At 58.4% G+C, this 57,671-nt stretch carries 49 protein-coding genes and 1 tRNA gene (1 of these 50 running past the window's edge); 27 read left to right on the top strand and 23 right to left on the bottom strand.

All coding sequences use genetic code 11. The features are described from left to right. The 3 genes from ADM64_RS05760 to tkt form a co-directional block, all read right to left on the bottom strand. On the bottom strand, nucleotides 1-314 hold a 314-nt coding region (locus ADM64_RS05760), incomplete at its 3' end, for a helix-turn-helix domain-containing protein (protein WP_241486319.1). A 137-nt stretch (nucleotides 315-451) separates the two neighbouring features. Beyond that, nucleotides 452-1,567 (bottom strand): transaldolase, encoded by a 1,116-nt coding sequence (tal, locus tag ADM64_RS05765; protein ID WP_049193475.1) that lies wholly within the window; start codon nucleotides 1,565-1,567, stop codon nucleotides 452-454. A gap of 170 nt (nucleotides 1,568-1,737) precedes the next feature. Further along, on the bottom strand, nucleotides 1,738-3,837 hold the full coding sequence (tkt, locus tag ADM64_RS05770; protein WP_049193476.1) for a transketolase: 2,100 nt from the start codon (nucleotides 3,835-3,837) through the stop codon (nucleotides 1,738-1,740). Between the two features lie 289 nt (nucleotides 3,838-4,126). On the opposite strand from tkt, the gene ADM64_RS05775 reads away from it, so the two are divergent. After that, complete coding sequence (locus ADM64_RS05775) at nucleotides 4,127-5,041, top strand: heme o synthase (RefSeq protein WP_172954651.1); 915 nt, start codon at nucleotides 4,127-4,129, stop codon at nucleotides 5,039-5,041. Nucleotides 5,042-5,423: 382 nt separating this feature from the next. Here the strand turns inward: ADM64_RS05775 and ADM64_RS05780 are convergent, their stop codons facing one another. From ADM64_RS05780 to mptB, 4 genes are all read right to left on the bottom strand, one after another. Next, nucleotides 5,424-6,437 carry a COX15/CtaA family protein gene (locus ADM64_RS05780; protein ID WP_016422745.1) on the bottom strand — a complete coding sequence of 338 codons (1,014 nt, stop codon included), beginning with the start codon at nucleotides 6,435-6,437 and terminating at the stop codon, nucleotides 5,424-5,426. A gap of 93 nt (nucleotides 6,438-6,530) precedes the next feature. Continuing rightward, complete coding sequence (locus ADM64_RS05785; protein ID WP_049193477.1) at nucleotides 6,531-7,334, bottom strand: ABC transporter permease; 804 nt, start codon at nucleotides 7,332-7,334, stop codon at nucleotides 6,531-6,533. Further along, entirely contained in the window at nucleotides 7,334-8,302 is a 969-nt protein-coding gene (locus ADM64_RS05790; RefSeq protein WP_049193479.1) for an ABC transporter ATP-binding protein, read from the bottom strand. Before ADM64_RS05790 ends, ADM64_RS05785 begins: the two co-directional genes overlap by 1 nt. Before the next feature lie 25 nt (nucleotides 8,303-8,327). After that, nucleotides 8,328-10,067: a polyprenol phosphomannose-dependent alpha 1,6 mannosyltransferase MptB gene (mptB, locus tag ADM64_RS05795; RefSeq protein ID WP_049193480.1), complete on the bottom strand. Its 1,740-nt coding sequence runs from the start codon at nucleotides 10,065-10,067 to the stop codon at nucleotides 8,328-8,330. Between the two features lie 185 nt (nucleotides 10,068-10,252). On the opposite strand from mptB, the gene ADM64_RS05800 reads away from it, so the two are divergent. From ADM64_RS05800 to ADM64_RS05830, 7 genes are all read left to right on the top strand, one after another. Further along, nucleotides 10,253-10,951 (top strand): helix-turn-helix transcriptional regulator, encoded by a 699-nt coding sequence (locus ADM64_RS05800; protein WP_048734176.1) that lies wholly within the window; start codon nucleotides 10,253-10,255, stop codon nucleotides 10,949-10,951. Next, on the top strand, nucleotides 10,948-12,414 hold the full coding sequence (gene sufB / locus ADM64_RS05805; RefSeq protein WP_016422750.1) for a Fe-S cluster assembly protein SufB: 1,467 nt from the start codon (nucleotides 10,948-10,950) through the stop codon (nucleotides 12,412-12,414). Before ADM64_RS05800 ends, sufB begins: the two co-directional genes overlap by 4 nt. A gap of 5 nt (nucleotides 12,415-12,419) precedes the next feature. Beyond that, nucleotides 12,420-13,610, top strand: a complete 1,191-nt coding sequence (gene sufD, locus ADM64_RS05810) for a Fe-S cluster assembly protein SufD (RefSeq protein ID WP_016422751.1) — start codon at nucleotides 12,420-12,422, stop codon at nucleotides 13,608-13,610. A gap of 92 nt (nucleotides 13,611-13,702) precedes the next feature. Then, nucleotides 13,703-14,464 carry a Fe-S cluster assembly ATPase SufC gene (gene sufC / locus ADM64_RS05815; protein ID WP_049190726.1) on the top strand — a complete coding sequence of 254 codons (762 nt, stop codon included), beginning with the start codon at nucleotides 13,703-13,705 and terminating at the stop codon, nucleotides 14,462-14,464. Continuing rightward, nucleotides 14,457-15,710: a cysteine desulfurase gene (locus ADM64_RS05820; protein ID WP_049193482.1), complete on the top strand. Its 1,254-nt coding sequence runs from the start codon at nucleotides 14,457-14,459 to the stop codon at nucleotides 15,708-15,710. Before sufC ends, ADM64_RS05820 begins: the two co-directional genes overlap by 8 nt. Nucleotides 15,711-15,730: 20 nt before the next feature. Next, nucleotides 15,731-16,246, top strand: coding sequence for a Fe-S cluster assembly sulfur transfer protein SufU (sufU, locus tag ADM64_RS05825; protein WP_016422754.1), 516 nt, complete (start codon nucleotides 15,731-15,733; stop codon nucleotides 16,244-16,246). Beyond that, on the top strand, nucleotides 16,239-16,703 hold the full coding sequence (locus tag ADM64_RS05830; RefSeq protein WP_016422755.1) for a metal-sulfur cluster assembly factor: 465 nt from the start codon (nucleotides 16,239-16,241) through the stop codon (nucleotides 16,701-16,703). Before sufU ends, ADM64_RS05830 begins: the two co-directional genes overlap by 8 nt. A 404-nt stretch (nucleotides 16,704-17,107) precedes the next feature. Here ADM64_RS05830 and ADM64_RS05835 read toward each other — a convergent pair whose 3' ends face one another. Both ADM64_RS05835 and ADM64_RS05840 read right to left on the bottom strand, forming a co-directional pair. Beyond that, nucleotides 17,108-18,571: an amino acid permease gene (locus tag ADM64_RS05835; RefSeq protein WP_049193483.1), complete on the bottom strand. Its 1,464-nt coding sequence runs from the start codon at nucleotides 18,569-18,571 to the stop codon at nucleotides 17,108-17,110. Nucleotides 18,572-18,669: 98 nt separating this feature from the next. Further along, complete coding sequence (locus ADM64_RS05840) at nucleotides 18,670-19,878, bottom strand: lycopene cyclase family protein (RefSeq protein WP_049193485.1); 1,209 nt, start codon at nucleotides 19,876-19,878, stop codon at nucleotides 18,670-18,672. Between the two features lie 20 nt (nucleotides 19,879-19,898). Between ADM64_RS05840 and ADM64_RS05845 the strand changes: the two genes are divergently transcribed. Continuing rightward, on the top strand, nucleotides 19,899-21,530 hold the full coding sequence (locus ADM64_RS05845) for an ABC-F family ATP-binding cassette domain-containing protein (RefSeq protein WP_038625400.1): 1,632 nt from the start codon (nucleotides 19,899-19,901) through the stop codon (nucleotides 21,528-21,530). On the opposite strand, the gene ADM64_RS05850 is transcribed toward ADM64_RS05845, so the two are convergent. From ADM64_RS05850 to acnA, 6 genes are all read right to left on the bottom strand, one after another. After that, nucleotides 21,527-22,285, bottom strand: coding sequence for a response regulator transcription factor (locus ADM64_RS05850; RefSeq protein ID WP_224433497.1), 759 nt, complete (start codon nucleotides 22,283-22,285; stop codon nucleotides 21,527-21,529). The two genes, ADM64_RS05845 and ADM64_RS05850, sit on opposite strands and share 4 nt — an antisense overlap. Further along, nucleotides 22,278-24,554, bottom strand: a complete 2,277-nt coding sequence (locus ADM64_RS05855) for a sensor histidine kinase (RefSeq protein WP_049170602.1) — start codon at nucleotides 24,552-24,554, stop codon at nucleotides 22,278-22,280. The genes ADM64_RS05850 and ADM64_RS05855 overlap by 8 nt, the downstream gene beginning before the upstream one ends. Before the next feature lie 45 nt (nucleotides 24,555-24,599). Further along, nucleotides 24,600-25,346 (bottom strand): glutamine amidotransferase, encoded by a 747-nt coding sequence (locus ADM64_RS05860; RefSeq protein ID WP_080969614.1) that lies wholly within the window; start codon nucleotides 25,344-25,346, stop codon nucleotides 24,600-24,602. A 48-nt stretch (nucleotides 25,347-25,394) separates the two neighbouring features. Further along, a complete protein-coding gene (locus ADM64_RS05865) occupies nucleotides 25,395-26,144 on the bottom strand; it encodes a glutamine amidotransferase-related protein (RefSeq protein ID WP_049170598.1) in 750 nt (249 codons plus the stop codon). 142 nt (nucleotides 26,145-26,286) lie between these two features. Further along, nucleotides 26,287-26,853, bottom strand: a complete 567-nt coding sequence (locus tag ADM64_RS05870; protein WP_016422763.1) for a TetR/AcrR family transcriptional regulator — start codon at nucleotides 26,851-26,853, stop codon at nucleotides 26,287-26,289. Between the two features lie 222 nt (nucleotides 26,854-27,075). Beyond that, nucleotides 27,076-29,862 (bottom strand): aconitate hydratase AcnA, encoded by a 2,787-nt coding sequence (gene acnA, locus ADM64_RS05875; protein ID WP_080971469.1) that lies wholly within the window; start codon nucleotides 29,860-29,862, stop codon nucleotides 27,076-27,078. A gap of 367 nt (nucleotides 29,863-30,229) precedes the next feature. Here acnA and ADM64_RS05880 point away from each other — a divergent pair, with 367 nt between their 5' ends. From ADM64_RS05880 to ADM64_RS05905, 6 genes are all read left to right on the top strand, one after another. Beyond that, on the top strand, nucleotides 30,230-30,739 hold the full coding sequence (locus ADM64_RS05880) for a DUF6676 family protein (protein WP_049193487.1): 510 nt from the start codon (nucleotides 30,230-30,232) through the stop codon (nucleotides 30,737-30,739). A gap of 630 nt (nucleotides 30,740-31,369) precedes the next feature. Next, complete coding sequence (locus ADM64_RS05885) at nucleotides 31,370-32,989, top strand: DIP1281 family NlpC/P60 protein (RefSeq protein WP_049193489.1); 1,620 nt, start codon at nucleotides 31,370-31,372, stop codon at nucleotides 32,987-32,989. Between the two features lie 54 nt (nucleotides 32,990-33,043). After that, nucleotides 33,044-34,048, top strand: coding sequence for an AAA family ATPase (locus ADM64_RS05890; protein ID WP_016422767.1), 1,005 nt, complete (start codon nucleotides 33,044-33,046; stop codon nucleotides 34,046-34,048). Next, nucleotides 34,048-34,896 carry a DUF58 domain-containing protein gene (locus ADM64_RS05895; protein WP_016422768.1) on the top strand — a complete coding sequence of 283 codons (849 nt, stop codon included), beginning with the start codon at nucleotides 34,048-34,050 and terminating at the stop codon, nucleotides 34,894-34,896. The genes ADM64_RS05890 and ADM64_RS05895 overlap by 1 nt, the downstream gene beginning before the upstream one ends. A gap of 115 nt (nucleotides 34,897-35,011) precedes the next feature. Further along, the gene (locus tag ADM64_RS05900) at nucleotides 35,012-36,004 is read left to right on the top strand and encodes a VWA domain-containing protein (RefSeq protein ID WP_016422769.1); all 993 of its coding nucleotides are present in this window, start codon (nucleotides 35,012-35,014) and stop codon (nucleotides 36,002-36,004) included. 120 nt (nucleotides 36,005-36,124) lie between these two features. Beyond that, on the top strand, nucleotides 36,125-37,183 hold the full coding sequence (locus ADM64_RS05905; RefSeq protein ID WP_049193491.1) for a ferrochelatase: 1,059 nt from the start codon (nucleotides 36,125-36,127) through the stop codon (nucleotides 37,181-37,183). 40 nt (nucleotides 37,184-37,223) lie between these two features. On the opposite strand, the gene ADM64_RS05910 is transcribed toward ADM64_RS05905, so the two are convergent. Continuing rightward, the gene (locus ADM64_RS05910; protein WP_241486340.1) at nucleotides 37,224-38,093 is read right to left on the bottom strand and encodes a hypothetical protein; all 870 of its coding nucleotides are present in this window, start codon (nucleotides 38,091-38,093) and stop codon (nucleotides 37,224-37,226) included. 53 nt (nucleotides 38,094-38,146) lie between these two features. On the opposite strand from ADM64_RS05910, the gene ADM64_RS05915 reads away from it, so the two are divergent. The 3 genes from ADM64_RS05915 (at nucleotide 38,147) to ADM64_RS05925 (ending at nucleotide 40,973) form a co-directional block, all read left to right on the top strand. Beyond that, nucleotides 38,147-39,001 (top strand): DUF3097 domain-containing protein, encoded by an 855-nt coding sequence (locus ADM64_RS05915; RefSeq protein ID WP_049170585.1) that lies wholly within the window; start codon nucleotides 38,147-38,149, stop codon nucleotides 38,999-39,001. A 60-nt stretch (nucleotides 39,002-39,061) separates the two neighbouring features. Then, on the top strand, nucleotides 39,062-39,499 hold the full coding sequence (locus ADM64_RS05920) for an NfeD family protein (RefSeq protein WP_042388696.1): 438 nt from the start codon (nucleotides 39,062-39,064) through the stop codon (nucleotides 39,497-39,499). 91 nt (nucleotides 39,500-39,590) lie between these two features. Continuing rightward, complete coding sequence (locus ADM64_RS05925; RefSeq protein ID WP_049193495.1) at nucleotides 39,591-40,973, top strand: SPFH domain-containing protein; 1,383 nt, start codon at nucleotides 39,591-39,593, stop codon at nucleotides 40,971-40,973. A gap of 4 nt (nucleotides 40,974-40,977) precedes the next feature. Here the strand turns inward: ADM64_RS05925 and ADM64_RS05930 are convergent, their stop codons facing one another. Next, nucleotides 40,978-41,550: a hypothetical protein gene (locus ADM64_RS05930; RefSeq protein ID WP_049193497.1), complete on the bottom strand. Its 573-nt coding sequence runs from the start codon at nucleotides 41,548-41,550 to the stop codon at nucleotides 40,978-40,980. A gap of 128 nt (nucleotides 41,551-41,678) precedes the next feature. After that, entirely contained in the window at nucleotides 41,679-42,350 is a 672-nt protein-coding gene (locus tag ADM64_RS05935; RefSeq protein ID WP_052317814.1) for a TVP38/TMEM64 family protein, read from the bottom strand. Nucleotides 42,351-42,735: 385 nt separating this feature from the next. On the opposite strand from ADM64_RS05935, the gene ADM64_RS05940 reads away from it, so the two are divergent. The 3 genes from ADM64_RS05940 (at nucleotide 42,736) to meaB (ending at nucleotide 48,035) form a co-directional block, all read left to right on the top strand. After that, a complete protein-coding gene (locus tag ADM64_RS05940) occupies nucleotides 42,736-44,628 on the top strand; it encodes a methylmalonyl-CoA mutase family protein (protein ID WP_049193500.1) in 1,893 nt (630 codons plus the stop codon). Nucleotides 44,629-44,636: 8 nt separating this feature from the next. After that, nucleotides 44,637-46,856 (top strand): methylmalonyl-CoA mutase, encoded by a 2,220-nt coding sequence (gene scpA / locus ADM64_RS05945; protein ID WP_005510731.1) that lies wholly within the window; start codon nucleotides 44,637-44,639, stop codon nucleotides 46,854-46,856. 66 nt (nucleotides 46,857-46,922) lie between these two features. Then, nucleotides 46,923-48,035 (top strand): methylmalonyl Co-A mutase-associated GTPase MeaB, encoded by a 1,113-nt coding sequence (gene meaB, locus ADM64_RS05950; protein WP_049193502.1) that lies wholly within the window; start codon nucleotides 46,923-46,925, stop codon nucleotides 48,033-48,035. 50 nt (nucleotides 48,036-48,085) lie between these two features. Here meaB and ADM64_RS05955 read toward each other — a convergent pair whose 3' ends face one another. Then, the gene (locus ADM64_RS05955; protein WP_016422780.1) at nucleotides 48,086-48,418 is read right to left on the bottom strand and encodes an ArsR/SmtB family transcription factor; all 333 of its coding nucleotides are present in this window, start codon (nucleotides 48,416-48,418) and stop codon (nucleotides 48,086-48,088) included. A 188-nt stretch (nucleotides 48,419-48,606) separates the two neighbouring features. On the opposite strand from ADM64_RS05955, the gene cls reads away from it, so the two are divergent. Then, on the top strand, nucleotides 48,607-50,100 hold the full coding sequence (gene cls / locus ADM64_RS05960; protein WP_065428888.1) for a cardiolipin synthase: 1,494 nt from the start codon (nucleotides 48,607-48,609) through the stop codon (nucleotides 50,098-50,100). A gap of 73 nt (nucleotides 50,101-50,173) precedes the next feature. On the opposite strand, the gene ADM64_RS05965 is transcribed toward cls, so the two are convergent. After that, nucleotides 50,174-50,259 (bottom strand) — tRNA-Leu (locus ADM64_RS05965). A 226-nt stretch (nucleotides 50,260-50,485) separates the two neighbouring features. Between ADM64_RS05965 and ADM64_RS05970 the strand changes: the two genes are divergently transcribed. After that, nucleotides 50,486-51,046 (top strand): YbhB/YbcL family Raf kinase inhibitor-like protein, encoded by a 561-nt coding sequence (locus tag ADM64_RS05970; protein WP_049193504.1) that lies wholly within the window; start codon nucleotides 50,486-50,488, stop codon nucleotides 51,044-51,046. A 135-nt stretch (nucleotides 51,047-51,181) separates the two neighbouring features. On the opposite strand, the gene ADM64_RS05975 is transcribed toward ADM64_RS05970, so the two are convergent. The 3 genes from ADM64_RS05975 to ADM64_RS05985 all read right to left on the bottom strand — a co-directional run bounded on the left by ADM64_RS05975 (nucleotide 51,182) and on the right by ADM64_RS05985 (nucleotide 54,490). Beyond that, entirely contained in the window at nucleotides 51,182-52,282 is a 1,101-nt protein-coding gene (locus tag ADM64_RS05975; protein ID WP_049193506.1) for a quinone-dependent dihydroorotate dehydrogenase, read from the bottom strand. Beyond that, complete coding sequence (locus tag ADM64_RS05980; protein WP_187401166.1) at nucleotides 52,283-53,446, bottom strand: hypothetical protein; 1,164 nt, start codon at nucleotides 53,444-53,446, stop codon at nucleotides 52,283-52,285. Between the two features lie 108 nt (nucleotides 53,447-53,554). Continuing rightward, nucleotides 53,555-54,490 (bottom strand): aldo/keto reductase, encoded by a 936-nt coding sequence (locus tag ADM64_RS05985; protein ID WP_049193508.1) that lies wholly within the window; start codon nucleotides 54,488-54,490, stop codon nucleotides 53,555-53,557. Nucleotides 54,491-54,622: 132 nt separating this feature from the next. Here ADM64_RS05985 and ADM64_RS05990 point away from each other — a divergent pair, with 132 nt between their 5' ends. The 4 genes in view from ADM64_RS05990 to metH are tightly spaced (at most 49 nt apart) and all read left to right on the top strand, a layout consistent with a single transcriptional unit that may run on beyond the window. Beyond that, nucleotides 54,623-55,504, top strand: a complete 882-nt coding sequence (locus ADM64_RS05990; protein WP_040361409.1) for an undecaprenyl-diphosphate phosphatase — start codon at nucleotides 54,623-54,625, stop codon at nucleotides 55,502-55,504. 18 nt (nucleotides 55,505-55,522) lie between these two features. Further along, nucleotides 55,523-56,878, top strand: a complete 1,356-nt coding sequence (mshC, locus tag ADM64_RS05995) for a cysteine--1-D-myo-inosityl 2-amino-2-deoxy-alpha-D-glucopyranoside ligase (protein ID WP_048734111.1) — start codon at nucleotides 55,523-55,525, stop codon at nucleotides 56,876-56,878. 2 nt (nucleotides 56,879-56,880) lie between these two features. Then, nucleotides 56,881-57,288 carry a hypothetical protein gene (locus ADM64_RS06000; protein ID WP_016422788.1) on the top strand — a complete coding sequence of 136 codons (408 nt, stop codon included), beginning with the start codon at nucleotides 56,881-56,883 and terminating at the stop codon, nucleotides 57,286-57,288. 49 nt (nucleotides 57,289-57,337) lie between these two features. Next, nucleotides 57,338-57,671, top strand: the 5' portion of a protein-coding gene (gene metH, locus ADM64_RS06005) for a methionine synthase (protein WP_049193510.1). The gene runs 3,326 nt beyond the window's last position; 334 of the gene's 3,660 nt are visible here — the first part of the coding sequence; it begins with the start codon at nucleotides 57,338-57,340; its stop codon lies off the right edge, out of view.

The following is a 57,671-nucleotide window of genomic DNA, read 5'->3' on the forward strand; positions in this document are numbered from 1 at the left end:
TACACCGTGGTTGTGCACACCCCAGCCTGCGCGGCAATCTCGGCAACACTATATGAGCCGGCCATAAGCATCTCGTAGATCACGCGATGCTTATGCATCATCGAGACCTTCGGGTAGTGCGATTGGTGCTGGATCTCAATTCCGGCTTGTCGCGCCCACCGCCTGACAGTTGGTGAGGGTATCCCTAACTCACGTCCAACTGCGCTTGCTGATGCCCCGTTGGCGATGTGTTGAAGCGCAATCGGTTTGATGGCACTGTATTTCGTTCGGCGGGTTTGCTTCACTACTTCTCCTGGTCGAAAGTGGTGATGCATTCACCGCCTGAACCTACCGGCTATTTTTCGGGCCGTTTTTGACATAAACGCAGTCAGTAACTCGGATCGCCAGGCGACCTGCTGGCGCCAGCCAGAAACGCAGCCACTACCAACAGGCACCTAGATAATCAGCAGGCTTACTTCAGCTGCTCCATGCGCTGTGCAATCGACTCGAGCAAGGACTGCCAGGAGTCCACGAACTTCTCCACGCCCTCGCGCTCCAGGACAGCGAAGACGTCATCGAGGTCGATGCCAATCTCGCTGAGCTGAATCATAACGGCGTTGGCTGCGTCACCCTGGCCGCTGACGGCGTCGCGAACCTCGCCCTCGAAGCCCGCGGCAGCACGCAGCGTCTTCTCCGGCATGGTATTCACAGTCTGCGGTGCAGCCAGCTCAGTGACGTAGAGGGTGTCCGGGTAAGCCGGGTTCTTCACACCGGTCGAAGCCCACAGCAGGCGCTGCGGCTTAGCACCGGCGTTTTCCAGCTGTGCCCAGCGAATATTCTGCGCCGAGAAAGTCTCCTCGAACTTGGCGTAAGCTGCACGGGCATTGGCCAGACCAGCCTTGCCGCGCAGAGCCAGGGCCTCCTCGGAGCCGATCTTGTCCAGGCGAGCATCGATTTCGGTGTCAACGCGGGAAACAAACAGCGACGCAACAGAGTGAACCGAAGCCAGGTCTACGCCGTTGTCCTTCGCACGCTCAATGCCCTCGATGAACGCATCAATGACCTGCAGGTAGCGCTCCACCGAGAAAATCAGGGTGACGTTTACCGAGATTCCCTCGGACAGAGCCTGGGTGACAGCCGGCAGGGAAGCATCGGTCGCCGGAATCTTAATCATCGCGTTCTGCTTGCCGACGCGCTCCCAGAGCTTACGGGCCTGCGCAATCGTGGCCTCGTAGTTGTCGGCGTAGCGAGGATCGACCTCGATGGACACACGGCCATCGACACCGTCGGTTTCTTCGGATACACCAGCGAAAAGGTCACAGGCATCGCGGACGTCGTCGATTGCCATCGCGAACACAGCATCTGCCGGGTTCGCACCCTCTGCAGTGAGCTGCGCCAGCTGAGAGTCGTAATCCTCACCGGCGGTCATCGCCGAAGAGAAGATTGCCGGGTTAGTAGTGACACCGACAACCCGAAGCTCTTCAATAAGATTTTTCAAATCGCCCGAGGTGAGGCGCTGGCGCGAAAGATCGTCGAGCCACGCCGAAGTCCCTACCTTGGCGAGCGCTTCCATCGTGGTGTTTCCCATAGTGTTTAACGCCTTTCTGTCAATACCGCTTCGTTGCCTAAAGACTTCGCTAAAAGTTGTATGTCCTTAAACTACTGTGCGTCACAAACAATACTGGCGCTACCGGAGCGCGGTACGGTTTTCACAAATCCCGTCCCGACAACGGCCGATAGCGCCAGGTTTTAACAAACTTACTTAGCAGCCTCGATGGACTCCTTGGCGGCATCGACAACAGCCTCTGCTGTGATGCCGAACTTCTCGAACAGCTCCTTGTACGGAGCCGATGCACCGAAGTGCTCCAGGGAGACAGCGCGACCAGCATCACCCAGGTGGCGGTACCACGGCATTGCAATACCGGCCTCAACCGAGACACGAGCGCGGACGGACTTCGGCAGAACCTGCTCGCGGTAGGCATCGTCCTGCCGCTCGAACCAGTCAAGACACGGAACGGAGACAACGCGGGCGCTGACGCCTTCCTCAGCCAGCTTGTCAGCAGCTTCGACAGCGAGGTGAACTTCCGAACCGGTAGCCATCAGGATGACGTCCGGGGTCTCCTTGGCGCCGTCGACAAGCACGTACGCACCACGACGGACGCCCTCAGCGGCCTTCTCCTTGGTGCCTTCCAGGACCGGAACGTTCTGGCGGGTCAGAGCCAGAGCCTTCGGGCCTGCCTCGCCCTGAAGAACAGCGGCCCAAGCCTGAGCGGTCTCGTTCGCGTCAGCCGGGCGGACAGTGGACACACCCGGGATAGCGCGCAGCGAAGCCAGCTGTTCAACAGGCTGGTGCGTCGGACCGTCTTCGCCCAGACCAATGGAGTCGTGGGTCCAGACGTAAATAGGGGAGATGCCCATCAGCGATGCTAGGCGGACAGCCGGACGCATGTAGTCCGAGAAGATAAGGAAGGTGCCGCCGTACGGACGGGTGCCACCGTGGAGCAGAATGCCGTTGAGGATCGAGCCCATGGCGTGCTCACGGATACCGAAGTGCAGATTGCGGCCGTACGGGTCGGTGGTCCAGGTACCGGTGGTGATGGACTTCGGGCCGAAGGACGGCTCACCCTTCAGGACGGTGTTGTTGGAGCCAGCCAGGTCAGCCGAGCCACCCCACAGCTCCGGCAGGGTCTTGCCCAGTGCCTGCAGCGCGGCCTCAGAGGCCTTGCGGGTAGCAACGCCCTTCTCGTCCGGCTCCCAAGTCGGCAGCTCAGCGTCGAAGCCCTCCGGCAGCTCGCCAGCGGTCAGACGGTCCAGCAGAGCCTTGCGCTCCGGGTTAGCCGCAGCCCACTCGTCGAACTTGACCTGCCACTGTGCATGAGCCTCAGCACCGCGCTCAACTAGCTTGCGAGTGTGCTCAATGACCTCGTCAGCGACGTCAAAGCTCTTGTCGGTATCGAAGCCGAGAGCTTCCTTGATGCCGACAATCTCCTCGCCACCAAGAGCAGCACCGTGCGATGCGCCGGTGTTCATCTTCGTCGGAGCCGGGTAAGCGATCACAGTACGAACGCGAATGAAGGTCGGACGCTCCGTATCCTTCTTGGCCTCCTCGACAGCAGCCTCGAGTGCTGCGACGTCCTCGCCGCCGTCGACCTCAATGACCTGCCAGCCGTAAGCACGGTAGCGGTCCGCGACATTCTCGGTGAAAGCAATGGTGGTGTCGTCCTCGATGGAGATGCCGTTGTCATCCCAGAAGACAATCAGGTTGCCCAGCTGCTGAGTGCCGGCCAGCGAGCCGGCCTCGGCAGTGACACCCTCCTGAACGTCACCATCAGAAGCGATGACGTACACGTAGTGATCAAACGGAGACTCACCCGGAGCAGCTTCCGGGTCGAACAGCCCACGTTCCCGTCGCGAAGCCATGGCAAAACCGACAGCCGACGCCAGCCCCTGACCCAGCGGGCCAGTGGTGATTTCCACGCCGTCAGTGTGGCCGTACTCCGGGTGACCCGGGGTGAGAGCGTCCCACGTACGCAGCGCCTTCAGGTCATCGAGCTCCAGGCCAAAACCGCCGAGGTACAGCTGGACGTACTGCGTCAGAGAGGTGTGACCACAGGAGAGAATGAAACGGTCACGGCCAATCCACTTCGTATCCTTCGGGTCATGGCGCATAACGCGCTGGTAAAGAGAGTAAGCCAGCGGTGCGAGGCTCATCGCAGTGCCGGGGTGCCCCGAACCTGCCTTTTCAACGGCGTCTGCAGCCAGCACACGGGCCGTATCTACGGCCTTCGTATCCAAGTCAGACCAGTCCGAGGGGTAGTTGCGCACAACCCGTGCTTCATGCTCAGTCGACAGTGTCACGTGAATGACTCCTAGTATCCAAATGGATTAGTAAAATTCTCTTCCATACTAACTAGGATTGCGCGCTCCGGGTTCAAACCGGGCCGAATAGCTGAGAGATAAGTCTCAGAGGGCGCGCCGCACATGCTTTACGACGGTCATTATTGGAACCGTTATGATTACCGGTAAACTGATTGCCTGCCCCTCATTTAATTTTGCGGAAAAACTCGTCGGGAACTTTCCGACCGTTACATCCGACTATCTGTAAACGGGGGGTTTGTTTATGGCGCGTGAAAGGGACATTGCTTTGTTGGAAACAGTCAAGGCGTATATTGCACTGACTAAGCCAAGAATTATCGAGCTCCTGCTCGTCGCGGCCATTCCCGCAATGCTTCAGGCTGATCGCGGTCATGTTCACGTTGGACTGATTCTTCTCACCTTGTTCGGTGGTTGGTTGGGTGCCGCAGCTGCGCACACCTTCAACATGGTCATGGATTACGACATTGACCAGAAGATGCGCCGTACTCGCCGTCGCCCGCTCGCGCGCAACCAGGTTAGCCGTCGAGCGGCAGCGATTTTCGGCACTGTCTTGATGATTGCGTCGTTCCTATGGCTGTGGTTGCTGTGTAACTCGCTGCTGGCCGCCGTTTTCATTCTGATTACGATTGCCTTCTACATCTTCGTCTACACGTTGTGGCTGAAGCGCCGTACTGATCAGAACGTAATTTGGGGTGGCGCTGCGGGGTGTATGCCGGTGATGGTCGGCTGGGCCGTGATCACTGACAACAACCCGGAGATTACGGGGCTGGCTCACTGGTGGCAGGCATTCATCCTGTTCCTGCTTATCTTCTTCTGGACTCCGCCGCACACCTGGGCATTGGGCCTGCGCTACAAGGAGGACTACAAGGCCGCTGGCGTGCCGATGATGCCAGTGGTCAAGCCGGCAATCGTCGTTTCCAAGCGCATTATTTACTACACCGCCGCGACCGTGATTACCACTCTGCTGTTGGTTCCGTACGCGGGTTGGATCTATCTGATTGGCGCCGTTGGCGCTGGTGCCTGGTTCCTGTGGGGCGCCATTGACCTGCACCGCCACGTTAAGACCGGTGGCAAGATCAAGCCGATGAAGCTGTTCTTCATGTCGAACAACTACTTGTCTATCGTCTGTGTGGCGCTTTCTCTCGATGCCGTACTCGGATTGCAGACAATTTCGAGCATGTTCTAGGGCAGCTGCTGAGCTCCTTTGAAGAGGCCCTTTCCGGTTGCGGGAAGGGCCTCTTTTTGTGTGTGGAGATGGGCACAGGCTGCAAATGTGAAACTGTGCGAGTTTATGACACTTTCAGGCCATTTTTCGCGCGATTTCTGTCATAAACATAGTCAGTAACTCGGATCGATAGGTGGGCAGACCGCCCCCTTGCACCGCCCGCGCAGCCCGCACCGCCCGCGCAGCCCGCTAGCCACTGGGAAACGCACATCCGAGCGCACGGAGCCGAGCAGACAGCAGAACCGCCTAAACACGCACAACCAAAGCGCGTGTTTAGGCGGTTCGAGCAGGAATCAACGGCCGGTAACCACAGTCGTTAACACAGCCGCTGACCGGCAGCTAGCTACGCGGTAACCTCGACGTTCTTCTCCGAAGCAACAGTGGCGGCAGCCGCATCGCCTTCAAGCGAGCCAGTGACTTCTGCGCTCCCACCGACAGTGCGGTAACCGTGCTGGAAAAGTACTGCAGTCAAAGCGGTGCAGATACCAGATCCGGCAACGTGAACCGGCACCAATGCCTCCGGTACACCGGACCAATACTGAATCATTCCAACTACGCCCTGAGCCAAAATGAACACAACGAGTGCGATGGCAACCTTACGCACAGGTGCAAAGGCTTCCGAGGCCAGCAGACCGAAAATGAGGCCGATAACCAGGCCAAGGTAGAGGTACATAAAACCAGCGTGGATATGTGCCAGGTCAACAATCGGTAGCTGGAGGCGATCCTCCGGGAGCACCGAAGCATCTCCAGCGTGTGGTCCCGCACCGGTGACCATAGTTCCGGTAATCAGCGTCATCGTCAGGGCCAAGCCGGAGGCGGCAGCCAGATAGCGCAGATAGCGCGGGTACATGCGGGTAGCAGTGCCGTCGTCAGGCTCAGAAATCTTGACGAAAAGCATGCCAGCGAGCCAGACCAGAATCATCGAAGGCAGGAAGTGCAGCGCTACGGCGTACCACTTCAGGTCAACCCAAACGGAGATACCGCCGATAACAGCCTGGACGATAACGCCGAGACCGTTGAGGAAAGCCAGCAACTTGATTTCCTGTCGGCGACCGACACGCATAACCGACAGGAAGAGCAGAAGTGTCAGCGCAACCAGCACAAAGGTGAGCAGCCGGTTGCCAAACTCAATAATCTGATGGAGCATTTCTGCTTCCCCCGCGACAGGAACGAAGCTGCCTGGGTGACATTCAGGCCACGAAGCACAACCGAGACCTGAACCAGTAACACGGACGATAGAACCGGTTACCGCAATTGCCGCCTGTGCAATCAAAACCAGCAGGGCATAGAGCTTCTGGCGCCCGATTGGTGTCAGCGGCAAAAACGATAGGGGCAAACTTCGATCTGCAGTATTCACATTAAGAAATTCTACCCATGCTGGCGGAAAATGGTAATAAGCGAAACCCCTGCGTTGGGCTGCGCTTTTCTATGCAGATTCCCCGACAGATTCCTAGTCATTCGGCATATCAAAACGGAACCAGCGGGCCGCCAGTGCAGCGCCAAAGACACCCCACACAATCAGCACCCCGACAGCTGACCAATGGACGGACATGGCCAATGCCGCGGAGATCACGTCGGTAAGCGCGACGGACGGCAAGAGGTGTAGCAGTACAGAGCTGATGCCATCTAGCGACGGTGCGACGGCCACATAAGTAGTAGCACCAATGAGGATGAACCAAATCAGGTTAGCCAGACCTAGGATTAGCTCGGCTCCCAACGTACCTCCCATGAGCAAGCCCAATGAGGTAAAGACGAACGTTCCCAGAAGCATCCCCACATAAGCCAGCAGCCAGCCGCCAATCGACAGCTCTGCGCCAAGGGAGAGCCCCACGAGACTAAACAGTACGTACTGCAACGTGACGGTGGTGCAGACCGACACAATCTTGCCTGCGATAATGCCCCAGGGTGGCACGCCTGAGGCACCGATGCGCTTCAGGGCTCCGTAACGGCGGTCAAAGCCCACGGCAATTGCCTGTCCGGTAAACCCTGCAGACATGACGGAAATCGCCAGCACCATGGGGAAGATACGCTCGAGCGGATCATCGAGCTCCAACACCGGCACCATCACCAGGCCGATGAGCATCGCCAACGGGATAATGATGGTGAGGAGCATTTGCTCACCATGTCGCCAGAAGAGCTTCGTTTCCAACCACGCCTGCGACATGACCAACTTCGCCATGTCCGAACGCTGTGGCGCTGGGGCGAAAGTGCCCTTTGCAAAGCGGGAAGCATCGGCCCTCGGTGCGGTAGTCATTAGCTCCTCATCTCCGTTCCAGTGATCTGCAAGAAGACATCTTCAAGCGATTGCGTCGCCCTATTCAACGAGGTGATCAACACCTCTTGCTGCTCGCAACTCTGCGCCAAGACAGTCAAGGCGCGCGGTGAAGCCTCACCAATCAGGGAAAACTCTCCACCGCCAGAACGCTGCAGACGCTGTGGAAGACCGGACTCGCTGAAGTTGCGGTTGACCTCTTCGAAGTCAAGGCTGCCTCGAACGCTGATCTTCATAGCAGTGCTTGACGACGTTCCCTGGAGAGCCGATGCGCCTGCGCTAGTGATCTCCTCGGTGGTACCGGCCACAACTAAATGGCCCCGGTCGATAATCGCAACGTCGTCGGCAAGCGATTCGGCCTCGTCCATGAGGTGCGTTGTCAGGACCACGGTGACCCCATCACGGCGCAGCGACGAGATGAGATCCCAGACGGCTAGACGGGACTGAGCATCGAGGCCTGCTGTCGGCTCGTCGAGGAACACAAGCTCCGGGCGTCCGACCAGGGCACATGCAAGCGACAGTCGCTGCTGCTGACCGCCAGAGAGCCTGCGGTAGTTCGTCTTACGATGGCGTTCTAGGCCAACGACTTCAAGGAGCCAATCAGTGTCCAGCGGGTTTGCGGAGTAACTGGCAACGAGGTTCAGCATTTCGCCAACGCGAACACCGGGGTAGGCGCCTCCGCCCTGGAGCATGATGCCAATGCGGCTGCGCAGTGCTGTGGTTTGAGCGACCGGGTCGAGATCGAGAATGCGAATTCGCCCTTCATCCGGCTTGATGAAGCCCTCACACATTTCAACGGTTGTGGTCTTACCAGCACCGTTGGGGCCGAGGAGCGCAAGAACCCTACCTCGATCCAGGGAAAGCGAAAGGTCTGATACAGCCTCAACGTCATCGAATTTCTTCGTTACGTTCTCAAGGCGCAGAGCAGGAGAATTGGCAGCGTTATTCACGGTTAGTCAGTCTAATCTCACAGTTTTAATGAAGGCGAAATACCTTAGATCGCGTCGAGTACGCCAAGATGACGAACATGACTGCGACGAAGAATACCAACGCCAGTAGGTAAATCTGAGCGACGGTGCCCGGAGGCAACCCCAGGCCGCGTGGTAGTACTACAAAACTGAAAATTGCCGAGTACAGAACCACGGCAATGCGAAATTGTACCCGGTTGGCCCAAGCGGACAGGGGCACGATGGCCCATAGCAGGTACCAGGGGTGCACGACGGGGAAGAGGATTACTAGAGCGAACATCGCGAGGCCGTAGCCGCCGAGCGGGTGAATGCGCCCACGGAACGTCGCTAACAGCATGCGCAGGAGCCAGGCAGCCACCAGCACTACGCCAATGCCGCGGGTAAACAGCAAAGCACTGTCGCTGATATCGCCGAGCCCCAGAAGCCTGCCGAAGAAACCAGCGATGATCCCGAGCAGGGTAGTCAACGACATCCAACTGCGCACCGTTGCGGCGCCACCCTGCGCGGTGATCCAACCAAAGCCCAGACCAGTTGCTAAGGAAACAACGACTGCCGTGACGACGGTTATTGCGCCCGTCACTACCGCGGAAAGAGCAACGGCCTTCCAGGTGCTGCCAAACTTTCGGGCCAGCCACATGCCGGCAAAGCCGAGCGCCACGAAACCGGTGACTTTGACCATTCCGGCGAGGCTGATGAGCACGATACCGCCTGCATACAGCGCCCACGATCTACCTCGGCTTTGGTTCTCGTGTCCGATCGGTCCGGGTTCTGGCAGCTCATCGGGCACCATCGATTGCGCAGGGCCGTGGATAGCTCGCAGACACAGTTCGAGACCAACGAGCAGGAGAGCCAGCAGCAGGGCCTCATTGTGGATACCGCCCACCAGGTGCAGCAATACCAGCGGATTGAGCGTGCCCAGCCAGAGCGTGAACTGAGAGCTAACGCCGCAGCGGCGACCAAGCTGCACCAGCGCCCAGGACACCACGAGAAGCGAAACAATGGCGACGAGTCGATGCAGAAAGACGGAAGCGATCACCCCGTCGCTGGTTATTTTGGCGATACCCCATGCCACTGCGAGGGCTGTGGGGCCGTATGGGCTCGGAGAGTGCGACCAAATCAATGGCACCGATCGGGCAAGTGGGTCGTTGGCTCCCAATAGGTCAACAGGCCCTGCGAGGTAGGGATCCATACCCCGCTCCACAATTGCAGCCTGCGCCAAATAGGAATAGATATCCTGCGTAAACAGGGGAGCGGTAAACATCAAGGGCAATACCCATGCCGCGTAGGTGCGTATGAGCATCGGAGTAGTCACTGCGGTGACGCGAGTCCGCGCACCGGCCAGAACGAAAGCGCCGACACCCAACCAGGCTGTGACTAACATGCCAATGCCCACGAAGGTGACGATTGTCGTTGCCACCAACATTCGACCGAGGATTAGCCCAAGTGGTGTACCCCAAAACTCATTTCCAACCACCGGTGTCGCGCCTGCGCCGATCCCGGCGACCATAATAAAGACCGCCCCGAGAGCACCCAGCCAACGCAGCCAGGTGAAGCGTCGGAGTTCGCGGTAATTGATGCGGTGTTGGAGCGGCTGTTCTGAGCCCTGGTGGAGGGTTGCCGACCTAGAACCGGCCAGACCAATCTTCGGAATGGCGTCACGCACCCCGAGAGCGTCGTCGAAGGTGGACGAGCGGCGCGGGGTAGGTCGGTTAGTTTTCACAAGGTCACATAGTAGACGATTCGACACGCCGAAAGGGCGTTCTAATCAGCGACGTTGCATTGATATTTAAATGCGTTGGACATTGTGACCCAATTACGACACAATTATGTTGTCTAATACACCAGCGGCGCAAGTGGGATACTTGCCTCGCTGAGCCACCTAGACACCCATTATTATCCAGCAGTCCAATCGCAGGAGGTGACTCACCAGTCATGGCAGATCGGAAGCCGACAGTCAATGATGGTGATACGCGCAAGCGCATTCTCCAATTGCTTCTGGAACACAACCCGGCGTCCGCGACTTTTATCGCAGACACCCTGGGACTATCCGCTGCAGGCGTCCGCCGTCATATTGACATTCTGGTGGACGAAGGTCTTGCCGAAACCGCTCCGGCACCCAGCACCGGCCCCCGGGGCCGAGGCAGGCCAGCAAAGTCCTATCGCCTGACAGATCGGGGCCGCGCTAGATTCGGGCACGCTTACGACGATCTTGCCAGTGCAGCTCTGACCGCACTGCGCAAGGCCGGTGGTGAGCAGGCAGTTGCCCAGTTTGCCCGTCAGCGCATTGATGACATTCTGCTCGGCGTCACGCCAGTGGGGCAGGACGCAGAGAAGGAAGAGGTCGTAGAGGCCGTCGTCGATGCTTTCCGACGGGCCGGGTACGCGGCAACTATCAACCAGAACACTGGCGGCGTGCAAATTTGCCAGCACCATTGCCCAATTAGCCACGTAGCCTCCGAGTTTCCGGAGCTCTGCGCGGCGGAGCATGAAGCCGTTAGTAAATTATTAGGTCAGCACACCCAACCGTTGGCGACTATCGCTGATGGAAACGGTATCTGCACTACGAATATCCCACTCACTCCCGTAACAAAGACACTTACTGAATCGCCACAAGAAAGGAGCGGAGAATGACCCTCGCCCATGAGAACTCCACCGACGTGGCTGAATCCACGAAGGCTGCCACTCCGCAGACTGACGAAGAGATTATCGAGTCCATTGGTGCCTACCAGTTCGGTTGGCACGACCCGGATACCGCTGGCGCTTCCGCGAAGCGTGGCCTGTCTGAAGCGGTCGTTCGCGATATTTCGGCTAAGAAGAACGAGCCGGAGTGGATGCTTGAACGTCGCTTGAAGGCTTTGGAAATCTTCGACCGCAAGCCGCTGCCCACCTGGGGCGCGGATCTGTCGGGCATCGACTTCGACAACATTAAGTACTTCGTTCGCTCCACCGAGAAGCAGGCCCAGACCTGGGAAGACCTGCCGGAGGATATTAAGAACACCTACGACAAGCTCGGCATTCCGGAGGCTGAGAAGCAGCGCCTGGTCGCAGGTGTCGCCGCTCAGTACGAGTCTGAGGTTGTCTACCACCAGATTCGCGAGGATCTGGAGGCCCAGGGCGTTATCTTCCTGGACACCGACACCGCTCTCAAGGAGCACCCGGAGCTGTTTAAGGAGTACTTCGGCACCGTCATTCCGTCCGGTGACAACAAGTTCTCCGCTCTTAACACCGCAGTCTGGTCCGGCGGCTCCTTCATTTACGTGCCGAAGGGCGTCCACGTGGACATCCCGCTGCAGGCATACTTCCGTATCAACACGGAAAACATGGGACAGTTCGAGCGCACGCTCATTATTGTCGACGAAGATGCCTACGTGCACTACGTCGAGGGCTGTACCGCTCCGATTTACAAGTCCGACTCGCTGCACTCGGCTGTTGTGGAGATCATCGTGAAGAAGGGTGGCCGCTGCCGCTACACCACGATCCAGAACTGGTCGAACAACGTCTACAACCTGGTTACCAAGCGCACCAAGTGCGAAGAGGGCGCAACCATGGAGTGGATTGACGGCAACATCGGTTCCAAGGTCACCATGAAGTACCCGGCAGTGTGGATGACCGGTCCGCATGCCAAGGGCGAGGTGCTGTCCGTGGCTATGGCTGGCGAGGGCCAGTTCCAGGACACCGGCGCCAAGATGGTGCACATGGCTCCGCACACGAGCTCCAACATCGTGTCCAAGTCCGTGGCCCGCAACGGTGGCCGCGCTGCCTACCGCGGTCTGGTGCAGGTCAACAAGGGTGCCAAGCACTCGCACTCCAACGTCGAGTGTGACGCACTCCTGGTGGACACGATTTCACGTTCGGACACGTACCCATACGTGGATGTCCGCGAGGACGACGTCACCCTCGGCCACGAGGCAACGGTTTCCAAGGTCTCTGACGATCAGCTTTTCTACCTGATGAGTCGCGGCATCGAAGAAGAAGATGCAATGGCCATGGTCGTGCGCGGCTTTGTCGAGCCCATCGCCAAGGAGCTCCCGATGGAATACGCCCTCGAGCTCAACCGCCTCATTGAACTGCAGATGGAAGGTTCGGTCGGTTAATACCAATGACTACGACGATTAACAACGAAAACCAGGCTGCTCATAGCCGTCGCGTGCTGGCGAACAAGGGCGACGTTTTCTCATCCTTCAACGTGGAGGACTTCGCCGTGCCGCATGGCAAGGATGAAGAGTGGAAGTTCACGCCGCTGCGTAAGCTCCGCGGTCTCCACAACGGCACCGCAGCAGAGCCGGTTGCAGCCTCAATTTCGGTCGAGACTGCTGGTCAGGATGGCGTCGCTGTGGACGTCGTTAAGCGTGACGACGAGCGCCTTGGTCGCGCCGGCGCCCCAACGGACCGCGTGGCAGCACAGGCGTACTCCAACTTCGACGATGCGCACATCGTGACCTTCGCGAAGAACTCGGTGTCCAAGGAGCCTGTCGTCATCGACATCGATGGTCCGGGCGAGGACAAGGTGTCCTACGGCCACATTGTCATTGACGTGCAGTCTCACGCCGAGGCCGTCTGCGTCATTAACTACCGAGGCAGTGGCACGTTCGCGGACAACATCGAGTTCGTAATCGGCGACGGCGCCAAGCTGGGTGTCGTGACCATGGTGAACTGGAACGAAGATGCCGTTCATGGCTCTGCGCACCACGTTCGTGTCGGCCGGGATGCTACGCTGCGCCACACTGTCGCAACGTTTGGCGGCGAGGTTGTCCGTATCGTTCCGCGCGTTGCTTTCACGGCACCCGGCGGCGACGTCGATCTGCTGGGCGTGTACTTCGCCGATGCCGGTCAGTACTTTGAAAACCGCATGCTGGTCGACCACGCTGTGCCGAACTGCCGCTCCAACGTGATGTACAAGGGCGCGCTGCAGGGCGAGCCGAATGTCGCTCATCGTGAGGCCCGCACCGCGTGGGTGGGAGACGTGCTCATTCGTGCAGAAGCTACTGGCACCGACACCTACGAGCTCAACCGCAACCTGCTGCTCACCGAGGGCGCGCGTGCCGACGCAGTTCCGAACCTGGAGATTGAAACCGGTGAGATTGCCGGTGCTGGTCACGCTGCCACCGTTGGCCGCTTCGACGAGGAACAGCTCTTCTACCTGCTCTCGCGTGGTATTCCGGAGCTGGCCGCTCGCCGTCTGGTGGTTCGCGGCTTCTTCAGCGAGGTCATCAACCTGATTCCGGTCGAGTCCGTTCGCGAGAAGCTTGAAAAGCTCGTTGACGAAGAGCTCAACACCGCTGGCTTCTAACCGCTTATCTTCTTTCTCACCCTTTCCGTCCTGTCACCCCGGAAGTGCCGGGGGACAGGCCACTTACACCGATTAAAGGAAAAGATTTCACTATGAGCACTTTGGAAATCCGTAACCTCCACGCGCAGGTGCTGCCGACCGACGAGTCCGCCGAGCCCAAGGAGATTTTGAAGGGCGTCAACCTGACGATTAAATCCGGCGAAACCCACGCTGTGATGGGGCCGAACGGCTCTGGTAAGTCCACCCTGAGCTACACCATCGCAGGTCACCCGCGTTACGAAGTCACCGAGGGCGAGATTCTCCTCGACGGCGAAAACGTGCTGGAGATGAGCGTCGACGAGCGTGCTCGCGCTGGCCTCTTCCTGGCAATGCAGTACCCGGTCGAGGTCACCGGCGTGTCCATGTCCAACTTCCTGCGCTCTGCAGCGACCGCTGTCCGTGGCGAGGCACCGAAGCTGCGTCACTGGGTCAAGGAGGTCCGTGAGGCAATGGCTGACCTGGAGATCGATTCGTCGTTCTCCGAGCGCTCCGTCAACGAGGGCTTCTCCGGTGGCGAGAAGAAGCGTCACGAGATTCTGCAGCTCGACCTGCTGAAGCCGAAGTTCGCCATCCTGGACGAGACCGACTCCGGCCTGGACGTCGACGCTCTGCGCGTTGTCTCTGACGGCATTAACCGCTACCAGGACGAAAACGACGGCGGCATTCTGATCATTACTCACTACCAGCGCATCCTGAACTACGTGAAGCCGGACTTCGTCCACGTCTTCCACGATGGTCGCTTCATCACCTCCGGTGGCCCGGAGCTTGCAGACGAGCTGGAAGAGCACGGCTACGAGAAGTACATCAATGCCTAACGCCGAACTACTCACCCCATCACTCCGCGAGGACTTTCCGATTCTGTCGCGCACTGTCCGTGACGGAAAGCGGCTGGTCTACCTGGACTCCGGAGCGACCTCGCAGCGCCCCAAGCAAGTCATCGATGCTGAGGTGGAGTTCCTAACCCACCACAATGCACCGGTGCACCGCGGCGCTTACGAGATCGCTGAGGAGGCCACGGACGCCTACGAAGATGCCCGCGAAGCCATCGCTGGCTTCATCGGCGCCGACTATGACGAGCTGGTCTTCACCAAGAACGCCACCGAAGCGTTGAACACAGTGGCATTCGTGCTTGGCGACGACCGCGCAGGTCAGTACCAGGTCGGCGAAGGTGACGAGATTGTCGTCACCGAGCTGGAGCATCACGCGAACTTGGTGCCGTGGCAGGAGCTGGCTCGCCGCACCGGTGCGACACTTCGTTGGTATGGCGTGACTGAGGACGGCCGCATTGACGTGGACTCGCTGGAGCTCAGCGAGAAGACCAAAGTTGTGGCCTTTACCCATCAGTCAAACGTCACCGGTGCAGTAACCGATGTGAAGGAAATGGTGCGCCGTGCTCGCGAGGTCGGAGCGCTGGTAGTCCTCGATGCCTGCCAGTCGGTGCCGCATATGCCTGTCGACGTCAAGGAGCTCGATGTGGACTTCCTGGCGTTCTCCGGCCACAAGATGCTCGGCCCCAACGGGGTCGGCGCGCTCTACGGTCGCCGGGAACTGCTCGAGGCACTGCCGCCGTTCCTCACTGGTGGCTCGATGATTGAGGTCGTCACCATGGAGAAGACCACCTTCGCGGCGCCTCCGCAGCGCTTCGAGGCGGGTACCATGATGACCTCCCAGGTCGTCGGCCTGGGTGCTGCGGTGAAGTACCTGGATGCCATCGGTATGGATAAGGTAGCTGCTCATGAGCACCACCTGACCGCGCTCGCACTGGAGAAGCTGCAGGAAATTGATGGCGTGACCATCATCGGTCCGACTACTCCAGAACAGCGTGGCTCTGCAGTCTCCTTCAAGGTCGAGGGCATTCACCCGCACGATCTTGGCCAGGTTTTAGACGACCAGGGCGTGTGCATCCGCGTCGGTCACCATTGCGCGTGGCCAATTCACCAAATCCTCAACGCCCAGTCGACCGCCCGGGCATCCTTCTACATCTACAACACGGAAGAGGACGTTCAGGCGCTTGCCGACGCAGTGCGCCATGCACAGAAGTTCTTCGGTGTCACCCCGTAATTTTAAGAAAGGAGAAGGACATGAAGCTCGAGCAGATGTACCAGGAAGTTATCCTGGATCACTACAAGCATCCGCAGCATGCGGGTTTGCGGGAGCCTTTCAATACGGAAGTGCATCACGTCAACCCGTCGTGTGGCGATGAACTCACGCTTCGCGTCACTCTGAACGACGACCTCACCGTCGTCAATGACGTCTCCTATGACGCCGTGGGCTGTTCTATCTCGCAAGCCTCTACCTCAGTTATGGCTGAGGAGATTGTCGGCAAGACTGTCGACGAGGCCATGGCCAAGCTTGCCGAGTTCGAGAAGATGGTCACCTCCCGAGGCAAGATTGAGGGCGATGAGGACATTATCGGCGATGGGATTGCCTTCGCTGGAGTTTCTAAGTACCCCGCCCGCGTGAAGTGCGCACTTCTCGGATGGAAAGCTTTCCAGGCCGCAACCGCTGAGGCCCTGGCCAACGCTGCTGAAGGCAACGGCGTTGGTACCGCGACTGTAACCGTTACCAATGACGAGGAAGGCCATCGCCATGACTGAACCAATCGCTAATGACGCCACCTCGCCCGCACAGCCTGATGCTGTCGACGAGGACACCATGACTACTGGTGCTCCCATTGATGAGGGGGATGCGTACGAGTCCATCACCGTCCCGCCGGCACCGGAGCAGACCGAAGCCGATAACAAGCTGGCCATCCAGGTTGAAGAGGCAATGTACGAGGTTGTTGATCCGGAACTCGGAGTCAACGTCGTGGACCTGGGCCTGGTATATGACATCTGGATTGAAGAAGGCGACATTGCCGCTATCTTCATGACACTCACGTCCCCGGCCTGCCCGCTGACCGATATGCTCACCGACCAGACTGCCTCCGAGGTTATGAAGGTCGAGGGTATCCGCGACTTCCGCCTCAACTGGGTCTGGTCCCCGGCATGGGGCCCACACATGATCACTGAGGACGGCCGCGAGCAGATGCGCGCTCTCGGCTTCTCGGTCTAGATGATCAGTGACAGCGGTGATTAGGGAACCGCTACGTTAAAAGTGCTTGGCGACGAGCTCCTGGCTCGTTCAGCTAGGCACTTTTTCGTTTGTTTTTGAGTTGCTGACTGCGTTTATGGCCGGGATCGGTAGGGCGATGCGAGTTACTGACTGCATTTATGTCAAAAATGGCTCAAAAAATGGCCTGAAAGCGTCATAAAATTGCACAGTTTCACATCTGCAGCCCGTATTCACACGAGCATCCCCGCAATTTTTTCGAGCTGTCCGACTCGGAGCTAAAAACGACCCCACCTGGCGCTGAAAAGTGCCAAGCGGGGTCGCTATTGTCTTCGACTGCTAATCCAAGTTGTGAGAGTTAGATGCGAGATGCATAGCTACTCGCATCTATTCACAGCTCTTCGCAGCTATTCGCGACTCATGTCTGCGGTGGCCGGGTCAACGAGCTTGGAGCCCGTGACCTTCTTATGGATGAACCACAGCAGGACGAATACCGGAATACCCAGGTACGGAGTGAGGATAGCAAAGATATTTTCGCCAGTACGGATCGGATCAAGTGCCTGTCCTGCCACCACAAAGAAGCACATAATCAGTGCCAGCACAGCACCGGCGGGGAAAAAGTTCGCCTTGTAGGGAAGCGAATCCAACGGGATATTTTGGGCTTTCAGACACTTGCGGAAGCGGTAGTGGCTGAAAGAGATACCAAACCAGGTGATAAAGCCCGCGAGCGCAGACAGCGTCAGCAAGAAGGTGTACGCCACACCATCGCCTACCAATGAGGTAATGAAGCCAGCCATACCGATGACAGCGGTGGCAATCAGAGCGCGCAGCGGAACGCCATGCCCAGAAAGCTTGCCAAAGTAACGCGGAGCGTGTCCCTGACGGGCCAGGGAAAACAGCATACGAGTGGACACATACATACCGGAGTTACCCGCGGACAACACCGAAGTCAGAATGACAGCGTTCATCAGGCCAGCGGCAATCGCGATACCTGCGCGTTCAAAGACCAGGGTGAACGGTGAAATGGAAATATTGTCCTCGGCGGCATTCAGAAGATTCGGGTCCGTGTACGCAATAAGGAAACCAATAACAGCGATGGCACCGATGTAGAACAGCAAGATACGCCAGAAGATAGTGCGAATCGCGCGGGGAATCGTGCGCTCAGGATCTTCAGCCTCACCTGCTGCTACACCAACCATCTCGGTGCCCTGGAAGGAATAGCCAGCTACGACGAAAACGGCCAGCAGTCCCATTCCGCCATTGACGAATGGGGCGTCGCCCGTGGTCCAGTTTTCGAAGCCGGGGGAGGCCCCACCCAAGATGCCGAAAATCATGCCGACACCAAGAACGAGGAAGACGATGACGGTAATGACCTTGATGGTCGCAAACCAAAACTCACCCTCGCCGAATGCACGTGCGGACAGGGCATTCAGCCCGAATAGAATCGCGAGGAAGAGCGCGGACCAGATGATTGAAGGCACATCCGGGAACCAATAGCGCATCACCAGCGCAGCAGCGACGAGCTCTGCGGCCACAGTAATCGCCCAGTTAAACCAGTAGTTCCAGCCCATGGCAAAGCCGAAGGATTCTGAGACGTATCGGCGACCGTACTCCTGGAAGGAACCGGGCACCGGCAGGTAAGCGGCCATCTCGCCGAGAGACTGCATAACCAGCCACACCATGATGCCGATAAGAGCGTAAGCGATAAGCGCACCGCCTGGACCGGCCTGCGAAATGGTCGCACCGGAGGCAACAAACAGGCCCGTACCAATGGCACCACCAATGGCAATCATGTTCAGGTGGCGAGCTCTCAGCCTGCGCTGAAGCTTATGGTTTTGTGAGGAAGTCTCCTCAGATTGCGTCGAAGTCATTCATTTATCATAAGCGTTTGTACTCCGGTGAATGCAAAAACCACACCGCTTTAATTGTTGGTATCACCCCACAAATCGGCTGATGTATATGCTCCCGGTCAACGAGTTCTCCATCTCCCAGGTCCCCGCACAAACCCAGCGATGAGCTTTCCGCACGTACGCGGACTCATTTTCAGCAAAGGCACGGCCACTTTCGCCATAGCGCGAAGCGTCGTCAGTGGGGATGTCCCTATCAAATAGGCAAAAACGTCCTTCTCCGGCAACGAAAAGAACGCCCGGAAAAACGCACCCGTCTGTCGTGCATCGAACCCCAGCAACGCCGCGAGCCCACGTTCGCGTAGCCATCGCTGCAATCGCATGCTTAACGACGTCCCCAGCGTCCGGCTTCCCTTCTTTTCCATATCGGCCAAGAAGCGGTCGACATCTTCGATAACCGAACCCACCGAGTAACCAGTGGCAGGATGCATCCAACCACCAGCAAAGCCGAAGAGAGTGCCCATGGATGGTCCACTGTGCGTCACGTCACCGCGGCGAGAGGGAAGGTTTGCCAGTAGGGGAAAGGACACGACTTCTTCGTCGATGGCCAGATCTTCCGAAAGCCCCAGGGACTTCAACCGTACACTTTGGCGTCTACGCAACAGCGCTAGAAGTACGGAGTCATCGGCCTCACCGCCGCTGCCGACTGGCGCACCGGCTTCGCCACGATACCCGTCAACCATAGGAGTCGGAGTAGCGAGGATAGTCTCTTCAATGAGGAAGGTCCTGTCATCCAAGAGAATGCGATAGGAGAAACTAGCCGGCTCTGTCGCTGGGGCAACCGGTTCGGCCGGAGTGAAGTCCATGAGGACTGCGCGGCGGTGGGCGCTGGGGACGTCGTCAAGCGAAAAGATGTGCCCGATGGCGAGCTGCCGTACCTGCCCACCTCGCCCGACTGCGGCGTGCGTGCGCCCGGTGGTGACAATTGTGATGTCAGTACCCGTGGTTTCGGAATCGGTGAGTGCGCGGCGTTCGATGTGGAAACCGCCAAGTTCTTGCAGGCAGTCCTTGTTAACAACGCCGTAGTTGCGGGCAAGCTGACGTTCGGTGCCGTCGGCAAGAATGACGCTGGGTTGAAAAGTGGCGGCGAGGAAGTCGCTGGGCAACCAGTCGGGGAGTTGGTCGCACCAGAGACCAATCGTCGAGGGCAGTGTGCCACCGGCTGGGTCATAAGCGGTGACATCCCAGCCGCGAGCGGATGCACGGTGGGCGGCGATTCTTCCGGCGGGCCCGAGGCCGACGACGGAGGCGGTCACGGGAAATGAAGTCATAACTGGTAGGCTACTCGTTCGTGATTGTGACCCATGACCTTGAAGTCCGAGTCGGCGCCCGTACCCTGCTCACTGCTCCGGGTGAGCAGCTGCGCGTCCAGCCGGGAGACCGGATTGGACTCGTCGGGCGAAATGGTGCTGGCAAAACGACGACTATGCGTATTCTCTCCGGTGAAACTGAACCCTATGGCGGTTCAGTAGTGCGCTCTGGCTCGATTGGTTACCTGCCACAGGACTCGCGCGAGGGCAACATCGACATCTCCGCCCGCGACCGTGTGCTGTCGGCGCGAGGTCTTGACCAAATCCGCCGCAGCATGGATCGCCAACAGGAGATCATGGAGACCGCGACCACTGACACGAAACGCGATGCGGCGATTCGGAAGTTTTCGCGTCTCGAGGAGCGCTACCACGACCTCGGCGGCTACGAGGCGAACGCCGAGGCAGCCCGCATTTGCGACGCGCTGGGGTTGCCGGAGCGCGTACTCGACCAGCCGCTGAAGACGCTTTCGGGTGGTCAGCGCCGCCGCGTCGAGCTTGCGCAGATTCTCTTCGCCGCTACCGAAGGCTCGGGCAAGTCCGCCACGACGCTGCTTCTCGACGAACCGACGAACCACCTCGATGCGGATTCGATTACCTGGCTGCGCGAATTCCTCAGTAAGCATGAGGGCGGCTTGATTATGATTTCGCACGATGTCGAGCTGCTCGAGGCCGTGTGTAACAAAGTCTGGTTCCTCGATGCGGTGCGCGCCGAAGCTGATGTGTACAACATGGGCTGGAAGAACTACCTGTCGGCACGCGCGACCGATGAGGCTCGACGTCGCCGTGAGTTCGCTAACGCGGAGAAGAAAGCCAGCGCACTGCGCAAGCAGGCCGAGAAGCTAGGCGCGAAGGCGACGAAGGCCCGTGCGGCCAAGCAGATGGTGGCTCGTGCTGAGCGCATGATGGACAGTCTCGACGAAGTCCGCGTCGAGGATAAGGTCGCCCACATTTCCTTCCCCGAGCCGGCGCCCTGTGGCAAGACTCCGCTCAACGCCACGGGACTGACCAAGATGTATGGCTCGTTGGAGGTCTTCGCCGGTGTTGATCTTGCGATTGACAAGGGTTCCCGCGTGGTTGTCCTCGGCTTCAATGGTGCTGGTAAGACGACGCTGCTGAAGCTACTCGCCGGTGTGGAGCGCACCGATGGCGAAGGCGGCATTGTCTCCGGCCACGGCCTGCGCATCGGCTACTTCGCCCAGGAGCACGACACGATTGATCCGGACAAGACTGTCTGGGAAAACACCGTCTACGCCTGCCCTGACGTCAACGAGCCGGAGCTGCGGAGCCTGCTCGGTGCCTTTATGTTCTCCGGCGACAAGCTGCAGCAGCCAGCGGGAACCCTCTCCGGTGGTGAGAAGACGCGTCTGGCGCTGGCGACGCTGGTTAGCTCCCGCGCAAACGTCCTGCTTCTCGACGAGCCCACTAACAACCTCGACCCGCAGTCCCGCGAACAGGTTCTCGATGCACTTCGCACTTACACCGGGGCCGTCGTTCTGGTTACCCACGATCCAGGTGCGGTCAAGGCGCTAGAGCCCGAGCGCGTCATCGTGCTTCCCGACGGCACCGAAGACCTCTGGAGCGACGACTACATGGAAATCGTCGAGCTGGCTTAAGACGGATCCATTGGCCCTGGCAGGTAACCGTCCTGCTGAGCGAGCCTATACATCTCCGACTTGTTAAGGCTGTTCTCGGCCCGGCCAGCTGCCGCATACTTGGCTCGAATACGACCCAAGTAGTCCAACACGGTGTTCGGTGTCAGCCCTGTCATCGACGCGACTCGCTTCGTCGACTCACCGGAGGCGTAAAGCTCCAGTACCTCACGCTGGCGTTCTGACAAATCGACAGAGTCGAGCAGGGGATCAGAGTCAACTACCGATGCCCATTCTGTAGTCAGCGCACCCTTGCCAAGTGCCGCCAGCCGTACTGCAGACACGATTGTCTCCGGGGTTTCCGATTTTTGCACAACCCCCATCACTCCGGTACGCACTGCCTTTCGGACAAGGTATGGGCTTTCAGCTGACGAGAGGATGAGCACGTGATCGGTAACCAATTCCAGCGACAGAACGTTCTGCGCTGGATCTGAATTATCCGCCAGCCGTAGATCCAGCACGACCACATCCAGGCGGTCATCGGTGCCCACATCGGCCAGTAGCTCCGGCACAGTTTGATAACAGCCGACGAGCTCAAAGTCTGGCTCTGCAGAAAGCAGGGTTTCGAGCCCCTGCAGAGTCAAGGCATGATCATCAATCGCAGCAACGCGAAGCAAACGATCCGACTGCACGCTGTAATCTCCGATGTTGTCGGAGTCAATTGCAGCCGAGACGTCGATGGAAGCATTGCTCATTCCCGCAATATTCTCCCTAGTCACGTGACATCACTATCCTCTCACCGGCTTCATCAAACCTTTGCACTCCATTGTCATCAGAAATAGATGCAAATGCACGTCTGCCCGGGGGCAATAGGCGAATTGTTACCGATCCTTCTTCGGCGTTATCGATTGCTTCGAGGAAGTTCGGCATCAACTTGGCCACCGCGGAATCGTCGTCGACAAGCGGAATACGGCGCACATCGGTGCTATCGGAAACGGCCTGCGTGTGATTGCGGTCATCGAGGAGCCGGACATGAACACCTCTTGCGCGGGCGTCCCAAACAGCTTGGTGAAGGGACCCAACATTTAGATGCGGCGAACGTAGGACGTCTCGGAGAAGCTGCTCTGTAAGCCGCGCACGCAACTGCAGTCGCGGGGTCGGTTCTTCCAAAACTGCAGCGGCGCTAAAAATGGGGCCGACCCGGCGCTGCAGCCATTCGTAGTTACTCTGGCTGCTAATTTCGTACTCTTTGGCGGCCCCGGCAGCGTACAGCGCACGATTATAATCCTGAATAGACTGCGGAACGGTGCGCATAAAAAAGCGGACCATGATGGACGTCAAAATTCCCGCGACCAACATCACGGAGCGAACTAACAGGTCAACTCCAGAGATACTGATGTGGGTCGTATCCGAGGGGGCAAAGGGGAAGAACTTGAGAAGCTCCACCATGATCGCGCCACCGAGCACTGAATTCAGCGCAACCCAGGGGCGGCCGCGGATGGAGAGCAATGCAGATGCAAAAGAAATTAAGCTAAAGTGCCAGAAATACGACCATTCCAAATTATTTGGAATGGGCTGGTAGAGCCCCACCACAGCTAATACAACGATCGCGACACCAGTTACGATTGCACGGGCTAACGGCAATTGTGAATGGCGGCCATACATAATCAGCCCGAGAAGGCCGATCGCTAATGCCAGACTGATTTGCCCGGCCGCGGTAAATAATTGTCCATTACTGACTAGAACCATGAACAACACGCCGACGATCGCGCCGTAGAACTGCCAGGAAAAAACAATTGACATTCCCATGAGGTCATACAGCGATGTCGTGTGAGCGGAGGAATCGACTACATCTTCCTCTTCCACAGGAGAGGTATTACCGTGCCATTTGAGAATAACCTGAGTACCTTTCCCAGGCTTTGAATTAACGAGAGCATCTCCACCGCGAAGGGCCTCCATTCGCCCTTTAACGCTCAACCGGATACCTGCACGATGCGGGTCAATTCCCTCGGGGTCGAACCCGGTGCCATCGTCACGAAAATCAATGGACACCTCTCCCGAGGCAACACGAATGTGGCATTTCTTTTCCGCTGCGGCACCTGCGTGACGCTTGGCATTATTTGCCACCTCGGTTGCGGCTAATAGGAACGTGTTAGCAACTTCTCCTGGCAGCCGAACTGGACCGCCTTCTTCGCTGGTGTCTAGCGTTACCGAAATGTCGGGGCTCACCGACATCAATTGCGCCCGTACAGCCTCAGCAAAAGCTCTACCGCTTACTGTTTGCCGAGGCGAGAAAAACAGCCCAGTCTGCTCGTCTAGCGAGAAGTCAATCTTAGAGCCCTTACCGATTGCAGACAGTGCGGCCAATACATAGTCATGGACATAGGCGTTGAAGCTGCTCATCGCCTCGCCGCGGACACGCATACGCTCCGCTCTCTCATTGACCTTCCGAGAGTTCTCGTAGGTGAAGTCAATAAGCCTTGCGACGGGTTGTGCAGAGCCTGCAATAATCACAAATGGAAAAGTGTTGATGAGATTGAAACCAACATCCGACAACATGTCGAGCCAAAAAGTGTGTCCCAGCAACCACGAATTAATGACCGCAATAAGTCCGGGAACAAATACCATCACGGACAAACTGATGTGGAGTGGCACTGTCAGAGCAAATGCAGCGAGGGCTAAACCTGAAAATGGGCTATACCAGAGCGCATTTCCAACGAGGTTATGAGGGAGATCCCAATAGGTTGAAACCAACATCAGGAAAACCAACATGATGTACATCGGCACACGCAGTGCGGTAATAAGGCCTCGCCGCGTATTATTAATCACAGCCCAAATCAACAACATATCGCTGAGAATGAATATGAGCAGTGATGCAAAAGGGAACCAGTGGCTCAGAAAGTTTTCAAAGGGGACAGAACGAACAGCCGATTCAACCTGCCACAAAAAGCCGGTGACGGCAATAATAATCGCGCCGGATCGCAGCACAGACATTTCAATTGATGGTGACTGTCCGGCAAGTGCCGAATCGGGATTCCACCTCTCCATGCGACAATCACATTCCTTTTGCTTATTGCCACTAGATAAAACTAATTAGTCTCTACATGCGGTATGGAGCCGAGCGAAATTCTGAAGAATACGCCCACTTCGAGCAACATCCAACTGTCGCGCGGCCGACACCGCTTTAAGATCTGTTCCTGGTAAATAGTAGCCCTCATTTGCGTAAATCTGGAGACGCTGGGCAAATGTGTTGGCATCTAATTCCGGGTGAAACTGCGTCGCATATGCATTGCGGCCCAACCGAAACATCTGTACGGGGCAGTCCTTACCAGTTGCCAACAACGTAGCGTCGCCAGGCAGTTCTTCGATGGCCTCCTTGTGGCCGACGATGGCGTGAAAGTGGGCCGGTAAACCATCAAGAATTGGATCTGATTCGCCATCTGGAGTTGCAGCTACTTCGATTACAGCTGCCTGCTCCCCGTGCTTGCGGGAGACACGGCCATGGCCAGCAGTACCGAGCAGGCCGACGCCATAACAAGCTCCGAAGAAGGGGAAGTCTCGTTCGAGCACTTCTGCCAACAAATCCTCGAACCAGGTCTCGACTTCCTTCTGTAGATAGCTCTTATCGTCATCAGAGGCGTTAAAGGGTCCTCCGCCAACGATTACGCCCGAGTAGTTATCTAGATTCAGATTCCCCGGACGAGACTGTTCCAGGCGAATTTGATGCAACTTTGCCGGCGCCAATGCACACCTCCTGGCAAATGAGAGATGTTCAGCGTGAGCTGCGGCATCTTCGCCGCGTGTGGAAAGCAAGAGGAAGGGCTTGGCGGAGGTAGACATTTGCGGGAACAGATTTCGTGAAAAAGGGAGCTAGAGGGGGGACGGAGACTACTGCACCACTAGCAGGCTCGGATTGGCTGCATGCGTACATACGTGCATAAATCGGGGGATGATTGACGAGACGGCCTGGAGGTCCACATCAGATACCTTTAGTCGAATCGCGTCGACTTCCAACGGGTCAAAGTAACCGACGTCGGTGTAGAAAGACATTCTGCGGAGCAGTCCGTTAGCATTCATCTCCGGATGAAATTGGGTAACCCAGTTATTCGGTCCGATCGAGTACATCTGCACCGGACAGGTTGGACCTGTGGCAAGCAAAGTCGCGTGATTTGGAAGTTCCGCAACGGATTCCTTGTGGCCAGTCAACGCATAAAAAACCGGAGGCAACACCGAAGCTATTGGATCCTGAGTGGCAGCTTCGGTGAGCTCTACCCGGGTAGAACCCGCTACTTCGCCGTGACGCAGGTTAACCAAACCGCCCGAAGTAAAGGCCGTGTAGCTAGCGCCGTAGCAGATAAGCAGTGCGGGGACAGGACTCCTAAGTACGTCGTAAAGCACATCGTGCGAATACTTCTGCAGCCCCGAATGCTCAAGGTCGGTGATGTTAAATGGGCTGCCTCCGACGAATACGCCGTCATAGGAGGTCAGGTCGGGCAACTTAGCGCCGACAGCGTCGATGGTAAACAGATCCAACTGGCTGGGCTCAAGCCCGGTGGAATCCAGAAAGTCCTGGTACTCGGCTTGCCCCGCACCATCTGCGGGGCGGAGCGCCACCAACAAAAACTTACCCACACTCATAAATAGACAGCTTAGTCCATATTGGGTGAAATCTATGCATTGTCACCGGTCAAACGGGGTAAATGCACGGCAGAAAGCCGAAACCCGCTCCCGTATTAGGGGAGCGGGTGGTACGTAACGCTATCAGGCCTAGCCTGAGTGGCTAGTCCTTGCGCCGTAAGCTGTCTTCAACTAAATCAAGCACGGAATCCAATTCGTCGACAGTGCGACCAGATGCCAGACGAACGATGATGCCATCGAGCATCAGCTCGAGAAAAAGCTGCATCGTGCGAACCGAATAATCCGACCGTAGGGAGCCGGATGAGGATGTCTGGGTCAATCGGTGGGCAACAGCGTCATCCAATTGATCCTGATGGCCCAACCATTGGCCCTTAAACTCCGGATCGCTGCGAAGGCGACGGGCAATCTCAAGGCGAGTTCCCAGCCAGCCATGCTTGTCTGGGTTCGCCACGATATCACGCATTACTTCCACTAAGCCGGAAGCCTCCGCGACTTCCGCCATATTTGCGGCATCTTCTTCGGCCAATGCTAAGAACAGACCTTCTTTGGATCCGAAGTGATGGAAAATAGCACCGCGAGACTTACCGGTAGCGGACTCCAGACGAGAGACCGTTGCGCCGTCGTAGCCGAATTCTGCAAAGCACTGCCGAGCGCCGTCGAGAATTTCGTGCCGCCGTTGAGCTAAATCCTGGTTACTCACTTTTGGCATAAGGAAACTCTTTTCTTGCCGGCGACGCCCAGGGACATGTTTCACTGCATGACGTGGCAGCGCCATTCCTATACTTCCCAAGCCTCATTTTGGTTGGGGTAGAGAAACCCGAGGCCGGCAGGGCGCTAGCCCGTGGGGTATGAATCCGCGGGCTAGCGCTACCTACCGGCCTCTAGAAGCGCTGCTTGTAACAAGCCCTAGCGCGCACGAGTCAAAGGGAAACTAGTTGCCCTTGATCATGTTGCGCAGGACGTACTGCAGAATACCGCCGTGGCGGTAGTAGTCAGCCTCACCAGGGGTATCGATGCGGACCACAGCGTCGAAGTCGAAGGACTCGCCGTTTTCCTTGGTAACCGTAACCTTGACGGTCTTCGGGATGGAGCCGTTGTTCAGCTCCTCCAGACCAGCGATGTCGAAGGTCTCAGTGCCATCGATGCCCAGGGACTTCCAGGACTCACCCTCCGGGAACTGCAGCGGAACAACGCCCATGCCGATGAGGTTCGAGCGGTGGATACGCTCGAAGGACTCAGCGATAACAGCCTTGACGCCCAGCAGCAGGGTGCCCTTAGCTGCCCAGTCACGGGAGGAACCGGTGCCGTATTCCTTACCACCAACGACGACCAGCGGAGTGCCAGCCTCCTTGTAGTTCATGGCAGCGTCGTAGATGAAGGCCTGCGGGCCACCCTCCTGGGTGAAGTCGCGGGTGTAGCCACCGGTAACACCGTCAAGCAGCTGGTTCTGCAGGCGGATGTTAGCGAAGGTGCCGCGCACCATGACCTCGTGGTTACCACGACGGGAACCCAGGGAGTTGTAGTCCTTGCGCTCAACGCCCATGGAGTCGAGGTACTGAGCAGCCGGGGTGCCCGGCTTAATGGAGGAAGCCGGGGAGATGTGGTCGGTGGTCACCGAGTCACCCAGGGCAGCAAGGACGCGAGCGCCCTTGATGTCGGAAACCGGTGCCGGCTCCATTTCCATCTCGTCGAAGTACGGTGCCTTGCGGATGTAGGAGGACTTGTCGTCCCAAGCGAAGGTCTTGCCCTCCGGGGTCGGCAGGTTCTGCCAGCGCTCGTCACCAGCGAAGACATCCTTGTAGTCCTCGTCGTACAGCTCGGAAGAGATGGAGGCCTCGATGGTTGCTTCGATCTCTTCGGTGGACGGCCAAATGTCGCGCAGGAAGACGTCGTTGCCCTCTGCGTCCTGACCCAGGGCGTCGGTTTCAAAGTCGAAGTCCATGGTACCGGCGATCGAGTAGGCGATAACCAGGATCGGGGAGGCCAGGTAGTTCATCTTCACGTCAGGGGAGATGCGGCCTTCGAAGTTACGGTTACCGGACAGAACCGCGGTAGCAGCCAGGTCGGCCTCGTTGATGGCGGAGGAAATCTCAGCCGGCAGCGGACCGGAGTTACCGATACAGGTTGCACAACCGAAGCCGGACAGGTAGAAGCCCAGAGCCTCGAGGTCCTTCCACAGGTCAGCACGCTTGAAGTAGCCGTTAACAACCTGGGAGCCCGGAGCACAAATGGTCTTGACCCACGGCTTAGCCTGCAGACCCTTCTCGACTGCCTTGCGTGCCAACAGACCAGCACCAATCATGACCGACGGGTTGGAGGTGTTGGTACAAGAGGTGATGGAAGCGATAGCGACCATACCGTGGTCGAGCGTGTACTCGCCGCCCTTCGGGGAAGTGACGGTAATCGGGGAGCTCGGGCGACCTTCAGCGCCGTTAGCGGCGGACTCGCCGTGGCCCTCGCGGGACTCGTTGTAGTCTGCGGCCAGCTCGGAGGTCGGTGCGGAAGCCTTGACAGCGCCCTTAATCTCGCCGTCGGAGTAGTTGTGCAGGTCCTTGCGGAACTGCTCCTTGGCGGAAGCCAACTCGATGCGGTCCTGCGGGCGCTTCGGGCCAGCGATGGACGGAACGACGGTGGACAGGTCCAGCTCGAGGTACTCGGAGTACTCAGCCTCCGGAGTGTTCTCGTCCAACCACATGCCCTGAGCCTTGGCGTAAGCCTCGACGCGCTCCAGGGTCTCCTTGTCACGGCCAGTCAGGGCCAGGTACTTGACGGTCTCATCGTCGATCGGGAAGATTGCGGCGGTGGAACCGAACTCTGGCGACATGTTACCGATGGTCGCACGGTTGGCCAGCGGCAGCTTGGAGACGCCAGCGCCGTAGAACTCTACGAACTTGCCGACGACGCCGTGCTGGCGCAGCATATCGGTGACGGTGAGCACAACGTCGGTTGCGGTAACACCCGGCTGAATGTCGCCAGTCAGCTTGAAGCCAACGACGCGCGGAATGAGCATGGAGATTGGCTGGCCAAGCATTGCGGCCTCAGCCTCAATACCACCGACACCCCAGCCCAGGATGCCCAGGCCGTTCTGCATGGTCGTGTGGGAGTCAGTACCAACACAGGTGTCCGGGTATGCCAGGCCGTTGTTCTCGAAGACAACGCGAGCCAGGTACTCGATGTTGACCTGGTGGACAATACCGGTTCCCGGAGGAACAACGCGGAAGTTGGAGAATGCGCCAGTACCCCAACGGAGGAACTTGTAGCGCTCATCATTGCGCTGGTACTCAATCTCGACGTTCTTAGCCAGAGCGTCTTCGCTACCGAAGGCCTCGATGATGACCGAGTGGTCGATGACCATCTCTGCCGGGTTCAGCGGGTTAACCTGATCCGGGTCGCCGCCGAGAGTCTTAACAGCCTCACGCATGGTAGCCAGGTCAACAACACAGGCGACGCCGGTGAAGTCCTGCATAATAACGCGAGCAGGGGTGAACTGAATCTCGATCGACGGATCAGCCGAAGGAACCCAGTTGGCGACAGCCTTGATGTGCTCCTCAGTGATGTTGGCGCCATCTTCGTTGCGCAGCAGGTTCTCACCGAGAACCTTCAACGAGTAAGGCAGCTTCTCCATACCCGGCACGGCGTCAAGAGCGAAGTAGTCATAAGACTTGTCTCCGACCTCAAGCTTGCGCAGGGCGTTGAAAGAGTTCTTGCTTTCAGCCACAGTCAGCTCCATTTCTATTCGGGTGAATTGTCGCCTTAACTGAAGAGTCCGGCACTCGAATTTCGGCTCTCCACAAGGCATAGGTGCGATCACGCCGCCCCTTATCAACCAATTAAAGCAATAATCACGACGCGGGGCACACGAGCCCACACACACGTTTTTAAGGAAGCGTTACCGTCCTTGCATCAACAATAACAGTACGAACGTTCTGTATGTAGATTGCTCGCGGCGCGCCGAGTCACGCTACCCCCGTTCACATCCAGAGCAGGCCATTATAGATAGGACAAACGAAGCAGCATCTCCGCCAAATTGGGGCGCGTGGAAACCATTCTCACGCAAAACAGGAGCACGATACGGAAGGCAATTAATGCATACGCCAGCAGATTCACAGGCAGCGAAAGAAACCGTCGAGAAGGTGGTCGCTCAGCTACGCACCGACAACATCGTGACAAATAACCCACAGCTCCGAGAAGCGGTCCAGCCAATTGTCGACGATGCAGCAAATCGGGGGGTGCCCAATTTCAATATCATCTACCTAGATAGCGAGAAGATTTACCCCGTCGCCGAACAAAAGAACACCGACATCTTTTCCTTTGCCCGCCAAGTAGCGGACCAAGTCGGCGGCACCACTGTCGTGCGCACACCGGGCAATGTGGCCACCGCATCTGCCGATTTCCCCCGCGCAGCCATTGAACGCGCCGACCACGCAATGATGGAGACTCCGCGAGACTATCCGGCGGGTCTCGATGCCTATTTGCACGAGCTCACTAACTACGTCGTTCCGTGGACTCTTTACAGCCTCATCGCAGGCGTCGTTATCGTCGCACTCTTCGTCGGGCTGACGTTCTACTGGCTACACACACGCCCAACCGCCTAAGAGTTCGCTTTACGACGGACGCTGGAGTTAACGGCCCCACTGAATACATTCACCGTCCCCGGTTTTCCACCCCACGGCAAGGGACAGGGTAAATGCCCCAAAAACTGGTAGCAGTGGAGAACTCAGTCACTATCTCAATTGGATAACACTGTTGCAGTCGCCGTAACCGTGTCAACGATTTTCGCCAAGGTCAAGCATGAGCGCTTGACCTTTTCTTATGCCCGGTACCCCAGGTAAAGGTCCGCGGCAGTCCGGCACGCCGATAAGTCATCACATAGTGACATAATTCACACAGAAAACTGGGGTTCATCATAACCGCAGGCCACGGCATATAACGAAACGGTTACAAAGTGGGGGACAGTTGGTAATTTTGTTACTTATGTTTTTTTAGAGCTTTTTGACCCGTAAAGTGCTTCGTGATGCCAATAGTGGACTCAAGGGTCCAGTATTGACCAATGAAAACTCGCGGGAGCGCCGCTGTTGCTTTTGGTTCTGGTTTCGGTTCGACGTTTTTCGAAGTTCCACTCAAGACCTGGAGGCAACAACGGGAAGATATCCAACGATGGGGAAGTCGCTGGTGTCGATTCTGAGGCGTGAACGCACCCATAGGAGAAATGTAGGAGTAACGCGGTGCCGAGTAATCGCAAAGTCCGTGCATCATATTGGACTCGTCCAATTGCCGGTATTATCACGGCGGGTCTTCTGGCGACGAACACTCAGGTCGCAGCTGCACAACCACTGAATCCGAGCGACGCCCAGATCCGTCAAGCGCGTGAGGCGGCCTCTAACGCCGAGTCGTACTTGCAGTCCCTGGTCGCCGAGGTAACTTCCAGCGAGCGCCGGGTATCTGACCTCGAGCTACGCATGGGCACTCTCCGCGAGGATGTCAACAAGGCCATGGTGGACCTTGAGAACGCTCGAGATGCCGCTAACCGTGCGCGCGAGGCGGTCGACGAGGCGCGAACCCAACTCGACCGTTCCCGCGCTGAGCTCGCTAGTGCCCAGAAGCAGTTCGACGAGCTAGCACGCACCATCATGCGCCAGGGACGTTCCAGTGGCTCGATTCTCGAGGGTGCGCGAGATGCATCCGAGGCTATTAACCGTCTGTCCGCTTTGCGTCGCGAAGCGGATCGTCAAGAGCAGACCGTTGACTCTCTGGATAAGAATCGAACCGAGGCTGCTAACCAGGAGTCCACGCTTCGCAAGAAGAGTGACGAAGCTCAGCAGGCGGAAGCCACCGCAAACCAGCGAAACACCGATGCTCAGAACGCGTACTCCGAGGCAAACGAGGAGCTTCAAAAGGAGCAAGCTGATTACCAGCAGGCTCAGGTCGATCGCGATGCCGCAAAGGCATCTTTGGATGCAGCCCGAAACGCGGTCAACGAGCTGAACTCCCAGCGCCAGAATTATGAGAACGAGCAGGCCCGCAAGGAAGCGGAAGACGCCGCTGCCAAGAAGGCCGCTGAGGAAGCCGCAGCTAAGACTCGCGCCGAGGCGCAGTCGAACCAGACTGATGAGGATTCCTCTTCTGAGTCCACAAATGAAAGCTCTAGCACCACTGGTTCTACGAGCTCGACTGGTTCCACTAGCTCCACCGACTCGACTGGTTCGAGCAGCTCCACGGATACTACCGGCTCGACTCGCTCGACTGGTTCTAACAGCTCCACTGGCTCCACCAGTTCCTCTGAGACGACCGAATCTTCGGACTCCTCTGAGTCCACCGAGACCTCGGAATCTTCTAGCACCGACAGCTCGTCGTCAAGCGGCACCCCGGCGCAGACTGTGGCGCCGACGAATCCGGAGACCGGTCAGAGCACCTCGGGTTCTTCCAGCCAGAAGGTTGAGACTGTCATCGCACGTGCGATGGGGCAGCTCGGTGTCCCATACGCATGGGGTGGCGGCAACGCCAACGGCCCGACCAAGGGCATCCGTGACGGCGGAGTAGCTGACTCCCACGGCGACTACAACAAGATTGGTTTCGACTGCTCGGGCCTGACTCTGTACGCCTACGCCGCTGTCGGCATTGACCTGCCTCACTACACCGGCTACCAGTACCAGCGCGGAAAGCACTACCCGGCATCTCAGATGAAGCGTGGTGACCTGCTGTTCTGGGGCCCGAATGGTCATGGCCACGTCGCTATCTACCTGGGCGATGGCAAGATGATTGAGGCACCGCAGTCCGGTTCTGTGGTTAAGATCTCGCCAGTCCGTTATAATGGAATGACACCGAACGTTGTCCGCCTCGTCTAGTTTCTAACGACGTGTTCTACAGGTCGGGCGACCGACCTAAAGAAGGGTTTCTCTGTGACCTACCCAACGCCCACTGACCACACGGACCTCGAGCGCGCATACGCGGAGCTGGGGAAGGTTGTGGTTGGCCAGGAGCACCTGATTAAGCAGCTCTTCATCGCGATGCTCGCAGGAGGTCATGTCCTGCTCGAAGGTGTTCCGGGTGTTGCGAAAACTCTGGCAGTGTCTACTTTTGCCACAGTGATGGGTGGGTCCTACTCCCGCATCCAGTTCACTCCGGATTTGGTGCCATCAGATATTGTCGGCACCCGGATTTTCCGCCAGGACACCTCGGAGTTCATTGTCGAGCCCGGCCCGGTCATGTCAAATATCGTGCTCGCTGATGAAATCAACCGCGCACCGGCGAAGGTGCAGTCGGCTCTGCTGGAAGTCATGGCAGAGCACCAGGTGTCCATCGCAGGGGAGTCCACGCCAGTACCGGAGCCGTTTTTGGTTCTGGCCACGCAAAACCCAATCGAAAACCAGGGTGTCTACCCACTGCCGGAGGCCCAGCGGGACCGTTTCCTATTTAAGGTCCTCGTGGGTTACCCCACTCCGGCGGAAGAGCGGGAGATTGTCTACCGCATGGGAGCCACCCCTCCAGTCGCGCAGCAGATTCTCACCCCAGAGAGTGTTCGGGAACTGCAGCGCGCTACCCGCGAAGTCTTTGTCCACCACACACTGATTGACTACATCGTGGCCGTCATCGAACTCACCCGCAATCCGATGCGGGCGGAGTTGAAGGATGTCGACCGCTGGCTTTCCTATGGCGCATCACCGCGTGCAACTCTTGGTGCTGTCGCGGCTGCCCGCGCCCACGCGCTGTTTTCCGGTCGCGACTATGTCGTGCCGGACGATGTGGTTTCCGTGCTTCCCGACGTGCTGCGTCATCGCTTGGTCCTGTCCTATGAGGGCCTGGCCGATGGCGTTACTCCCGAACGGATTATTGACATCGTGTTGTCTCACGTGCGCCTTCCCCAAGGCGCGAGCACTGGCTCCGATGAGGGCACTGCCTCCTAATGTCAGCTCGTGAAGACGATCTTGCACGCGTCCTGGCGTACTTAGAGCTAACTGTTACGCGTAAGCTCAACGGACTTTTGCGCGGCAGCTTTCTCTCCACCGCTACTGGAGATGGCTCTGAGCCGGTTGGCTCCCGCGAATATGTCATCGGCGATGATGTTCGCCAGATGAACTGGGCAGTGACAGCCCGTACTGGAGTGCCGCATGTTCGCACCTCCGAGGCCGAGCGCGAGCTGGAGTGCTGGATTGTCGCCGAACCCGCCGCACGTCTGTCCACGGGCTTGGCCGATACCACCAAACGACATCTGCTCACCGCCGCTGCCGGCGCTGTGACGATGCTTAACGACGCCCCGGGGTCCCGAACTGGATTAATCGCCGGTGGCACTCCAGTGCCCGCGGGCCAGGGCCGTGCCCACAGCTTGATGCTGCTCAAGCAGTTGGCTGACGCGACTGCTGAGCATAACCTCGCAGCGGATATTGACACAGTAATGACTCAGGCTCCGCGCGCTGGGCTGTTGGTTGTCATCTCGGATTTCCTTGGATCACTCGATTGGGCGCGCCCGCTGCGCGTTGCCTCGGCCTCGACAGAGATTATGGCGATTCGCCTGGTAGATCCAGCCGATGAAGCCTTACCCGGCGAAGGCCCGGTGGTCATGGCGGATTCAGCTACCGGCGAGACCATTGAACTCAACATCAACGACAAGACCCGCGCCGAGTATGCAGCTCAGGCTCGTGCCCACCACGAGCGTGTAATCAATGAACTGCGCAAATGCCGTGCTCGCGTTATTACCTTGCGTACGGATTCCGATTGGGTACTGGATTTTGCTCGACAAATTGGCCAACATTAGCGTCTGAGTAACCGCTTGTTAGTGCTATCTTTTTTGGGCCACCGACTAACCGGCTATAGCCACTGGTTTATACGCGACTGTTTAGGCGACTGGATGTGAGGAAACTGATACCGCGATGACGTTCCTAAACTCAACTTTTGCGCACCCAGGGTGGCTGCTCGCACTCGCTCTGCCTCTCGTGGCAGCCGTGGCCTATTGGATCAGCACTAAGCAGCGAAAGCAACGTGCCATTGCCTTTGGCAACTTCACCATCGTTGGGTCACTGGGGAATAAGTCGTCGGCACGCCTGCGCCATGTCGTAGCTATCAGTGCGCTGTTGTCACTTGTTCTGGTCATCATTTCATTGGCTGGTCCGATTTCGGAGACCAAAGTCGCCCGCAACCGAGCGACGGTTATGCTGGTGGTCGACGTTTCGCTGTCCATGTCGGCCACAGATGTTGCGCCAGACCGCATCACTGCAGCTAAAGAAGCCGGCCAAGAGTTCGTGGAGAACCTTCCCGACGACCTCAATATCGGCCTGGTGACGTTCTCTGGTCGCGCTCGCACTGCTGTCAGCCCGACTACCAACCATGACACCGTGAATCGAGCGCTCCAGGCTGCTGAGTTAGATCAGGCGACTGCGACCGGTGATGCTATCGCTGCCGCGCTGGATGCCATCAATCAGTTCAGCGATTCGGTTCAGGGCGGGGGAGAAGGCGCCCCGCCAGCGACAATTGTGCTGCTTTCCGACGGCAAACAGACCGTCCCACAAGAACTCGACGATCCCCGCGGCGCGTATACCGCCGCCGCCGAAGCCGCCAAGGCCGGGGTGCCTGTCAACACGATTTCGTTCGGTACCGCGCAAGGCGCAATCACGGTTCAGGGCGAATTGATTCCAGTGCCTAACGACGACGATTCGCTGCGAGAGATCGCCCGTCGAACAAAAGGTGAGTTCTTCAGCGCTGGTTCCCTCGAGCAGCTCCGCGATGCCTATGGCTCACTGGAAGATGACATCGGTTACGAACTCAAGCGGGCCGAGAATCCGAGGCCCTATCTGATTGCAGCCTTCACGATGCTGCTAGTGACCGTGGGCTCACTGCTTGTAACCAATCGTCGAATTCCGCAGTAGGGCGCGGTTAGGGTGCCGTCGTCAAGCGATTGGTATGGAACCCCAATCGGCAAGGGACGCCGGGGGCATTGAGCAGTCGTCTTATGGAGTCCTCAGACTGCGCTACTAACATGGTTGCCTATGTCTTCTGATAATTTTGACGCTATTTTGCTGTTGTCTTTCGGCGGTCCCGAAAAGATGGCCGATGTGCGTCCCTTCCTGGAGAATGTCACCCGCGGCCGCGGAATTCCGCCGGAGAGGTTGGACGAAGTCGGTGCTCACTATGCGCACTTCGGCGGTAAGTCCCCGCTCAACGATTTAAACCGCGAAATTGTCTCCAATCTTAAGGCTGAGCTCACTCGCCGTGGCTATGACTTGCCTGTTTATTTCGGCAATCGCAATTGGCATCCGATGGCTGAAGACACCGCGGCAAAGATGGCTGATGACGGTGTTAAGCGAGCGCTCGTTTTCGCCACTAGCGCCTGGGGCGGCTACTCCGGCTGCCGCCAGTATCACGAAGACATTGCTCGGATGCGCGAATCTCTGGGCCACCGTGCTTTTGACATGGAGAAAATCCGGAGCTTCTACGATCATCCGCTCTTTATAGAAGCCTATGCAGACGCAGTGCGTGAGGCGTTTGCCAAGCTGCCGGATGACCGCCGTGACAAGGCCCGGCTTATTTTCACCGCTCACTCTATTCCGGTCTCTGCGGACAAGGCATCCGGGCCGGTAGAGCTCGGCGGAAATCTTTACTCCCGCCAGGTCAACGAAGCAGCACGGCTCGTCGCCGATGCAGTGGGTATCACCGATTTTGACGTCGTCTGGCAGTCCCGCTCTGGCCCGGAGCACGTGCCGTGGTTGGAGCCTGACATCGTCGACCACGTTGAAGCGGAGGTCACCCACGGCCTCCGATCCGCAGTAGTGTGCCCGATTGGTTTCATCTCGGACCATGTTGAGGTCGCCTGGGATTTGGATGCTGAGCTTCAGGATGAAATGGCTCATCACGACATCGTCATCGAGCGGGTCGCAACGCCTGGTCCGACGGCTACTTTCACTGACATGCTCGTGGAGCTCATCGAAGAGCGCATCGCAGATGCCGAACCCCGCCGACTGGGAAGTGAACCGCTACTCGGCTCGGCCTGCAACGGCGCCCCCTGCGCCGCAGCCTGTTGCACCCCGGCAAAGCGCCGCCCACACTGATTCCTTTGGCTTCAATTGGGCCGCGGGGCAGGGCAAATCTCTAGCGGGTCCACTCCTGAATCGCGTATTCCACCGCGCTCATCCGCGCCTGCCGGATCTTTCGCCACAGCGGGATGAGCTGCGCATCAAACGCGGCGCTGCCGTGCCCCGACTCGCTGCCCTGTGCCACCGCCAGAATCGACGACACCCGATCAGCTCTGGCGAGCACTCCCAGTGCACGGCGTGGCACATCATCCGGCACAAAAGCCATGTCCAGGTGATCATCGAGCATGCCGACCATCAGCCGGGGATCCACCTTCGGGGCACCACTGCTTGACGACGTCAGCGGTGAACGCGGCATCGCCGCAATCGTGGCAGCCGCAACCCGCGCCGCATCTGCCAGCTGTAAACCCGCCTCGCCAGGGGAGAGATAGGCCGGCTCGGGAATGTGGCCTTCCAGTGTGTACCAATGCCACTGCGGTAGGCCTGGCACCGGCGTTGTCACTGGTATGAGCACATGGTTCCAACCCGGCTCCGCATCCGCAATCACAATGGCCGAGCCTGCTGCCCGTGCAGCTTCAGCGGCGTCGGTTCCCGCAGGCAGTGCAGGTGCATCACCGGGCCCAGAGAGAATGAGGCGGACGAGGGGACGGTGGTCACTGTGCCAATCTCCCGCTGCAGTAACTGCTCGAAGAAGGCGGAGCATGTCGCTTCGATCGAGATCAGCGTCGCAATCGATGACATTCGGAACCGTGGCGTCGGCAAGCACGAACGTTCCCGGAACTGACGTGGGCCCGCCGAGCGAGTCAAGCGCGTCGAGGAGATGATCGTAGTTTTCCAAACCCGACAACCACGCGCCCAGCCAAAGGGCGATGTGCTGAGTTGGACTCCAGACCTGGTCGAGAACACTGCGCTGCATAGTGCAGCTCATCCTAGTGCAGTGTGTCGTCGGTCCCGTAACCGATGCTGTTAATCTCAGTACTCATGAGCTTTCAAGACCCGTACCGCAATCAGGACGTGTTCGCTGGCGCACGTGGCCACCGCCGTCGTATCCCGCAGCCAGCACGCGAGGTGACAGCAGAAAATGGTGTTGTCGTCGAGGCGTCCTATGACGGATTCGTCGGTGCAATTATCGGGTTGGAGAAAACTTTCGACGGCTGGTGCGTCCGGCTGGAGGGCCGCCACGGCAAGTCTCGGCTGTTTCCCATGCACGAGCGCGGTTTTCTCATCGACGGCAAACCTGTGACTCTGGTGCGTCCGAAAGCACAACCCAAAAAGCCCTCGCAGGATCTGTCGGCATCGGGCTCGCGCAAGGTCCACAACGTCAAGGCCAAGGTTGCTCTCCCCAGCCGTATCTGGGTCGAGGGTATTCATGACGCGGCAATCGTCGAGAAGGTGTGGGGCCACGATCTGCGTGTTGAGGGCGTAGTCGTGGAGTATCTGGAGGGCTTGGACAACCTTCCAGAACGCTTGGCCGAATTTGGTCCGGGTCCGAAGCGCCGCGTCGGAGTCCTGGCAGACCACTTGGTGGAGGGCAGTAAGGAAAGCCGCATGACTCAGCAGCTCGGCCCGCACGTGATGGTCACAGGCCACCCGTTTATCGATGTCTGGCAAGCGGTCAAACCCTCGTCGGTAGGCATCGAGGCATGGCCGGAAGTTCCCTACGGGGAGGACTGGAAGACAGGAATCTGCCGTCGCTTGGGCTGGGGAGACGACCCCAAGGAGGGCTGGCGACGTGTCTACGCAGGTGTACACACCTACCGTGATCTGGAGTCAGATTTGATTGGCGCAGTTGAGCGCCTGGTCGACTTCGTAACTGAGCCACATATGCAGTACTGACCCCGGAATACTGGCTCCACTCGCCCCACATTTGTTCTGCAAAGTAGGTAGGGTGAGGGCGTGATTCCTCTCCTTTGGCTCGGAGCAAGCCTCCTACTGGTTCTCGGTGAACTCGCAGTCGGAGATTTAGCACTGTTAATGCTCGGAGGTGGTGCACTGGCAGCGTCCGGTGCGAGCCAGCTTGGAGCGCCGCTTTGGCTATCAGTGGTTATCTTCGCCGTTGTGTCCGCCGCACTTGTGCTGACAGTTCGCCCTGTGTTGCGCAAAAAGATGGCAAAACCGGACAAGTCCGCCGAACTGGAGTCGCGTCCGGAACTGCTAGCGGGCCGTCATGCTGAGGTCATCGAGCCAGTTTCCTCGTCAGCGGGTCTGATTAAGGTCAATGGCGAGTTGTGGAGCGCGCGCAGTCTTCTGACTGCGCAGACCTTCGATGCGAAGGAAAGAGTCACGATTGTAGAGATTTCGGGCAATACCGCAGTAGTGGACAAGCTGCTCTGAGCAGCCAACTCACTTAAAGGGCGCTCGGAGCACTCTTAGTTACTGACCATTAAATAACTGACCACACAGTTTCTAGCTACGAGGGAATCCCATGGAAGGCTTTATCATCCTCGTCGTTTTCATTCTCGTGGTTGTTACCTTGGTTCTCAAAGCGATTGTCCTGGTTCCTCAGGGTGAAGCGGCAATCGTAGAGCGACTGGGACGATACACGCAGACACTGAACAGCGGCCTGAACTTCATCATCCCGATCATTGACCGAGTGCGCGAGAAGGTCGATACCCGTGAGCGTATGGTTACCTTCCCGCCACAGGCAGTGATCACCGAAGACAACCTGACTGTGGCTATCGATACCGTCGTGACCTTCCAGGTCAATGAACCGGATCGGGCAATTTACGGTATCGATGACTACATCTTCGGCGTCGAACAGATCACCACCGCAACGCTTCGCGACGTCGTGGGTGGCCTGACACTGGAAGAGACACTGACTTCCCGTGACTACATCAACCGCCGTCTGCGCGGCGAGCTGGACGAGGCCACTGCCAAGTGGGGTCTTCGTATCGCTCGTGTGGAGCTAAAGGCCATTGAGCCGCCACCGTCGATTCAGCAGTCGATGGAAAAGCAGATGAAGGCCGATCGCGAGAAGCGCGCCATGATTCTGACTGCGGAAGGTACCCGCGAAGCCGATATTAAAACTGCTGAGGGCCGTAAGCAGGCACAGATTCTCGCCGCCGAAGGTAACAAGCACGCAGCAATTCTGGCTGCTGAAGCTGAGCGTCAGGCAACCATTCTGCGCGCTGAGGGTACTCGCGCCGCTACCTACCTTGAGGCACAGGGTAATGCTCGCGCTATCCAGAAGGTCAACGCAGCTGTTAAGGCTTCACAGTTGACACCTGAGATTCTTGCCTGGCAATACCTGGAGAAGCTGCCTGAGCTGGCAAATAAGGACGGCAATACTGTTTGGATGATTCCGTCGCAGTTCGGCGACAGTCTCGAGAGCTTCGCTAGGGCTTTCGGCAAGAAGGATGCCGACGGTATCTTCCGCTACGAGCCTCCGGCCGTGAGCCGAGAGACCAAGGAAGAGGCTGAGCAGGGCCGCGACGAGAACTGGTTCGACATGTCGACTAACCCGGAGTTGGCTCGTGCAGTTGCCGCGGCGAACGAGGTCGCTAACCGCCCGGTTGATGATCCGGTAGCTGCAGCAGCTGGTAATACCCCTGAGAGGAAGAAGAATCGCCGCGCTGATTCGGCTCAGCCCGCTCAGCCTGAACAGTTGGGTGGCCAGAACGGCCCGGCAGCGGTTGAACCTGCGACACCGGCTGCGCCCGCTGCGCCGTCAGTTCCTTCCGGCAAACGTGACCTGCCCTCGGCTCCTGGCACCGGTAATACCAATGCAGGCAGCGGTGCGCACTCCACCGATCGTCCAGATTTTTCTGGATGGTCACGTGACCCTTACGCCCCGGAAAATGGGCAGTAAGTTTTTATAACTCATCAGCTCGCTGAAGCAGGTGGACGGCCAGGTTCCATCCGGCCAGCTCCGCCTGCCAGCCAGCTGCAGCGAGGCGCTGATTGACGGCCTGCTTAGAAACTCCCAATTCTTCCGCGGCCTCTACCTGTGAATAACCAGCGCGAACCAAACCAGTTGCCTCGCGCCCTTCGGGGGACCTGCGAGAGATAACGTGGTGCAGCAATGTGAATGCTGCACCAATATCCTCCGAGTAGTCCTTACCACGCGGATCGTTAGTCCGAATGCGGGTTTTTACCGTACCGGCTCTGCCTCCCTTACCGACGACTGAGCTCGATGCCAGATGCGCTTGCTCAATGTCGTCCTGAGGACAAACACCGATACCTATCGCCCAGTCACCTGCGGCCAATAGCGCCAGCACAAGCGTGGTGACTCCCACAGCATTTTCAGGAGCTGCGCGAAGCTCTTCGATACCTGCAACCTCAACAGTTCCTACGCCTTCCAGGCCGGAAAGTGCCTGCGCAGAGGCCTGAACGTGATCTGCCCTGCGAGTAGATCGACCGCGATACCTGGCAAAGACTGAGTACATACGCTCTAGTCTAGCCCCACCCCTTGACAGTTGGGCTAAGACACGTTCCTTCGCTCCGCAAACTCACAGGCAACCAACACCAGCTCGCCGAAAAACTCACGCCTAGCTCAAGAGCGCCAAGCGGTGTTTTAACGTTTCGAAGAACCGGTTACGACAGGGAACTTGGCGTCCGCAAGAAGTCCCAGCAAACCAAGCACGAGCAGAATTCCCGTGGCCACCGCAAAGCGCACGTCGAAGCCGACCAACAGCGCGTCGCCAAGCAGAACGACGGCGAGTGTGTTCGGCGCCGAACCTAGGGCAGTGGCGATGATATACGGCACGATGCGTATCGACGACAGCCCACAGGCGTAGTTGAGAAACGAAAATGGCACGCCAGCAATCATGCGCAAGCTGAGCACTGTGAGCCAGCCGCGTTGCTCCAACCGATGGTCGAGACTGAGAAGACGGCGGTTGGTCAGGTGCGTGCGAAACCAATCGCGCCCCAAAAACCGCACAATGCATAGGGAGAGAAGGGCAGAAACCGTCGTCGCAGTAATTGCCAGCAGGAAACCGAGCACTGGCCCGAAGAGGATTCCGGAAGCCAAAGTGAATACGGTGCGGGGGATTGGGAACTGAGTCAGTGCAACGTATGCGAGGAAGTAGAGGAGCGGGAACCAGTCACCGGCATCGATGGACCACTGCCGGATGGTAGCGACCGTGGGAACATCGACGTACAGCGTGACGACGACCCCCACACCTACGGCTAGCACCAGCAGAACCTTTTTGAGTGTAGGGGTAATTCGCACATCGGATACGTTCACCCATTTGAGGTTACCGGGGATTGCGGGGAAGCGTGTGACCTGCGCGTTGGAGGCTCTGCGAGGAGGGGTAGTCAGCGGCTAAAGGCGTTTGCCCATTATTTCACTAGGATGGGAATCAAGGTCACTATGCCTTGGCTCGAGCACTTGACGTGCCCGTCAGCACAAACCGAACGTAAGGGTATTGCACAAGTAGCTGAAAAGTTCAGTGCACGGACACTCGGGTGAGTCTTAGCGTCTGACTAGTGGCTCTTATTGACTATTGGAGGAAGCCAACGCCTTTAGATCCCTTTCCGTCGCGGAGAATTCGGAAATTGTCGCAGCCGAATTTCCTCGGCCGTGGATTGATAGGGGCGTTGCTTAGAACATGTAAGGGAGAAGGTCTGTCGTGACTGACCGAACGACCCCCGAATCACCTTCCACGCTGCCACCAAACTTCGAGGAATTGCAGAATTCCTGGTATCAGGGCGTGGCCAAGGTATTCGCGCGGGTGCACAAGCAAGACGTTGCAGATGTACCGCTCGATATTTGGAAACGACTGATCCAGACCACCTATGACGGTGTGGATGTCCGCCCGCTCTACACCCGCGCGGACGAGCTCGCGGAAAGCCCAGCTCCGGGCCAGTTCCCATTCGTCCGTGGCGCAAAAGTCACTTCGGACAACACCAACGGTTGGGGCGTTCGGGAAACCTTCGGTCGCCAGTACCCAGGTGAGGATGCACTTGACCCAAAGGCCGTCAACGAGACTCTGCTGACTGCCCTGGAAAACGGCACCACGGACATCTGCCTGGACTTCACCGGCTCCCTCGAAGCCGCTGATGTACCGGCTCTGCTCAACAACGTCTACGTCGACCTTGCTCCGATTGCCGTGCATGCCGGTAAGAAGACTGCGCAGGTTGCGGAAGCACTGACGTCCTACATCGAGCAGGCAAACCCGACTAATCCGGACGCCGTCGCAGTCGAGCTTTCCGCGGCTCCGCTGACCTCCGCTTTTGCCGGTATTGACGATATTTCTCTCGACGAGGCCACGCAGCTGGCCGTCAAGGCGGCTAAGCAGCCGGGCGACGTCCGTGCCCTGCTTGTCGACGGCGTTGTTTTCTCCAACCTGGGTGCAAACAACATCCAGGAGATTGGCTACAGTCTCGCCGTTGGTGTCGCCTACTTGCGTGCGCTGACCGACGCGGGCTTGAGCGCTGAAGAAGCCCTCGGCCAGATCGCTTTCCGCTTTGCCGCTACCGACGACCAGTTCGACACCATTGCGAAGTTCCGCGCCGCTCGCGTTCTCTGGGCCCGCGTTGCTGAGGTTATCGGCGCCCCTGAAGCTGGCCGCGCTCCGATGCACGCCGTGACAGCCCCGGTCATGTTCAGCCAGCGCGATCCGTGGGTCAACATGCTGCGTGTGACTGTCGCCTCCTTCGCCGCAGGTGTCGGCGGTGCCTCCTCAGTTGAGGTTCTGCCGTTTGATTACGCAGTTGTCGGCGGCATGCCGAACGTCTCCAAGACTTTCAAGGCTCGCATCGCTCGCAACACCAATCTGTTGCTGCTGGAAGAGTCTCACCTTGGTTACGTCGCCGACCCAGCAGGTGGCTCCTACTTCGTCGAAGACCTGACCGAAGAAATGGCCGACAAGGCATGGGAGATCTTTACCGGCACTGAGGCCGGCGGCGGTTTCGCCTCCGCGGAGGCCGATATTCGCGCCGCCCTGGACGCTACCTGGGAAAAGCGCCGCGCCGACATCGCACACCGCCGCACCAAGGTCACCGCCATCAACGAGTTCCCGAACCTGGCTGAGGCCCCACTGGCTCCTGAGGCCCGCCCGGAGGGCGACCCGATTCGCCGTTGGGCCAGCGACTTCGAGGCGCTGCGCAACCGCTCCGATGACTTCCTGGCTGAAAAGGGCAACCGTCCGCTGATTGCCATGCTGCCGCTGGGTCCGCTGGCCAAGCACAACATCCGCACTGGTTTTACCTCCAACCTGCTGGCTTCCGGCGGTATCGCCGTCGCCAACCCCGGCCAGGTTGTGCCGGGCGAGGCAGGTTTCGAAGAGGCAGTGAAGGCCTCTCCGATTGTCGTGCTGTGCGCAGCCGACAGCGAGTACGAGGCCTCGGGCCAGGACGCTGTCAAGGCCGCCCGCGCCGCCGGCGCTAAGGAGGTCTTGGTGGCCGGCTCCGAGAAGAGCTTCGCCAATGCCGCTGAGGACGCTCGCCCCGACGGATACCTGAACATGACCATCGATGCTGTCGCGGAGCTGTCCCGACTGCTGAACGAACTGGGAGCGTGAAGGAAGTAATGACCACCATCCCAAATTTCGCTGACATCTCCCGCAACACCGACGACGCAGCCGCTGCCACCAACAAGGCAGCTGCCGCGGAAGCTGGTGAAGTGTGGACCATTCCAGAGGGCATCGATGTCAAGCGCGTCTACGATCGCGCTGACCGCGACGCCGCTGCTGCCGAGGGCCACCCGGTAGATTCTTTCCCGGGTATCGCCCCATTCATGCGCGGGCCGTACCCGACCATGTACACCAACCAACCGTGGACTATTCGCCAGTACGCTGGCTTCTCCACCGCAGCTGAGTCCAATGCCTTCTACCGCCGCAACCTCGCGGCCGGCCAGAAGGGCCTTTCGGTCGCTTTCGACCTGGCTACCCACCGTGGCTACGACTCGGACAACCCGCGTGTGTCCGGCGACGTCGGTATGGCCGGCGTGGCAATTGACTCGATTTACGACATGCGTGAGCTCTTCCAGGGCATTGACCTGGGCGGCGTCTCGGTGTCTATGACCATGAACGGCGCTGTGCTGCCGATTCTGGCCTTCTACATTGTCACCGCTGAAGAGCAGGGCGTTTCGACCGAGCAGCTGCGCGGTACGATCCAGAACGACATTCTCAAGGAGTTCATGGTTCGTAACACGTACATCTACCCGCCGAAGCCTTCGATGCGAATCATCTCCTCGATCTTCGAGTACACCTCGGCAAAGATGCCGAAGTTCAACTCGATTTCGATTTCCGGCTACCACATTCAGGAAGCGGGCGCGACGGCCGACCTTGAGCTCGCTTACACGCTTGCCGACGGCATCGAGTACCTGCGGGCCGGTATTGACGCTGGCCTGGAAGTTGATAAGTTCGCTCCGCGTCTGTCCTTCTTCTGGGGCATCTCGATGAACACCTTCACCGAGATCGCCAAGCTGCGTGCAGGCCGCATCCTCTGGTCCGAGCTGGTTGGCAAGTTTGGCCCGAAGAACCCGAAGTCCCAGTCCCTGCGTACTCACTCGCAGACCTCTGGTTGGTCGCTGACCGCTCAGGATGTCTACAACAACGTCGCGCGTACTGCTGTTGAGGCTATGGCCGCAACACAGGGCCACACCCAGTCGCTGCACACCAACGCACTGGACGAGGCTCTGGCACTGCCGACTGACTTCTCAGCCCGTATTGCTCGTAACACTCAGCTGCTGCTTCAGCAGGAGTCCAACACCACGCGTCCGGTTGATCCGTGGGCTGGTTCCTACTACATCGAGTGGCTGACTAATGAGCTGGTCAAGCGTGCACGCCAGCACATCGACGAGGTCGAAGAGGCCGGCGGTATGGCACAGGCCACCATCGAGGGCATTCCGAAGCTGCGTATTGAAGAGGCTGCAGCTCGTACGCAGGCCCGTATTGACTCGGGTCGTCAGGCTCTCATCGGCGTGAATAAGTACCAGGTCGAAGAGGACGAGGCCATCGAGGTTCTCAAGGTTGAGAACTCCCGCGTGCGCCAGGAGCAGATTGACAAGCTGGCTCGCCTGCGCGCCGAGCGCGACGAGGAAGAGGTTCAGAAGGCACTGGCCGCTCTGACCGACGCTTGCCGTAACCCGGGTGAACCGGGGGACCTGGACAAGAACCTTTTGAAGCTCGCTGTCGACTGTGCTCGCGCCATGGCCTCCATCGGTGAAATCTCCGACGCCATGGAAGAGGTCTTTGGCCGCCATCAGGCCGAGATCCGTACTCTCTCCGGCGTCTACAAGGACGAAGTTGGCAAGGAGGGAGCCGTGTCCAACGTCTCCAAGGCCATCGCCATGGCCGATAAGTTCGAAGAGCAGGAAGGTCGCCGTCCCCGTATCTTCCTGGCCAAGATGGGCCAGGATGGTCACGACCGTGGCCAGAAGGTCATCGCGTCCGCCTACGCGGACCTCGGCATGGACGTTGACGTGGGACCGCTGTTCCAAACTCCGGAGGAGGCCGCCAAGTCGGCAGTCGACTCGGATGTCCACGTCGTCGGTGTTTCTTCGCTGGCCGCCGGACACCTGACGCTCGTTCCTGCCCTGCGCGATGAGCTGGCAAAACTGGGTCGTGAGGACATCATGATTGTTGTCGGTGGTGTTATCCCACCGGGCGACTTCCAGGAACTCTACGATGCCGGCGCCGCGGCTATTTACCCGCCGGGCACTGTCATCGCTGATTCGGCAATCGACATGATGACCAAGCTCTCTAACGAGCTGGGCCTCGACCTTGCCGTTGACGAAGAGTCCTAAATAACTACCGCATCCGCGCTGGGCTGACTGTTCAGCTCAGCGCGTTGTCGGAATTGAGAAGTAGCGATGAACGAGTATCTTGAAGAAAACCTGGGCACCCTCGTCACTACCGCTGGCACGGTCGTTGAGGGAAAGACCGCTGTAGCCCCCGAAGTCGTCCGCCGTGCGCGACGACGGATTGATGTCGACGACCTCTTTGAGGGCGTGCGGGCTGGAAACCGCACTAAGTTGGCTCGGGCAATCACGCTGCTGGAGTCGACTGCTCCAGCGCATAAGGTGCTGGCTCAGGAACTACTGGTGAAGTTGCTGCCATTTTCCGGCAAGGCCATGCGCGTCGGACTTACCGGCGTCCCCGGCGTCGGTAAATCAACCACGATTGAAACCCTCGGGCTAAAGCTGATCGAGGAAGGCCACCGCGTTGCGGTGCTGGCCATCGACCCGTCGTCGACGAAGTCCGGTGGCTCGATTCTGGGCGACAAGACCCGTATGTCCCGGCTCTCGGCCGCGGATGAGGCCTTCATCCGTCCGTCGCCCTCTGCGGGCACGCTCGGTGGTGTCGCCAAGGCAACGCGTGAGGCCATGGTGGTGCTCGAGGCCGCAGGCTACGACATTGTCATCGTCGAAACTGTCGGCGTCGGCCAGTCCGAGGTCGCGGTGGCCCAGATGGTGGATACGTTTGCGTTTCTGGCACTCGCCGGCGCCGGTGACCAACTCCAGGGCATCAAGAAGGGTGTGCTGGAGATGGCCGACGTGATTTCTATCAACAAGGCGGATGGTAAGAACTTGCGTCCGGCAAAGCGCGCTGCGCGTGATCTGATGACGGCCATGAAGATGGTTCGCTCCTCAGACCAAGTCTGGACGCCACCGGTACTGACTATGTCGGCATTGGAGGACGACGGCATCGACAAGTTCTGGCAGGCCATCGAGGACCATGTCGCGGCTATGCACGAGAATCATCTCTTTGATGAAAACCGCGCTAACCAGCAGATTAAGTGGATGTGGTCCATGGTGCACGAAACGCTCTTGCAGCGGCTCAACACCAATGAGGCTGTGCAGACAGAGAGCACCCTGGTGGAAAAACAACTCCGCTCGGGGCAGCTGACACCGACGCTCGCCGCCCAGCGCATCATGGAGGCATTTGACCAGGGAAGGGCATCGAACCCCGGGCTCGCCAACTAGGTTCTGAAGGGCGCGGGGTTTCGTCGTAAAGCGAGCGTATCCGTGTGCGCCTACTGACCGCGGTGATGGGGCGGATCGCTGTAGAGCGTGTGTTCGGCGAAGTGGAGAGCGTTGACCACGAGGTTGGTGAGGTGCTCGTCGGGCTGAGAGTAGAAGCTAGACGTGCCCTCCTTGCGGGTCTGCACCATATTGGCCATGCGCAACTTCGCCAGGTGCTGAGAAATCGCGGGGACGGGGCGATCGAGCGTACTAGCGATCGCGGTGACGGTCATCTCCCCGTCACGAAGGAGCGACAGGATGGAGAGACGCGTCTTGTCTGCCATCAACTTCAGTACGCTAGTGGCAACGTCGAGCTCGGTGCTCGTAGGAGCCTTCTCAGTCATTTGGAGGGGTTAGTCCTTTCGAAGTCGACATGCCAAACACTTACTATGTTCAATGAGTTGAACCTTACTACGTATTGATACCAGTATTCAATTTCAGATGTCACAATAGGCTGTCACGAAAAGGGGAAGAGTGCACCTAAGGGGCAGCGACCAAAAGTACTGAAAATTCCTTCAGTAATATCATCTGCATGGATTGGTTGATGGGCACCTTCCCGTGGCTGGTGGAGGACTTAACGTGGTGGCAAGTACTATTTTTCGCACTCGACTACACGATTAAGTTCATCGCGATTGGGTGGGTGCCGGAAAACCGAAGCCCATCGGCTTCGACGGCGTGGCTGCTACTGATTCTGCTGATTCCATTTATCGGCCTACCTCTGTTCCTCTTCCTGGGCTCGCAGCAAATCACGGGCCGTAGGCACGAGGTACAGGCACTGGCGCAGGAGCTCATTGCGGAACGTACCGAGCATCTTCCCGACGTACCGGATGATGCCGAGATAGAAGATGATGTTGTCAACGTATTCAAGCTCTCGCGTCAGCTCACGGGAATGCCGGCAATTGCCAGCGCAGAAAAGGGACTTTTCACCGAATTCAATGCCTCCATTGACCGCATGATTGAGACCATCGATGCGGCTCAGAAATCTATCCACGTGCAGTCCTACATCTTTGCACTGGATGACAGCACGGAGCCTTTCATACAGGCTCTCGAGCGCGCGCAAGACAGGGGACTAGAGGTCAAGGTACTGGTCGATCCAATTGGTTCGTGGAAGTACCCCGGCTACTACAAGTTGAAAAAGCGCCTGGACCAGTCCCAAATCTCCTGGCACCCAATGCTGCCCGTGAGCTTGCTGAAGCTCACCTGGCGCCGCCTGGATCTGCGTAATCACCGCAAGCTCGTAGTTATTGATGGCGACATTGTATTCATGGGTTCGCAGAATTTGATTGAGCCCGAATATCAGAAGAAAAAGAACCATAAGATCGGCCGCCGATGGGTGGACACCTGGATTGAACTCGAGGGCGATATTGCGCTGGCCTTCGACGCAATTTTCGCGGTTGATTGGACCAGCGAGCTATACAAGACCCCAGACGCCACCAGGGACTATTCACTCCACAACACCGAAGTCAACGACAACTACAACGTTGTCCAGGTGCTGCCGTCGGGTCCGGGCTTCAGCACGGAGCCGAACCTGCGCGTCTTCAATAACATGATTTACCAGGCACACGAGCGGATTATCGCCGTCAGCCCGTACTTCGTCCCCGACGAATCCATGCTCATGGCGCTGACCTCTGCCGCATATGGAGGCATCGACGTCCAGCTCTACGTCAACGAAGAGTCCGATCAGTTCATGGTCGACCACGCGCAGCAGTCCTACTACCAGGCACTGCTAACCGCTGGCGTGAAGATCTACCGCTATCCGGCGCCTGCGGTCCTGCACTCCAAGTTCATGGTTATCGACGACCGCATGGCCATGTTCGGCTCCTCCAATCTGGATATGCGCTCGTTCGGCCTCAATTACGAGATCACGCTTCTTTCCGCCGCCGGTTCCATCGTGGACAAACTGATCACGCTTGCCGACGAGTACCGTGACAAATCTTTCCTGCTCACACAGGAGGAATGGAATGACCGGCCCCTTCGCCAGCGCTACCTGGACTCTGTTTTCCGTTTGACCTCGGCGCTGCAATAGGCCAGTACCGTACGACAGATAAAGCAAAAATCCCGAGAGCTGCATTTGCTGCAGTTTCTCGGGATTTATCTTGTGTCCGGAGGGGGACTTGAACCCCCACGCCCGTTAATAGGGCACTAGCACCTCAAGCTAGCGCGTCTGCCATTCCGCCACCCGGACCGGGTAGGAAGCACTTCCGTGCTGACCTGTGATACTGTATCCCGACTACATAATGAAACACAAATTGGCAGGTCAGCAGGGTATTAGCGCGCCAAACCTGGGTGTAATTACATCAGCGGTGTTAGCCCCGCATCCGCCTTGGATTCGCACTGAGAATCAGGCCCTGCAGATAGGGAGTCTTGTGAAGTCCCTGCAGCGCGCTCATAAAGTAGGCACACTGGTAGTTATGACTACGAATTCCAACGACACCGCAAATGCTCCGGTTTTCCCGGGACCAGATCCGTACGCACCGCTGAAGGATTTGCCAACCTTCGAGCTGTCCTCGCCAGATATCAAGGACGGCGAGAAGATTGCGGATGAATTCCGCGCTCCGTCGAATGTTTCCCCACAACTGGATTGGGCAAATCTGCCGGAGGGCACTAAGTCCATTGCCGTGACCTGCTTCGATCCGGATGCTCCGACCGCTTCGGGCTTCTGGCACTGGGCTGTCTTCAACATTCCAGCGACCGAAAAGGGTCTGCCACAGGGAGCTGGCTCCGAAGACGGCTCTAAGCTGCCAGAAGGCGCTATCCAGCTTGTCGGCGACTCGGGCATGCGTGGTCACTACGGAGCTAACCCACCGGCGCAGCATGCCCCACACCGTTACATGTATGCGGTGCACGCGGTCGACGTGGAGAAGCTTGAAGTTCCGGGAGATGCGACGCCGACCGTGCTTGGCTTCAATCTGTACTTCCACTCGATTGCGCGTGCCATCATCACGCCGTGGTGGGAGAACGTCGGGGAGTAAGGATACGACGCCCACACGGGCAACTACCGACCGGGCGCGCTACTCATACAGAAAACCCGGGGCCAGCGCCTTCATGGCAGCTGGCCCCGGGGTCACGTGTTTATTGGGTTAGGAAGCCTCAACCGCTTTCAGCAGTTAACCACGCCACGGCAGACCACAGCCGACTGCCTCCGAAATGGAGTAGAATCCCTGAGCTCGAATCTGGCGAGCCAACCCTTGGTGAATGTCACGAATCCAGTCCGGACCGCCATAAATCAACGGTGTGTAGCCCTGCAGTAGGGAAGCGCCGTTGGCAATCCGCTCCCACGCCTGCTCAGCAGTTTCAATGCCGCCGACGCTGATGAGAACTAGTTTGTCTCCGACGCGCTCGTGCAGCAGCTTCAGCACCTCTAGTGACCGAGCTGCCACAGGAGCACCCGAGACTCCACCGGCCCCCATCTCCGCGACCTCATCCGCGGGCGTACGCAGGCCCTCGCGAGAAATGGTGGTGTTGGTAGCCACAATGCCTGCCAGCCCAAGGTCAACCGCCAAGTCAGCAACTGCGATGACATCATCGTCGGAGAGATCAGGAGCAATCTTGACCAGCACCGGCGAGTCGGTCTCCTCAGTCACCGCTGCCAGAATCGGGCGCAGTGACTCCACTGCCTGAAGGTCGCGCAGACGCGGCGTGTTCGGTGAGGAGACGTTAACAACAACGTAGTCCGCCAAGCCGCCGAGCTGGCTAGCCGATTCTCGATAGTCATCGACGGCCTCTTCCAGCGGAGTCACCTTTGTCTTACCAATGTTGATACCGATGACGTCGTCACTGCGACGCGCCCGCAAGTTCTCCGCTACAGCAGCGGCGCCGGGGTTGTTGAAACCCATGCGGTTCAAAATGGCGCGGTCTTCCTTCAGACGGAACAGACGCGGGCGATCGTTGCCCGGCTGCGGCTTGGCAGTCACGGTTCCCAGTTCCGCGTAGCCAAAACCAATTGGCCCCCAGCAATCCGGGGCAATAGCAGCCTTGTCGAAGCCCGCGGCGAGCCCCAGCGGACGCGGGAAGTCCACACCGAACACGGTTTGACGCAGCACAGCATCGTCAACAACGAGTAGCTTGCTCACCGCCCGCTGTAGACTCTCCGACTTCTGCAGCCCCTTCAGGGTCTTCGAGATGGCCTCGTGAATCTGCTCCGGTGGAACCTGGAACATTGCCTTTAGCGCGAGTTGATAAGACTTGGCGCGAAGTTTCGAAGGCATCTACTTAGTCTCTCCCTCGGAGTCGTCTGCTCCCTTGGTGTCACCTGCACCGGTCGGTAGTTTATCGGCTGGTTCCCGAACCGACATCTCCTCACGGATCTTCTCTGCATCCTGCTTGAAATCAGCAATTGCCTTATCGACGTCCGCGGAGTCAAAAATCTGGGCCCCGTCACCGGTAGCCGAGAAGACGCCAATCTGGCCATCCTCGGTGGCAACAATCGACTGTGGATCTGCAACCGTGTTGATGTCCGCGACCTTGACTGGGGTACCCGAGCTGATGTCGTAGCCAGTCAGCTTGTTCACCTTCGTCGAAGTCACCCAGACAATTCCGCGCGATTCATCGACCGCTACCGCCCACGGAGCCTCCGGGGCCGGAGCTGCCTGGTGGAGGCGAATGACGTCAGTGGCAGTGTAAATAAGAAGCTGGTTGCCCTTGGTGTCTGCGGCAGCAATGACATGATCACCGGAAGCTACCTTGCCGACGCCGATGCCCGCACGCAGCGCAGAGCCAGCGCGGGACTCATCGAGCTTGAGCTCATGCACCGAAGTCTCCGGACGGTTGACCTCTAACAGCTTGACGTCCGCGTCATTGTCCGCTTTGGGAATCTCAACGAGCTGCGACCCGTTATTGGCAGCCTTGAAGTCACTGGCCAACTCGCCATCAGCGCCGAACACATCGACGACATTGCTATCCGCATGGGCACCGATGATGCGGCCGCCTTCCAGGCCAACTGCGGCGGAGTAGTTGGTGCCACGGCCGACAACGGCCGTTTCCGTAGCCTGGTCAGTAATGACGTGGATGCCATCTTCACACGGCAGCAGAGCGTTAGGGCCGCCCGGCGCGAGCTCACCACACTTCGCGTCCAGCTTCATTGATCGCTCAATTGGGTTATTCAGCGGACCGGCAAAGATCTTGTCCCCGGCCTTCAGGACAACTCGGTCGCCGACCAACACGGCATCGGTAACGTCCTCATCAATCTTCTTGGCTCTACCGATAGCAGTATCGGGAGCAGCGGGTGAAGCGGCCGGCACTGGCGTGGCGTTGCCCATTCCGGCATCGATGTCTCCTTCCACATCGGAGGAGCACCCTGCCAGGACCACTGCGCTAGCGGAAAGCCCCGCTAGAAGGGAGGTTATGACACGTCGACGACTGTTTTCACTCACGCTATAGAAACTACCACCCCGGCCTGATTACTCTGTGGACGCCTCCAGCCGTGGGAGGTTCTCGCATTCGTTGTGCCTTATAAGTCTTTAGAAGACTGCCGTTACTGATTACAGCGTGACGTCGTCAAGCGCGTTGCAAATCTGCGGTGGCAGCGTGAGTTGTTCGGAGGTGAGGTTTTCGCGTAGCTGAGCGCGGTCTCGAGCGCCAACGAGAATCGAGGTGACGCCCGGCCGATCGCGTGCCCAGGAAATCGCTGCGACGGCAGCACTGACGCCGAGCCCCTTGGCTGCGGTGGTCAGCGCGCCTGCAACCGTGACGCCGCGTGTGTCGAGATAGTCCTGTACCTCTGCGTCGGCGTGTTCGGAAGCAGCGCGGGAGTCCTCCGGAATGATGTGCTGGTATTTGGCGGTCAAAACACCTTGGGCCAGTGGGGCGCCACCGATAAAGCCGAGCCCCAAATGCTCACAGGCGGGCAGCAGTTCTGCCTCAGGGCTTCGCTGGAGCAGCGAGTACTCATGCTGTGCGAACACCGGAGCGATTCGATCCGCGGCGGCATGCGTCACCGCTGCCTGCCAACCGCTGTATCCACGCACTCCGGCGTAACGTACTTTCCCCGTGCGCACAGCCCATTCCAGGGTATCGGCGACCTCTTCCGGTGGGGTCAGCCCATCCCAGTAGCCGGGCGACCACAGGTCAATGTGTTCGACGCCGAGGCGTCCGAGCGTATCGTCGAGGTCCTTTTGCAGTGTCTTACGCGAGCAGTCCACGCGCCTGCCGACGGGCCGCTCGGGGTGTATGCCAGATGCGACCGAGAGCACCAATTCGTCGGCAACGCCGCGCTTTGCGATGACCGCACCCAGCATGTCGGCAACAGTGTCGCCGCCGTGGAGTGGGGAAGCGTCGACAAGGTTGCCTCCGGCGTCGAGGAAGTCCGTCAGGATGCGTCCGGCCTCGTCTTGCCTGGTACCCGCACCCCAGGTGGCCGTACCCAGCCCCAAGGCGGAGACGCGTAAACCGCTGTTGCCCAGAATTCGTTGTTGCACGATTTTTACTTTAGGACACCCGTGTGCGGTCGCGGGAAAAGTTCCGCGGGAGAGGTCTCGCTATCGCCGCACCGAAACCTCGCTATAGCCACAACACAAACCGGACGAGTAGCCTATACAGCCGTGACTATCATGACGACACTAAGCGCCTCAGCGGATACCGCTGCCGATACCGCCGGCACCGGTATGACCTGGGCCCAGACGATCATCCTGTCCGTAGTGCAAGGTCTGACGGAATTTCTCCCGGTGAGTTCCTCGGGGCACCTTCGGATTGTCTCCGAGCTGCTGTGGGGCCAGGACGCCGGCGCATCCTTCACCGCTGTAGTACAGCTCGGCACCGAATTGGCTGTGCTGGTGTTCTTCGCCAAGGACATCTGGCAGATCCTCACTGGCTGGTTTGCCGGCCTGTTCAATAAGGAAGCACGCGGTTTCAACTACCGCATGGGCTGGATGGTGATTGTCGGTACACTGCCGATTGCCATCATCGGCGTGCTGGGGAAGGATCTCATCCGCGACAACCTGCGCAATCTCTGGATTACAGCCGCTGTGTTGGTGCTTTTCTCCTTTGTCTTTATCGCCGCAGAGAAGTTCGGCCGTCGTGAGCGCAACTATGAAGAGCTGACCATGCGAGATGCCATCGTCATGGGTTTCGCGCAGTGCCTGGCGCTCATTCCGGGTGTGTCGCGCTCGGGCGGTACGGTGTCTGCCGGCCTGTTCTTGCACTTGGACCGAGAGGTTGCAACGCGCTTTTCCTTCCTGCTGGCTATCCCCGCTGTTTTCGCTGCTGGAATTTTTTCGCTTCCAGACGCGTTTGACCCTGCGGCGGGACAGGCCGCTAGTGGTGCGCAATTGGCCATCGGTACGCTGATTGCCTTCGTCGTCGGCTATGCGTCTATCGCATGGCTGCTGAAGTTTGTGTCGAACCACTCCTTCGCTTGGTTCGCCGCGTACCGCATCCCGGTCGGTTTGATTGTTATGGTGTTGCTCGGCTTCGGCACGATCAACGCTGTTTAGTGAGGTAGTGAGTATTTAATGCATTCGTGGCCCCAACCACAGGTTCCCAGTCTCGGCGATGCGCGCTTCGATGTGTTCAACCGCGCCAGCAATACAGGTAAGGCGCATTCGCTTGACGACGAAAGCTCAACATCGGTACCCCTACGCCTCTACGACACCGCGGATCAGAAGGTCTCCCAGGTGGAAGCGGGACCGGAGGCGACCATGTACGTGTGTGGCATCACACCCTATGACGCCACGCACCTGGGGCACGCAGCAACCTACCTCACCTTTGATCTGATTTACCGTCAGCTGCTGGACAATGGACACTCGGTGCATTACGTGCAGAACATCACCGATGTCGATGACCCGTTGTTCGAACGTGCGGAGCGCGATGGGGTGGACTGGCGCGAGCTGGGCACCTCGCAGATTGATTTGTTTCGCTCGGATATGGAAAACCTGTCGGTGATTCCACCGCGCGACTATATCGGCGCCATTGAGTCCGTGGGCGAGGTCGTGGAAATGGTCGAGAAGCTGCTGGAGAATGGCTCGGCCTACCAGCTCACCGATGACGAGTACCCGGATGTGTACTTCCGCAAGAGTGCCACTGAGAACTTTGGTTACGAGTCCAATTACTCGGCAGAGCAGATGGCGGAGTTCTTTGCGGAGCGCGGTGGCGACCCGGATCGCCCGGGCAAGGAGGCCCCACTGGACGCGCTGGTGTGGCGTGCCGCTCGCCCCGGGGAGCCAAGCTGGGAGGCTCCTTTTGGTGCGGGCCGGCCGGGTTGGCACATTGAGTGCTCGGCGATTGCCACCAACCGCTTGGGTAAGAGCTTCGACATTCAGGGCGGTGGCTCGGACCTGGCTTTCCCACACCATGAGTTCTCGGCGGCTCATGCCGAGGCCGCTACTGGCTGTGCACGGATGGCCAGCCATTATGTTCACGCTGGCATGATTGCGCTCGATGGCGTGAAGATGTCCAAGTCGCTGGGCAACCTGGTGTTTGTCTCCAAGCTGGTGGCCGCCGGCGTCGACCCGAGTGCTATTCGCATTGGCGTGTTCGCCAGCCATTACCGCTCTGATCGCGATTGGTCGGACGAGGTGCTGGAGGCGGCCAAGGCACGTCACGAGGCCTGGCGTGCGGCTTGCGCAGCTACAAAGACTGCCACCGATGAGAAGGCTGTGAGCGCAGCAGCGGCACTGGTTGCCGATGTGCGCGCAAGCCTGGCCAATGACCTGGATACGCCGGCTGCTCTGGCCGCTATCGATGCCTGGGCTGCGGAGTGGTCCTCGGATACCAGCAACAAGGCAGATGCTGGCACAGTAACCGGCGCAGCGGGTGCCGGAGAATTCGTTGCCGCCGCGCTGGACGCGCTGCTTGGCGTTAAAATTTGAGCATGAGCAACTCAGATCTGTCTGCTGTCGAAGTAACGCAAGAGAACATCGATAAGCTAGTTGCCGATTTGCGCATGTTTGCCACCGGCAGCTACCTGCAGCCCGAGGAACGCGAGTTCTGGGAGCCACTTTTTGACGAATCGGTAGCCGACCAGGTCGGGGAAGCCCTCCGTGAGGCCGCCGCTGGTATTGATCAGGCGGCGGAACTGGCCGTCGATAAGCGAGAAGAAGCCGCAACGCAGGCGGTAGAGAACTGCCTACAGCGCGTGGCTGCGATTGAGCATGAGCACGGTGGCTCGATTTTTGATGAGGAGCTCGACGAGATTCTCGCGATTATCAATTCCGCAACGAAGGCTGTCGGTTTGGACCTGCCTGCGGTGAAGGCGGAAAGCTACTTTGAGATGGAATAACCAGCCCGATTAACGGCGCGGTTATGAAAGTAGACTAAGGTGTCTATTCATGACTGATCGCCACTCTTCCGAGTTCCTCACCGCACTGCACAGCCGTGTACTCATTGGCGATGGCGCCATGGGTACCCAGCTGCAGTCTTTTGACCTCGACGTTGACGCGGACTTCCTCGGCTACGAGGGCTGTAATGAGATTCTCAATGACACTCGTCCCGACATCATCGAGACGATTCACCGGCGTTATTTCGAGGCCGGCGCCGACCTGGTGGAAACCAATACCTTCGGCTGCAACTTCCCGAACCTCGCGGATTACGACATTGAAGACCGTATTCAGGAGCTAGCGCACAAGGGCACCGCAATCGCCCGCAAGGTCGCTGACGAAATGG

It is taken from the genome of Corynebacterium sp. 401_CJEI (assembly GCF_001076435.1).
GTDB lineage: Bacteria > Actinomycetota > Actinomycetes > Mycobacteriales > Mycobacteriaceae > Corynebacterium > Corynebacterium jeikeium_D.

Excerpts from the sequence above, each read along its gene's own strand:
- ADM64_RS05840 (WP_049193485.1), bottom strand. The coding sequence starts at position 19,878 with ATGACTTCATTTCCCGTGACCGCCTCCGTCGTCGGCCTCGGGCCCGCC.
- ADM64_RS05970 (WP_049193504.1), top strand. The coding sequence starts at position 50,486 with ATGACTACGAATTCCAACGACACCGCAAATGCTCCGGTTTTCCCGGGA.
- ADM64_RS05990 (WP_040361409.1), top strand. The coding sequence starts at position 54,623 with ATGACGACACTAAGCGCCTCAGCGGATACCGCTGCCGATACCGCCGGC.
- cls (WP_065428888.1), top strand. The coding sequence starts at position 48,607 with ATGGATTGGTTGATGGGCACCTTCCCGTGGCTGGTGGAGGACTTAACG.
- sufU (WP_016422754.1), top strand. The coding sequence starts at position 15,731 with ATGAAGCTCGAGCAGATGTACCAGGAAGTTATCCTGGATCACTACAAG.
- ADM64_RS05870 (WP_016422763.1), bottom strand. The coding sequence starts at position 26,853 with ATGCCAAAAGTGAGTAACCAGGATTTAGCTCAACGGCGGCACGAAATT.
- sufC (WP_049190726.1), top strand. The coding sequence starts at position 13,703 with ATGAGCACTTTGGAAATCCGTAACCTCCACGCGCAGGTGCTGCCGACC.
- meaB (WP_049193502.1), top strand. The coding sequence starts at position 46,923 with ATGAACGAGTATCTTGAAGAAAACCTGGGCACCCTCGTCACTACCGCT.
- ADM64_RS05910 (WP_241486340.1), bottom strand. The coding sequence starts at position 38,093 with ATGAGCTGCACTATGCAGCGCAGTGTTCTCGACCAGGTCTGGAGTCCA.
- sufD (WP_016422751.1), top strand. The coding sequence starts at position 12,420 with ATGACTACGACGATTAACAACGAAAACCAGGCTGCTCATAGCCGTCGC.
- scpA (WP_005510731.1), top strand. The coding sequence starts at position 44,637 with ATGACCACCATCCCAAATTTCGCTGACATCTCCCGCAACACCGACGAC.
- ADM64_RS05830 (WP_016422755.1), top strand. The coding sequence starts at position 16,239 with ATGACTGAACCAATCGCTAATGACGCCACCTCGCCCGCACAGCCTGAT.
- tal (WP_049193475.1), bottom strand. The coding sequence starts at position 1,567 with ATGGGAAACACCACGATGGAAGCGCTCGCCAAGGTAGGGACTTCGGCG.
- ADM64_RS05955 (WP_016422780.1), bottom strand. The coding sequence starts at position 48,418 with ATGACTGAGAAGGCTCCTACGAGCACCGAGCTCGACGTTGCCACTAGC.
- ADM64_RS05860 (WP_080969614.1), bottom strand. The coding sequence starts at position 25,346 with ATGTCTACCTCCGCCAAGCCCTTCCTCTTGCTTTCCACACGCGGCGAA.
- ADM64_RS05905 (WP_049193491.1), top strand. The coding sequence starts at position 36,125 with ATGTCTTCTGATAATTTTGACGCTATTTTGCTGTTGTCTTTCGGCGGT.
- ADM64_RS05900 (WP_016422769.1), top strand. The coding sequence starts at position 35,012 with ATGACGTTCCTAAACTCAACTTTTGCGCACCCAGGGTGGCTGCTCGCA.
- ADM64_RS05915 (WP_049170585.1), top strand. The coding sequence starts at position 38,147 with ATGAGCTTTCAAGACCCGTACCGCAATCAGGACGTGTTCGCTGGCGCA.
- ADM64_RS05925 (WP_049193495.1), top strand. The coding sequence starts at position 39,591 with ATGGAAGGCTTTATCATCCTCGTCGTTTTCATTCTCGTGGTTGTTACC.
- ADM64_RS05880 (WP_049193487.1), top strand. The coding sequence starts at position 30,230 with ATGCATACGCCAGCAGATTCACAGGCAGCGAAAGAAACCGTCGAGAAG.
- mshC (WP_048734111.1), top strand. The coding sequence starts at position 55,523 with ATGCATTCGTGGCCCCAACCACAGGTTCCCAGTCTCGGCGATGCGCGC.
- ADM64_RS05785 (WP_049193477.1), bottom strand. The coding sequence starts at position 7,334 with ATGACTACCGCACCGAGGGCCGATGCTTCCCGCTTTGCAAAGGGCACT.
- ADM64_RS06000 (WP_016422788.1), top strand. The coding sequence starts at position 56,881 with ATGAGCAACTCAGATCTGTCTGCTGTCGAAGTAACGCAAGAGAACATC.
- ADM64_RS05855 (WP_049170602.1), bottom strand. The coding sequence starts at position 24,554 with ATGGAGAGGTGGAATCCCGATTCGGCACTTGCCGGACAGTCACCATCA.
- ADM64_RS05865 (WP_049170598.1), bottom strand. The coding sequence starts at position 26,144 with ATGAGTGTGGGTAAGTTTTTGTTGGTGGCGCTCCGCCCCGCAGATGGT.
- ADM64_RS05895 (WP_016422768.1), top strand. The coding sequence starts at position 34,048 with ATGTCAGCTCGTGAAGACGATCTTGCACGCGTCCTGGCGTACTTAGAG.
- ADM64_RS05930 (WP_049193497.1), bottom strand. The coding sequence starts at position 41,550 with ATGTACTCAGTCTTTGCCAGGTATCGCGGTCGATCTACTCGCAGGGCA.
- ADM64_RS05800 (WP_048734176.1), top strand. The coding sequence starts at position 10,253 with ATGGCAGATCGGAAGCCGACAGTCAATGATGGTGATACGCGCAAGCGC.
- sufB (WP_016422750.1), top strand. The coding sequence starts at position 10,948 with ATGACCCTCGCCCATGAGAACTCCACCGACGTGGCTGAATCCACGAAG.
- ADM64_RS05975 (WP_049193506.1), bottom strand. The coding sequence starts at position 52,282 with ATGCCTTCGAAACTTCGCGCCAAGTCTTATCAACTCGCGCTAAAGGCA.
- ADM64_RS05835 (WP_049193483.1), bottom strand. The coding sequence starts at position 18,571 with ATGACTTCGACGCAATCTGAGGAGACTTCCTCACAAAACCATAAGCTT.
- ADM64_RS05820 (WP_049193482.1), top strand. The coding sequence starts at position 14,457 with ATGCCTAACGCCGAACTACTCACCCCATCACTCCGCGAGGACTTTCCG.